This is a genomic window from Microbacterium sp. NPDC090281, from assembly GCF_044769635.1.
Lineage (GTDB): Bacteria > Actinomycetota > Actinomycetes > Actinomycetales > Microbacteriaceae > Microbacterium.
Genome location: NZ_JBIVYH010000001.1, coordinates 2,438,563 through 2,495,214, shown reverse-complemented (window position 1 = coordinate 2,495,214; position 56,652 = coordinate 2,438,563). Strand labels below are relative to the sequence as shown.

Here is a 56,652-nt window from a genome sequence, read left to right as displayed (position 1 = left end):
CTCAACCAGAACGACTCGCACCCGCTCGACCTCGAGAAGCTGCTCGACTTCGGCAAGCCCGATGCCTACTTCACTCAGGTGTCCGGTGCGATCTGGTGGCCCATGGTCTACGACCTGCCGTTGGACGCCAAGCAGAACTTCGCGCGGCTCAAGCGCGAGGCGCAGAACAAGCGCGCGATGTACTACATCGAGAAGGTCGACGCTCCGCACGTCTTCCCGATGGCAGGGCCCCCCATGTTCCTGCGCGACGACCTCTTCGACTTCAACGGCCTCGGCAAGAACGGCGAGTCGATCTTCACGGATCAGAAGCAGTTCCTCGCCCATATGAAGGAGCTCGCGCCGAAGTACGACGGGCAGCTCTTCATCCCCGGCACCGTCGTCACGGTCGACGGGGGAGCGGTGACGAGCGAGCAGACCCTCTACACCGAGGCCGAGATCTCGCACATCTTCGATGAGAAGTGGGACTACCTCGAGGAGCAGCGGGCGAGCCGCCAGCAGGAGATCCGCGACGAGGAGGCGTCTCGCGCCGAGATCATCCCGCCCGCGGAGATGCTCGAGGCGATCAAGACCTGGTGGGAGCCGCTGCTGAAGAAGTCCCGCACGATCCGGCTCGGCGTCGGCGGATGCGTGCGCTTCCGCATCGGCGAGCTCGACATGGTCGTCGACTTCCCGCGTGCCAAAGTCCGCGAGTACGACGGTGAAGACTGCATCTACTGGTACACGATCCCTGCCGACCTGGTCTCGACGAACATCGTCGATCATGAGATCGACTGGTCCAACTCGATCTTCCTCTCGATGCAGTTCTCGGTGGGGCGCAGCGGCAAGTTCAACGAGTTCCTCACCACGTTCCTCAAGTGCCTCTCGGTCGACCGGATCGAGTACGTCGAGAACTGGTACCAGGAGCAGACCGACCAGACCGAAGACGCCGAGATCGGCGACTGGGTCGTGCAGCGCCGTTGCCCGCACCTGCGCGCCGACCTCACCCGCACCGGCACGGTCGACGGCGATGGAATCCTCACGTGCAGCATGCACGACTGGAAGTGGGACCTGAAGACCGGTCGGTGCTTGTCGACCGCCGGACACCCGATCCGCTCCTCGAAGATCGACGAGGTCACCGACCCCGTGCTGCAGGAGGCGAGCTGATCCACCGGGGCTCCGCGCTCCGATAGACTGACCTCACAAGCAACCTTTAACACCGTCCTGTGAGGCGGAGAAGGGAGCGGCCGATGAGCATGCGCACTGTGCTGCACGAAGCCGACATCTCACGAGCGCTGACCCGTATCGCGCACGAGATCCTCGAATCCAATCGAGGATCCGAGAACCTCGTCCTGCTGGGCATTCCGACCCGCGGCGTCACTCTCGCTCATCGCCTGGGCACGCTCATCAGCGAGATCGCGCAGCAATCCGTCCCGGTCGGTGCGCTCGATGTCACGCTCTTCCGCGACGACCTCGCCAAGCACCCGACCCGTTCCCCGCAGCCCACCGAGATCCCGGTCGGCGGCATCGACGGCAAGACCGTGGTGCTCGTGGACGATGTGCTCTTCTCCGGTCGCAGCATCCGCGCCGCGTTGGACGCGATCCAGTCGATCGGACGCCCCGCCGTCGTGCGACTGGCGATCCTGGTCGACCGCGGGCACCGCGAGCTTCCGATCCGCCCCGACTACATCGGCAAGAACATCCCCTCGGCCCGCACCGAGCGCGTCAACGTTCGTCTCCTCGAGAACGATGGCGCCGAGGAGGTGACGATCGGCGAATGAGACACCTCCTCGACACCCGTACCCTCGACAGGGCGACCGCCCTTCGCATCCTCGACGTCGCCGAGGACATGTCCGACACGCAGTCGCGTGAGGTCAAGAAGCTCCCGACGCTGCGCGGCAAGACGGTCGTGAACCTCTTCTTCGAGGACTCGACCCGGACGCGCATCTCATTCGAAGCCGCAGCCAAGCGGCTCTCCGCCGACGTCATCAACTTCGCGGCGAAGGGCTCGAGTGTCTCGAAGGGCGAGAGCCTGAAGGACACCGCGCAGACGCTGGAGGCCATCGGCGCAGACGCTGTCGTCGTCCGCCACCCCGGCTCCGGCGCCCCGCAGACCCTCGCCACCAGCGGCTGGATCTCGGCCGGTGTGGTCAATGCCGGCGACGGCACCCACGAGCACCCGACGCAGGCACTGCTCGACGCATTCACCATCCGCAAGCGCCGCTTCGGCGCCGAGAGCCGCGGTCGCGACCTCAGCGGTCTGCGGGTCGTCATCGTCGGCGATGTGCTGCACTCGCGGGTCGCCCGCTCCAACGTCTGGCTGCTCACCACGCTCGGCGCGGAGGTCACGCTCGTCGCGCCGCCGACCCTGGTTCCGCAGAACGTGTCCCTCTGGCCGGTCCGCGTCGTCTACGACCTCGATCAGGCGCTGGCCGAAGACCCGGACGCGGTGATGATGCTGCGCATCCAGCTGGAACGGATGAACGCCGCATATTTCCCGACTGAGCGGGAGTATTCCCGTCGCTGGGGTCTGGACGCGCGGCGTGTGGCAGGCCTGCCGGCAGGTAGCATTGTGATGCACCCCGGACCCATGAACCGGGGACTGGAGATCTCCTCGGAAGCAGCCGATTCCCCCCGCTCGACGGTGCTGGAACAGGTCACGAACGGGGTATCCGTCCGCATGGCGGTGCTGTACCTGCTGCTGGCAGGAGAACGAGACGACGAACGAGGGGGAGACCTGTGAACGAGACCCTCGTCATCACCGGTGCACAGCTGCTCGGTGCCGAGAGCGCCGACATCATCATCGAAGACGGCCGGATCGCCGAGATCGGCACCGGGCTCACGCGCTCCGGCGCCCGCGTCATCGACGCGGCGGGGCTCGTCGCCCTGCCGGGCCTGGTCGACCTGCACACGCATCTGCGGGAGCCGGGCTACGAGGCATCGGAGACGATCCTCACCGGTACGAGGGCTGCGGCCGCCGGTGGTTTCACCGCCGTCTTCGCGATGCCCAACACCTCGCCGGTCGCCGACACCGCGGGTGTCGTAGAGCAGGAGCTCGCACTCGGAGAAGCGGCGGGGTACGCCACGGTGCAGCCCATCGGCGCCGTCACTGTGGGCCAGAAGGGCGAGCGCCTCGCTGAGCTGGGCGCGATGGCGACGTCCCGCGCACAGGTCCGCGTCTTCAGCGACGACGGCTTCTGCGTGTTCGACCCGCTCATCATGCGCCGTGCACTGGAGTACGTGAAGTCGTTCGACGGTGTCATCGCCCAGCATGCGCAGGACCCCCGTCTCACTGAGGGCGCGCAGATGAACGAGGGCACGGTGTCGGCCGAGCTGGGCCTCGCAGGCTGGCCCGCAGTCGCCGAGGAATCGATCATCGCCCGCGACGTATTGCTCGCCGAGCACGTCGGTTCGCGACTGCACGTCTGCCACCTCTCGACCGCCGGTTCCGTGGACATCATCCGCTGGGCCAAGAAACGCGGCATCAACGTCACTGCCGAGGTCACCCCGCATCACCTGCTGCTGACCGACGAGCTGGTGCGCGGATATGACGCGCGCTACAAGGTCAACCCGCCGCTGCGTCGGGAAGAGGATGTGCTCGCCGTGCGCGAGGGCCTCGCCGACGGCACGATCGACATCGTCGCCACCGACCACGCACCGCACCCGAGCGAGCACAAGGCGTGCGAGTGGCAGGCCGCCGCGAACGGCATGGTCGGTCTCGAGAGCGCGCTTCGCGTCGTGCACCAGTCGATGGTGCAGACCGGCCTGCTCGAGTGGGCCGACATCGCGCGGGTGATGAGCGCGGCCCCGGCGCAGATCGGGCGGCTCGCCGGACACGGCACGCCGCTCGAGGTCGGACAGCCCGCCCAGATCACTCTGTACGACGCCTCGGTCGACGGCGTCTTCACCGAGGCCGACCTCCACGGTCGGAGCGTCAACTCGCCGTACCTCGGCCGCGCTCTCCCCGGACGGGTGGAGTACACGATCCACGGCGGCATCCTCACGGTCGACGGCGGCAGCGTCGTCGAGGAGCTTCGCGCATGAGCGCTCGGGATCTGGCCGTCGCGATCACGATCGCGTTCGCACTCCTCGTGCTGCTGGTCATGCTCCTCGCCTGGCGACGACGAATCCGCCGCGATTCCGCGTTCACGGCCCCGCTGGGTGTCCCTGAGCACGCAGAGGTCGCCCGCCGCGACGAGGTGCTGTACGTGTCGACGACACGGCACGAGCAGCCGCTCGAGCGTCTCGCGGTGTCGCCCCTCGCGTACCGGGCACGCGGCGAGCTCGCGCTCACGGATCGCGGCATCGCCCTCTGCCTCGACGGCGCACCGACGGTCTTCCTGGCGAAGGATCGGCTCGTCGCCATCGACCGCGCCACGGTCACGATCGACCGTGTCGTGGAGCCCGGCGGTCTCGTGCGCATCGCCTGGAGCATCGACGACGACACGATCGTCGACAGCTACCTGCGCCTCGCCACCGGCGACCCCAAGAACCTCATCTCCGACCTGCAGCGGCTCGTCCCCGCCGCCCCCTACACAGGAGCAACGTCATGACACTCTCGACAAACTCCGGGCAGACCCCCGCTGCCCAGCTTCCCGATCCCGCCGTCCTCGTCCTGGAAGACGGCACCCGCCACACCGGACGCGCGTACGGCGCTCGCGGGCGCACTCTCGGTGAGGTCGTCTTCGCCACCGGCATGTCCGGATACCAGGAGACGATCACAGACCCGTCCTATGCGGGACAGATCGTGCTGCAGACCGCGCCGCACATCGGCAATACCGGCATGAATGACGAAGACGCCGAGTCGCGCCGCATCTGGGTCGCGGGCTACATCGTGCGCGACCCCTCGCGCGTCGTGTCGAACTGGCGCGCGAACGCCTCCCTCGACGACGTGCTCGTGGAGGACGGCATCGTGGGGATCAGCGGTATCGACACGCGGTCGATCACCCGCCACATCCGCTCTGCCGGCTCCATGCGCGGCGGCATCTTCTCCGGTGCCGACGCGGCGCTCGACCCCGAGGAGCAGGTGCGCATCGTCCGCGAAGCGCCCGAGATGGCAGGACGCAACCTGTCGGCCGAGGTCTCGGTCGACGTCGCGACCGTGACGACCGCCATGGGGGAGCGGATCGGCAACCTCGCCGTGCTCGACCTCGGCGTCAAGCAGGCGACGATCGACAATCTCGCCGCGCGCGGCTTCGAGGTGCACGTGCTCCCGCAGAGCGTCACGATCGACGAGATCCGGGCGGTCGACCCTGTCGCCGTCTTCTACTCGAACGGGCCCGGCGATCCTGCGGCCTCCGGCGACCACGTCGAGCTGCTGCGCTCGGTCCTCGATGACGGCCTTCCGTTCTTCGGGATCTGCTTCGGCAACCAGCTGCTCGGTCGTGCGCTGGGTCTCGGCACCTACAAGCTGCCGTTCGGTCACCGCGGCATCAACCAGCCGGTGCTGGACAAGCAAACCGGCAAGGTGGAGATCACCGCCCACAACCACGGCTTCGCAGTCGAGGCTCCGATCGAGGGCACCTTCGACAGCCCGAACGGCTACGGCAAGGTCGAGGTCAGCCACGTCGGCCTCAACGACAACGTGGTCGAGGGGCTCCGCGCACTCGACATCCCCGCCTTCTCGGTGCAGTACCACCCCGAGGCGGCAGCGGGCCCGCACGACGCCAACTACCTCTTCGACAGGTTCCGCGACCTGGTCATCGCAAGCCAGAAGGACTCCAAGTAATGCCCAAGCGCGACGACATCAAATCCGTCCTCGTCATCGGCTCCGGCCCGATCGTCATCGGTCAGGCCTGCGAGTTCGACTACTCAGGCACCCAGGCGTGCCGTGTGCTGCGCGAGGAGGGCGTCCGGGTCATCCTGGTCAACTCCAACCCGGCCACCATCATGACCGACCCCGACTTCGCCGATGCCACGTACATCGAGCCGATCACATGGCAGGTCATCGAGACGATCATCGCCAAAGAGCGTCCCGACGCGATCCTGCCGACACTCGGTGGCCAGACCGCGCTGAATGCGGCGATCGAGCTGCACAATCACGGCATCCTCGAGAAGTACGACGTGGAGCTCATCGGCGCCAGCTTCGAGGCGATCAACAAGGGCGAGGACCGCCAGATCTTCAAGCAGCTGGTGCTCGACGCCGGTGCCGACGTGGCCGACTCCCGCATCGCGCACACGATGGACGAGGTACTCGCTGCGGCCGGCGAGCTCGGCTACCCGGTGGTCGTCCGCCCCAGCTTCACGATGGGCGGCCTGGGCTCCGGCTTCGCCTATGACGAGAAAGACCTGCGTCGTATCGCCGGCGCGGGCCTGCGCGACTCGCCCACCACCGAGGTGCTCCTGGAGGAGTCGATCCTCGGCTGGAAGGAGTACGAGCTCGAGCTCATGCGCGACACGGCCGACAACACGGTCGTCGTCTGCTCGATCGAGAACGTCGACCCGGTCGGGGTGCATACGGGCGACTCGATCACGGTCGCGCCCGCACTGACTCTCACCGACCGCGAGTACCAGAAGATGCGCGACATCGGCATCGACATCATCCGCGCCGTCGGGGTCGACACCGGAGGCTGCAACATCCAGTTCGCGGTCGACCCCTCGAACGGGCGCATCATCGTCATCGAGATGAACCCGCGCGTCTCGCGGTCCAGCGCCCTGGCATCCAAGGCCACCGGCTTCCCGATCGCGAAGCTCGCGGCCAAGCTGGCGCTCGGCTACCGTCTGGACGAGATCCCGAACGACATCACGGGTGTGACGCCGGCGAGCTTCGAGCCGACGCTCGACTACGTGGTCGTCAAGGTTCCGCGCTTCGCGTTCGAGAAGTTCCCGGCCGCCGACGCGACGCTGACCACGACCATGAAGTCCGTGGGCGAGGCCATGGCGATCGGCCGCAACTACGCGACCGCGTTGCAGAAGGCGCTCCGCTCGCTGGAGAAGCGCGGGTCGAGCTTCCACTGGGGTACGGAAGATCGCTCGATGGAAGAGCTTCTCGAGATCTCGAAGATCCCCACCGACGGCCGCATCGTCACGCTGCAGCAGGCGCTACGCAAGGGCGCGACCATCGAGCAGGCCTTCGAGGCGACAGCGATCGACCCCTGGTTCCTCGACCAGATCGTCCTGATCAACGAGGTCGCCGAGATCGTCCGCGCGGCCCCCGAGCTGGATGCCGCCACGCTCCGCTACGCCAAGGAGCATGGCTTCTCGGACGCTCAGCTCGCCGAGCTCCGTGGCACGACCGAGGCAGAGGTGCGCGGCGTCCGCCACGGTCTCGGCGTCCGCCCGGTCTTCAAGACGGTCGACACCTGCGCCGGAGAGTTCCCGGCTCTGACGCCGTACCACTACTCGAGCTACGACTTCGAGACCGAGGTCGCCCCTTCCGATCGCACCAAGGTCGTCATCATCGGCTCAGGCCCGAACCGCATCGGGCAGGGTGTCGAGTTCGACTACTCGTGCGTGCATGCCTCGTTCGCGCTGTCGGACGCCGGGTTCGAGACCGTCATGGTCAACTGCAACCCGGAGACCGTGTCGACCGACTACGACACCTCCGACCGCCTGTACTTCGAGCCGCTGACGCTCGAAGACGTGCTGGAGGTGCTCGACGCGGAAGCAGCGAGCGGAACCATCCTCGGAGTCGTGTGCCAGCTGGGCGGCCAGACGCCGCTCGGACTCGCGAAGGGCATCGAGGCCGCCGGTTACACCGTTCTCGGCACCAGCCCCGAGGCGATCGACTTGGCCGAGGAGCGCGAGCTCTTCTCCCGGCTGCTCGACGAGGCAGGTCTGGTCGCACCGCGCAACGGCACCGCGATCGACGCGGACGGCGCCGTGCGCATCGCCGAGGAGATCGGCTACCCGGTGCTGGTGCGCCCGAGCTTCGTGCTCGGGGGCCGCGGCATGGAGATCGTGTACGACACCGCCTCGCTGCGTGACTACTTCGTGCGCACCGCCGGCGAGGTCATCATCGAAGAGGGCAAGCCGCTCCTGGTGGACCGCTTCCTCGACGACGCGATCGAGCTCGATGTCGACGCGCTCTACGACGGTACAGACCTGTACATCGGCGGCGTCATGGAGCACCTCGAAGAGGCGGGTATCCACTCGGGAGACTCCAGCTGCACGCTGCCGCCGGTCTCGCTCGGACGCACCGACGTCGACCGCGTGCGCGAGGCGACCCTCGCGATCGCGAAGGGTGTGGGAGTGCGTGGACTGCTGAACGTGCAGTTCGCCATCAGCGCCGGCGTGCTCTACGTCATCGAGGCGAACCCTCGCGCCAGCCGCACCGTGCCCTTCGTGTCGAAGGCGCTCGGGATCCCGATGGCCAAGGCCGCAAGTCGCATCATGACGGGTTCCACGATCGCTGAGCTGCGCGCCGAGGGCATGCTGCCGGAGCAGGACGGCTCGCGTGTTCCGCTCGACGCCCCGGTCTCGGTCAAGGAGGCCGTGCTGCCGTTCAAGCGGTTCCGCACCGCCGACGGCAAGACCGTCGATTCCGTGCTCGGCCCGGAGATGCGCTCCACCGGCGAGGTCATGGGCATCGACCGCGACTTCCCGACCGCCTTCGCGAAGAGCCAGGCCGCAGCCTACGGCGGCATGCCCACGTCGGGGACCGTGTTCATCTCGGTCGCCGATTCGGACAAGCGCGCCGTGATCCTCCCGGCGCACCGACTGCAGCAGCTCGGGTTCACGATCGTCGCGACGGAGGGAACCGCCGAGATCCTCTCCCGCAACGGCATCGCCGTCACCGTCGTCGAGAAGTACAGCGAGACGCAGGAGTCGGGAGCGAAGAACATCGTCGACCTCATCAACGAGGGCGCGATCGACATCGTCGTGAACACTCCGTCAGGCGGGGCTGCCCGTGCCGACGGGTATGAGATCCGCGCAGCGGCAGTGGCCGCTGACAAGGCGCTGTTCACCACGATGGCGGTGCTCGGCGCCGCCGTGAGCGGGATGGACGCCGCCCATGAGGGCTTCCAGGTCAAGAGCCTCCAGGAGTACGCGTTGGACCGGAAGGCGGCACTGTGAGCGAACGCTTCGGCGAGCGGGTCCGAGCCGCGCTGCACACGCGGGGACCGCTCTGCGTCGGAATCGACCCCCACGCCGCGCTGCTCGCGGCGTGGGGGCTGACCGACGATGCGCAGGGCGTCCGCGAGTTCGGATTGCGCACGGTCGAGGCGGCCGCGGGACGGGTCGGTTTCGTGAAGCCCCAGGTCTCGTTCTTCGAGCGTTTCGGGTCTGCGGGCATCGCGGCCCTGGAAGACGTCCTCGCCGCGTCTCGCGCGGCCGGCCTGATCGTCATCGCTGATGCCAAGCGCGGCGACATCGGCTCGACGATGGACGACTACGCCCGTGCCTGGCTCACTCCCGGTTCGCCTCTGGAGGCGGATGCTCTCACTGTGAGCCCCTTCCTCGGAGTGGGTGCTCTCGATGGGACCTTCACCCTCGCGGAGAAGTACGGGAAGGGCGTGTTCGTGCTCGCCGCGACCAGCAACCCCGAGGCCGAAGGGCTGCAGCGCTCCACCGGTTCCACTGACGCGACGGTGTCGGCATCGGTCATCGCCGAGGTCTCCGCGCGCAACGCCGAGCTCTCTGCGGCAGGGGAGTGGGGGAGCTTCGGCTTCGTCATCGGCGCGACCGTCGACTGGATGCAGGCGGGTATCGAACCCTTCGCTCCGGCGGCACCCATCCTCGCCCCTGGCTTCGGCGCTCAGGGGGCGACGCCCGCCGATCTCCGCCCCCGGTTCGGTGAGATGTCTGCTGCGGTGATCGCGAGCGAGAGCCGCAGCATCCTCTCCGCCGGCCCTGCTGATCTGCCCGAGGCGATCTCCGCACGGGCCTCCGAGTATCTCGAGGTGGCCGGTGTCTGACGCTCAGCGCACGGTTCCCGAGGTCGACAGAGCCGCGGCCGCCCGCCGCGCTGTCGAGCGCCGCCGCGCCAGAGCCTCGGTCAAACGAGACCTCACGATGCGCGTGGTGACACCGCAGACGGTCATCCATCGCGCGTCGGCGGATGCCGACTCGGTCGAGGGTTCGATGCGCATCACCGACTTCCTGCTGGCCCTCCCGGCGATCGGCGCCGGCAAGCGCGACCGCGTGCTCGAAGAGCTGCACATCTCGCCGGTCAAGCGTCTCGGTGGTCTCGGCGCCCGCCAACGCCGGGTGCTGGAGACGTGGCTCGACTCCCGCTTCCCCGTGCCGACCCCCCGCGAGGCGCGGAGCCGTCTGCTGGTTCTCGCAGGCCCCACCGCAGTGGGGAAGGGGACGGTCGCCGCGCACATCCGCGAGAACAACCCGGAGATCCACCTGTCAGTCTCGGCTACGACCCGGCCTCCGCGGCCGGGTGAGATCGACGGCGTGCACTACTACTTCGTGGACGACGCCGAGTTCGACCGGCTGATCGCCGACGACGAACTGCTCGAGTACGCCGTGGTTCACAACCGATCCCGCTACGGCACGCCGCGCGCACCGATCGACGCCGCGCTGGCCGAGGGCAAGACGGTCCTGCTCGAGATCGATCTGCAGGGCGCACGTCAGGTTCGGCGCGCCGAGCCGTCGGCGACGCTGATTTTCCTGCTGCCCCCGAGCTGGGACGAACTCGTGCATCGACTGGTCGGACGAGGCACAGAAGATGCCGAGGAGAGGGCCAGACGACTGCGCACCGCGAAGGTCGAACTCGCCGCTCAGAACGAGTTCGATCACCTCGTCGTGAACGAGGACGTCGCCACTGCGGCTCGCGAGGTCGTAGAATTGTCTACAAGCTCTGCGCGCTGAGCGTCTTCGCGCGCCTTTCGCACCGTCTTCGCGACGATCTCGTCGCCTGATCAGGAGGTCTCATCATGGCCGGACACAACAACGGAATCATCGATCCCCCCATCGACAACCTGCTCGACCGCGTCGACTCGAAGTACGAGCTCGTGATCTACGCCGCCAAGCGCGCGCGCCAGATCAACGACTACTACTCCGACCTGCACGAGGGAAACCTCTTCGACAACGTCGGCCCGCTCGTGGACTCCTCGGTCGAGGACAAGCCGCTCACCATCGCGCTGCACGAGATCAACGAGGACAAGCTCCGCCTGCGTCACGCAGAGTGATATTCGAGACCGCGCCTCCCGTCTGTCGGAGGCGCGGTCCAGAATGGGTGCAACACCCTCCTTCCGTCCGTCCCGTTCTGGAGTATCGATGAGCGCCTTGCGTCTGTTCACGTCCGAGTCCGTCACCGAAGGGCACCCGGACAAGATCTGCGACCAGATCTCGGACAGCATCCTCGACGGTCTCATCGCGAAGGACAAGGGTTCTCGCGTCGCCGTCGAGACGCTCGTCACGACGGGCCTCGTGCATGTGGCGGGTGAGATCCGCACCGACGCCTATGTCGACATCCCCACGATCGTCCGCCAGGTCGTGAACGGGATCGGCTACACCTCCAGCGACACCGGCTTCGATGGTTCTTCCTGCGGCGTCAGCGTCTCGGTGGGGGAGCAGTCGACCGACATCGCCCACGGTGTCGACAGCGCGCAGGAGCACCGCGACGGATCATCCGTCGACCCGCTCGACGCTCTCGGCGCCGGCGACCAGGGCATCATGTTCGGTTTCGCGACGAACGAGACCCCGCAGCTCATGCCGATGGCCGCGTGGACTGCACACCGTCTCGCTGAGCGTCTCACCGAGGTGCGTCGCAGTGGTGCACTGCCGTTCCTGCGCCCCGACGGCAAGACCCAGGTCACGCTCGGCTACGACGGCTTCACGCCGAAGACGGTCGACGCGGTCGTGGTCTCCACTCAGCACCACCCGGACATCTCTCAGGAAGAGCTCCAGGCGCAGGTCCGCGAGCACGTGATCGACCCGGTGCTCGAGACGACAGGCCTCGACCTCGATGACGTCACCTTCTACATCAATCCCGCTGGTCCCTTCGTGACCGGTGGCCCCAAGGGTGATGCCGGTCTCACCGGACGCAAGATCATCATCGACACCTATGGGGGAGCAGCACGCCATGGCGGCGGTGCCTTCAGCGGCAAAGACCCCTCCAAGGTCGATCGTTCCGGTGCCTACGCGACCCGGTGGGTGGCGAAGAACGCGGTGGCAGCGGGCCTCGCAGATCGCCTCGAGGTTCAGGTCGCTTACGCGATCGGCGTCGCTCGGCCCGTCGGGCTGTACGTCGAATCGTTCGGCACCGGCAAGGTGTCTGACGAAGCCATCACCCGTGCGATCAACGAGGTGTTCGACCTGCGTCCTCAGGCCATCATCGAGCAGCTCGACCTGCTGCGCCCGATCTACGCACAGACGGCCGCCTACGGGCACTTCGGCCGCGAGCTCCCCGACTTCACCTGGGAGCGCACCGACCGCGCCGAAGAGCTGCGCCGCGCTGCCGGGCTCTGATGGGACCGCGGTCCTGATGCCTCCGGAGAGCCGGCGCATCGCGCGCGTGCTCCTCGATTCACCCCTGCCGCAGCTCGACCGACTGTTCGACTACGCCCTTCCGGCCGAGTTGGGCGACGTGCCCCTGGGCGTCCGCGTGCAGGTGCCGCTGCGTACCGCAGGGCGGATGGTCGACGGCTACGTCGTCGAGATCGACACCGAGGACGACGCGGACCGGGCGCTCTCGGAGGTCGAGAGCGTGGTATCCACGGTGCCGGTGCTCCCGGAACGACTGCACACCCTCGCGCGACGTGTCGCGGATCGGGCCGCCGGTTCCGCCTCCGACGTGCTGCGACTGGTGATCCCGAAACGTCAAGTGCGCGTGGAGAAGGCCTGGACCCGCGACACACCGGCCGAGACACCCGATGCTGAGGCACTCGTGCTGGCGGAAGACACCGTCAGCCTTTACGAAGGCCTCGATGCCGTCCTCGACTCGGGCGGTCGTGCGGCAGTGGAGGCGATTCCCCAGCTGGTCGACGGAGTGCAGGGATGGGCGAGGCTGCTGGCATCCTCCGCGGCGCGGATGCTCGCCGCCGGCAAGTCGTCGATCATTGTCGTCCCCGACAGCCGAGACCTCGACCGACTCCTGGGCGCGCTCGAGACGCTCGTTCCTGCCGAGGCGGTGGTGCGTCACGACTCCCGGCAGACCAACCCCGACCGCTATCGCGGCTTCCTGCGCACTCTCGAAGATGCCCCGTGCATCGTGGTGGGAAACCGCTCGGCCGTCTATTCTCCGGTCGTGGCTGGCCTGGTGGCGCTCTGGGACGATGGCGACCCGCTTCTGGGGGAGCAGCTGGCCCCCTATGTCAACGCGCGAGATGCGGCCCTGCTTCGGCAGGAGCTCGAGGGCTCAGCGCTCCTGTTCGCCGGACACACCCGCACGACCGATGTGGAACGTCTCGTCGTCCTCGGCTGGCTGCACGACGTCAGGGCAGCGCGCCGCGTGCTCCCGCGCGTCGTGCTCAGCACACCACAGGAGATGGAGCAGCCCACGGCGCAGCGGATGCCGTCGTCCGCATTCCTCGCCGCCCGCAACGCGGCCGCAGAGGGGCCGGTGCTCGTGCAGGTCTCGCGGCCGGGGTTCTCTCCGTCACTGGTGTGCGCGGAGTGCCGGGCTCCGGCCCGATGCGCCCACTGCGGCGGTCCTCTCGGCGCGAAGCATCGTGGTGCCGTCCCCGTGTGCGGGTGGTGCGGTCGCGCGGCGAGTGCCTGGGCGTGCTCATCCTGCTCTTCCACGAAGCTGCGCCTCGCCTCGTCAGGGAGCGAGCGCACCGCTGACGAACTCGGTAGGGCGTTCCCTGGTGTGCGCGTGATCGTCGCGGACGGCGCGCACCCGGTGGAGCGTGTCCCGGCCAAACCTGCGCTGGTGGTCGCGACCCGCGGCGCAGAACCGATCGCCGAAGGCGGTTACCGCGCAGTCGTCCTCCTCGACGGCCCGCGAATGCTCCAGGCGCCCGATCTGCGTGTCGCCGAGTCCTGTCTGCGCTGGTGGTCGAACGCCGCTGCGCTGGCGGCGCCCGGTGCCCCCATCCATCTCGTCGGAGTGAACGGTGCAGTGGCCAAGGCGCTGGCGACGTGGAATCATGCCGCCCATGCCCGATCCGAGCTCGAGAGCAGAGCCCCTCTGCACATGCCCCCGACGACCCGGGTCGCGCTGGTCCAGGGCTCGGTTCTCGCGGTCGGCAACGCTCTCGCCGCCCTCGCCGAACTCGCCCTGCCTCCGGGCGCGGTGCTCGGCCCGGTCCCCGTCGAATCAGATGACGTCCCACCCCGCGTGCGGGCGCTCGTCAGGTTCGACTACGGCGCGGGGCCCCGCGTGGCCACAGCGCTGCGCGCGGCCGTAGTCGCCGAGGCCGTGAGCGGCCGCCGCAGAAAGGGGCGTGCGACCAAGAGCACGCTCTCCGTCCGCCTCGATATCCTCGAACCAGAGCTCTGACCCTTCCGGAGAACCTTCATGCGCCTCGTCTTCGCCGGCACACCATCCGCCGCCGTGCCCACGCTCCGTCGTCTCACGGCGTCCCACGACATCGCCGCGGTCGTCACTCGACCTGACGCGCCACTCGGGCGTCGTCGCGTGCTGACCCCGTCTCCCGTGGCCCAGGCCGCCGTGGAACTGGGTCTCCCCGTTATCAAGACCGCCCGACTCGACGATGCCGCGACCGCGGACATCTCGGCCCTGCAGGTGGAGCTCGGTGTGATCGTGGCTTACGGCGGGCTGGTGCGCGAGCCTCTGCTCTCTGCGCCGACGGCTGGCTGGATCAACCTGCACTTCTCGCTGCTGCCGGCCTGGCGTGGAGCCGCGCCCGTCCAGCGTGCGCTGATCGCCGGAGACGAGGTGCTCGGTGCCAGCGTCTTCCAGCTCGTCGCTGAGCTCGATGCCGGCGACGTCTTCGCCACGCGGGAGGTCGACGTCGTCGCGACGGCGACAGCCGGCGAGGTGCTCGAGGCCCTCGCGGTGGATGGAGCAGAGCTCACGGCCGACGTCGTGTCCGCGATCGCGGACGGCACGGCGAAAGCGGAGGCCCAGAGGGGAACGCCGACCTTCGCCGCGAAGCTCACTCTCGCCGACGGACTGCTCGACTGGAACCAGTCGCTCGACGCCGTGTTCGCGCGTTTCCGCGGGGTCACTCCCGAGCCCGGCGCGCACACGACCGTCGGAGGGCAGCCGCTCAAGGTGCTCGAGGCCGTGCCCGCCCCGGATGCCGAACCACTGGCACCCGGGCGCTTCCGCGGAACCAAGACCGCACTCCAGATCGGCACGGCCACCGGAGCATTGGCCGTCTCACGGCTCCAGCCGGCAGGCAAGGGAGCGATGAACGCGGTCGACTGGTGGCGCGGACAGCGCGGCGGCGAAGAGCTGCAGGCCGGATCATGAGCGACGAGGGACGGAACAAGCGGTCGTCGCAGGCGCAGGGTCGACGCACACCGCGACACGGGGATGGCGAGGGGCGGCGCTCCGAGCAGCGTGGGCCGACACGGACGGTACAGCCGGCGAGACGTGTGGCCTACGACGTGTTGCGAGCCGTGTCGGAGACGGACGCCTACGCGAACCTGGTGCTTCCCTCCGCCATCGCCGAAGCGCGACTCAATCCGCAGGATGCCGCACTCGCGACCGAGCTCACCTACGGCACACTGCGTCGACTCGGCACCTATGACGCGATCATCGCAGCTGCGGCCGATCGCCCGGCCGACAGCATCGATTCAGCCGTGCTCGATGCGCTGCGGCTCGCGGTTCACCAGCTGTTCGCCACGCGCGTCGCGTCGCACGCGGCGGTGAACGAGTCGGTGAACCTCGTCGCACTGGCATCCGGCCGCGGGGCCTCGAGCTTCGCGAACGCGGTTCTTCGCCGCATCACACGGGATTCGGCCGAGCAGTGGCAGGAGCGGATCGAAGAGCAGGCGCGGTCGGATGACGAGAGACTGGCGCTGCGGTCCGCGCATCCGGTCTGGGTGATCAGGGCCCTGCGTCGGGCACTGGCCGCCGAGGGGCGTGGCGATGAACTGGAAGCGCTGCTCGAGGCCGACAACGCCTCGCCAGAGGTGACTCTCGTCGCGCTGCCGGGGCTGGCAGAGCCGGGTGAGCCCCATCTTCCCTACGCGCCGACCGCGTTCGTCTCCCCTGGGGGCGACCCGCGCCGGTCGGTCGAGGCGTCCGGTGGCACGATCCGCGTGCAGGACGAGGGCTCCCAGCTGGTGGCCCTCGCGCTGGCCGGCGCCATGCCCATCACCGCGGGGGAGCGGTGGCTCGACCTCTGCGCCGGTCCCGGCGGCAAGACCGCACTGCTCGCTGCGATCGCCCGCGAACACGACGTCACGCTCGAGGCGAACGAGGTCGTCCCCGTGCGTGCGCGCCTGGTGCGCAAAGCCCTCAGGGCGGTCCCCGGCGAAGTGGTCGTGCACGAGCAGGACGGCCGCGAACTCGGCGCCGCACGCATCGGAGAGTTCGACCGCATCCTCGTGGATGCCCCGTGCACGGGTCTCGGCGCGCTGCGTCGTCGTCCGGAGGCGCGCTGGCGCAAGACGCCGGCCGACGTCGCGGAGTTGGTTCCACTGCAGGCGGAGCTGCTCTCCGCGGCGCTGGACGCCCTCGCACCCGGCGGGATCGTCGCCTACGTCACCTGCTCCCCGCATCTCGCCGAGACGACCGGTGTCGTGAGAGAGGTGCTGCGCGAGCGCACCGATGTCGTCGAGCTCGACGCTCGGGCGGTGATCGCCGACGTCGCATCGTCCCCGATCGACCTCGCGGAGGAGGGGCGCGCGGGCTCGGGTAGTGCCCAGCTCTGGCCGCACCGCCACGGTACCGACGCGATGTTCCTCGCGCTGCTCCAGCGCTCCGCAACGGTGAACACCTCAGGGAAGGAAAGGTAAGACCGTGGAACTGCCTCGCGCCCCGCGCATCAACCCGAGCATTCTGGCCGCCGACTTCGTGAACATGCAGGCCGATCTCGCCCGGATCGCCACCGCGGACTTCGCACACGTCGACGTGATGGACAACCATTTCGTGCCGAATCTCACTTTCGGCACCCAGATGGTCGAGCGGATCCAGGCGACCAGTCCGATCCCGCTCGATGTCCATCTGATGATCACCGACCCGGAGCGATGGGCTCCCGAATATGCGGAGATCGGCGCGGCGAGCGTCACGTTCCACCTCGAGGCCGCTGCGGATCCTGTCGCGCTCGCCCGTCGCCTGCGCGACATCGGCACGCGCGCCGGTGTCGCCGTGAAGCCGGCCACCCCCGTCGACTCGCTCTACGACGTGCTCGACGAGTTCGACCAGATCCTCGTGATGACCGTGGAACCGGGCTTCGGAGGTCAGGGATTCATGCCCGAGACGATGCCGAAGCTTCGCGCCCTCGCCGACGAGGCCCGACGGCGCGGATCGCAGGTCTGGCTCCAGGTCGACGGTGGCATCTCCGACCGTACGATCGAGATCGCAGCCGCTGCCGGGGCCGACACGTTCGTTGCGGGATCCGCCGTGTACGGCGCCGATGATGTCGAGGCAGCCGTCACCCGGCTGAGAGACCTCGCCCGAGCCGCTAGCCTGGAACCGTGAAGACTTTCGACGAGCTGTTCGCCGAGCTCAGCGTCAAGGCCGAGACCCGCCCTGAGGGATCCGGGACCGTCGCCGAGCTCGACGGCGGCGTGCACACGATCGGAAAGAAGATCGTCGAAGAGGCCGCCGAGGTGTGGATGGCGTCGGAGTACGAGTCCGACGAAGCCGCAGCCGAAGAGATCTCGCAGTTGCTTTATCACGTCCAGGTGATGATGCTCGCGAAGGGCCTCAGTCTGCAGGACGTCTACCGACATCTGTGATGCGCTCCGTTCCGATCCCCTCGAACTGAAAGCCATCCATGCTGCGCATCGCTGTTCCCAACAAGGGCTCGCTCTCCGAGACCGCCGCCGACATGCTCGCCGAAGCCGGCTATGCCGGTCGACGTGACCCCAAGACCCTCCATGTCATCGACGCCGAGAACGACGTCGAGTTCTTCTTCCTCCGCCCCAAGGACATCGCGACCTACGTGGGTTCCGGCGCGATCGATGTGGGGATCACGGGTCGTGACCTGCTCATCGACGCCAGGATGCCGGGTGCGCGTGAGATCGAAGCTCTCGGCTTCGCCGGCTCCACGTTCCGGTTCGCTGCACCGACGGGCCGTTATACCGATGTGTCCGAGCTCGATGGTCTGCGCATCGCGACCTCGTATCCGGGCCTGGTGGATGCGTTCCTCGACGAGCGCGACATCGCGGTCGACCTCGTGCCGCTCGATGGGGCCGTGGAGTCCGCGGTCCGACTCGGTGTCGCCGACGCGGTCGCGGATGTGGTCGAGACCGGAACAACCCTGCGTCAGGCGGGGCTGGAGGTCTTCGGACCGGTCATCCTGCAATCCGAAGCCGTGCTCATCGCCGGGCCGGTCGACGCCGAAGGTGCCGACACGCTCCTGCGTCGCCTCCGTGGTGTCATGGTCGCGCGGCGCTTCGTGATGATCGACTACGACCTTCCGGTCGCGCTTCTCGATGACGCGGTGAAGATCGCCGGTGGCGTCGAGTCGCCGACCGTCTCGCCGCTGCGGGATCCCGAGTGGGTCGCAGTGCGGGTGATGGTGGCGCGCACGCGCGTCAACCCGGTGATGGACGCCCTCTACGGGCTGGGCGCGAGGGCGATCCTGGTCACCGCCATCCACAACGCGAGGCTCTGATGACGCTCGCCAGTCGTGTCATCCCTTGTCTTGACGTGGCCGATGGCCGTGTGGTCAAGGGCGTGAACTTCGAGAACCTGCGAGACATGGGCGACCCGGTCGAGCTCGCCAGGCACTATGCCGCGCAGGGGGCGGATGAGATCACCTTCCTCGATGTGACCGCGACAGTGGATGCACGAGCGACGACTTATGACGTGGTGCAGCGCACGGCCGAGCAGGTGTTCGTGCCACTGACCGTCGGCGGGGGAGTGCGCAGCGTCGATGACGTCGCCCGACTCCTGGCGGTGGGGGCCGACAAGGTCGGGGTGAACTCCGCCGCGATCGCGCGTCCTGAGCTCATCGGGGAGATCGCCGACCGGTTCGGCGCCCAGGTGCTCGTGCTGTCGCTCGACGTGAAGCGCGCTTCGACGACGCATTCCGGTTTCGTGGTGACCACGCACGGCGGCCGCACGCAGACCACGCTCGACGCACTCGACTGGGCGCGCGAAGCCACCGAGCGAGGTGCCGGCGAGCTGCTCGTGAACTCGATCGACGCGGATGGCACGCGTGACGGATTCGACCTGGAGCTCGTACGGCTGATGCGTGAGGCGGCCTCCGTGCCCGTCATCGCCTCGGGCGGCGCGGGTCGAGCATCCGACTTCGCTCCCGCCATCAAGGCAGGGGCGGACGCGGTTCTTGCGGCCAGCGTCTTCCACACCGGCGCGCTCACCGTGGGCGATGTAAAAGACGCGCTTCGCGCGGAGGGAGTGCTCGTACGATGACCGACGCAGACGGGCAGACGACTTCTGTCGAAGAGCGCATCGCCCAGGTCGCCTTCAACGCCGATGGTCTGGCCCCCGTGATCGTGCAGCAATGGGACACGCGCGAGGTGCTCATGCTCGCGTGGGTGGATGCCGAGGCGCTCCGACGCACACTGACTTCGGGGCGGGCCACCTACTGGTCGCGCTCCCGCCAGGAGTACTGGCGCAAGGGTGACACGTCCGGGCACATCCAGGTCGTGCACGAGGCGCGTCTGGACTGCGACGGGGATGCGATCCTCCTTCTCGTGGCACAGACGGGCCCTGCCTGCCACACCGGTACGCGCACCTGCTTCGACACGAACGATCTCGAGGCGTTCGCGGGAACGGATCAGTCATGACCTTCGCGCAACGCGGTCGCTCGCTCTCCGTCTCCGGCTTCCTTCTGGCCGGCGCGATCGGCATCATCTCATCGACCCAGACCTGGTTGACGGTGGAGCGTGCGGATGCGGGCGAGGCGATCCTGGTCCCCGGGGCATCCGCACTCGTGCTGCTGGCTCCACTCAGCCTGGCTGTCCTCGCTCTCGGCGCCGCACTGTCGATCGCCGGCAAGGTGGTGCGCCTGGTGTTCGGAGTGCTCGCGGCAGCGACGGCACTGTTCCTCGGCTGGTCGACGCTCCAGCTGCTCCTCAGCGAACCCTTCGGCGCTGTGGCAGCCACCGTGACCGATGTCACGGGTCTTGCCGGCGGCGATGCGGTCCACGAGGTCGTGGTGAGCATCGTCCCGTCTGCCTGGCCGTACATCGCTCTGGTCGGCTGGGCGATCTTGCTCGTCGCCTCGATCGTCGTCTTGACGACCTGGCGCGGCTGGAAGGCCGGCGGGCGACGGTATCGCACCGATCACGTCGATGTCGCCCACGACGGTCCCGTCGACGCGGTCGATTCCTGGGACGAGCTGTCCCGCGGAACCGATCCGACGCGTTGACCCCGATAGACTTGTCACGAACTGCACGTCGTCCCCCGGAGGAGAACATGACCAACCCGATCGCCGATCCCGGCCACGGACACTCGCCTGCAGCCTGGACCGCCGTCGTCATCATGCTGGTCGGCGTCACCGCCGGCACCGTCGCATTCTGCTTCGAGCAGCCGACCCTCGTCGTGATCTCGGTCGCGCTCGTCCCGATCGGCGCGATCGTCGGGTGGGCGCTCTCGAAGGCCGGCTACGGCGTGAAGGGTCCGAAGTACGCTCCGAAGGCGCACTAATGGTGCTCGCCGACCTGACGGCCGGCGCTGTCGCAGACGCTGAGCGTCGCGCTCTGTCGCGTCCGCTCGCCGTCCTCGAGCGGGAAGCGCTCGCACGTCCGGCTGCCAAGGACGCCCTGTCGTTCCTTGCGCCCGCCGACCGCGTGAAGATCATCGCGGAGGTCAAGAGGGCGAGCCCCTCGCGCGGAGCGCTTGCGGAGATCCCCGATCCCGCTCTCCAGGCCTCGCTCTATGAGACGGGTGGAGCCTCGGCGATCAGCGTGCTGACAGAGGAGCGCCGTTTCGGCGGCAGTCTCGCCGACCTCGAAGCGGTCACCGCAAGGGTCTCGCTCCCGGTGCTGCGCAAAGATTTCATCGCCACTCGCTATCAGGTGCTCGAAGCCCGTGCGGCGGGCGCCGATCTGGTGCTGCTGATCGTCGCAGGACTCGACGTCGAGGTGCTTCGTGACCTCTTCGCCTTCATCGGCGAACTGGGTATGACGCCCCTGGTCGAAACCCACTCGGCCGATGAGCTCGAAGTCGCGATCGATCTCGGCGCCCCTCTCATCGGCGTCAATGCGCGGGATCTGAAGACCCTGGAGCTCGACCGTGACCTGTTCGGGCGCCTGGTGGAGCGCATTCCAGACTCCGCGGTGAAGATCGCGGAATCTGCGGTGCTCACTCCTGCTGACGTGGTGCACTACCGCTCCGCGGGTGCTGACGTCGTCCTGATCGGCGAGGCGCTCGTTACCGGCGACCCCGTCGCCACCCTCAAGAGTTTCCTGGAGGCATGATGAGCCTGCGCGACCAGCACGGCCCCTTCTTCGGTGAGTTCGGCGGGCGCTACATGCCCGAGTCGCTCATCGCCGCGATCGACGAGCTGACAGTCGCCTACGAGGCGGCGATCGTGGATCCTGAGTTCCGCGCCGAGCTCGCGCACCTGCTCAGCTCCTACGCCGGACGCCCCTCCGCGATCACCGAGGTGCCGCGGTTCGCCGAGCATGCCGGGGGCGCGCGCGTCTTCCTCAAGCGCGAAGACCTGAACCACACCGGATCCCACAAGATCAACAACGTGCTCGGTCAGGCGCTGCTCACCAAGCGTCTCGGCAAGACCCGCGTGATCGCCGAGACCGGTGCCGGCCAGCATGGCGTGGCTACTGCGACGGTGGCGGCGCTGTTCGGACTCGAGTGCACGATCTACATGGGCGAGGTCGACACCGAGCGCCAGGCCCTCAACGTCGCGCGCATGCGTCTGCTGGGCGCGGAAGTCGTTCCGGTGAAGTCCGGTTCGCGCACGCTCAAGGACGCGATCAATGACGCCTACCGCGACTGGGTGGCGTCGGTGGAGACCACCAACTACATCTTCGGCACCGCTGCCGGGCCGCACCCGTTCCCGGCGATGGTCCGCGACTTCCAGAAGATCATCGGCGAAGAGGCACGCGCGCAGCTGCTCGACGAGGTCGGCCGGCTTCCCGACGCGGTCGTCGCCTGCGTGGGCGGCGGCTCCAACGCCATCGGCATGTTCGACGCGTTCCTCGACGACGAGGGCGTGAAGCTCTACGGCGTGGAAGCGGCGGGCGACGGCGTCGACACCGACAAGCACGCGGCTTCGATCGAGCGCGGGCGCCCCGGTGTGCTGCACGGCGCGAAGACGTATGTGCTCCAGAACGAAGACGGTCAGACGATCGAGTCGCACTCGATCTCCGCCGGACTCGACTACCCGGGGGTCGGTCCTGAGCACTCCTGGCTCGCCGACATCGGTCGGGCCGAGTACATCCCCGCCACCGACGACGAGGCGATGCAGGCGCTGCGTCTGTTGAGCCGTACCGAAGGCATCATCCCGGCGATCGAGTCGGCGCATGCCCTCGCGGGCGCGATGCGCATCGGCCGCGACCTCGGGCCCGACGGACTGATCGCGGTGTGCCTCTCCGGCCGTGGCGACAAGGATATGGACACCGCCGCTCGCTACTTCGAGCTCTACGACGAGGGAGCAGCGCAGTGAGCCGTGTCGAGCAGGCGATCCAGCGCGCCCAGGATGCCGGCCGCAGCGCGTTCATCGGCTACCTGCCGGTGGGCTTCCCCGACCTCGAGACGAGCATTCAGGCGGCCATCGCCCTCGCCGAGAACGGCGTCGACATCATCGAGCTGGGCCCGCCGTACAGCGACCCCGTGATGGACGGCGCGATCATCCAGGAGGCGACCACCAAGGCTCTGGCCGCAGGCTTCCGGATGGCCGACCTCTTCACGGCGATCCGTGCGATCACGGCCGCGACCGACGTGCCGGTCCTCGTGATGACCTATTGGAACCCCGTGATGCAGTACGGCATCGATCGCTATGCGGACGATCTGCTCGCCGCGGGCGGTGCCGGCCTGATCACCCCCGACATCACGCCCGATTCGGCTGGGGAGTGGATCGCCGCCAGCGAGCGGACGGGCCTGGACCGGGTCTTCCTCGCGGCTCCGACATCCTCCGACGAGCGTCTCGACCTGGTCGTCAAGTCATCGACCGGTTTCGTCTACACCGTCTCGACGATGGGTATCACGGGGGAGCGCGCCGAGCTCGACCGCGCAGCACGCACCCTCGTCGGACGTCTGCGCGCGCACGGTGCTCACCGCGCCTGCGTCGGCATCGGCATCTCGACCGCCGAGCAGATCGCGGGAGTGTCGGAGTACGCCGACGGCGCGATCGTCGGCACAGCCCTCGTCCGCGCCCTCCGCGACGGCGGCGTCCCCGCTCTCGCAGAAGTCACCCGAAACCTGGCATCCGGCACGTCGTCGGCACGCCCCGATACCGAGAACTAGAATCGCACTCATGTCACTCGCGCTCCACAGCACCTTCACCAACGTGCTCGCCAGCATTCCGAGCCCCACGGTCTCCTACTTCGACCTCGGGCCCATCCGGATCCACTTCTACGCGCTGTGCATCATCGCCGGCATCATCGCCGCGACGTTCCTGACGAACCACCGCCTCACCAAGCGGGGTGCGGAGCCGTGGGTCGTGATCGACATCTCGATCCTGGCCGTGCCGCTGGCCATCATCGGTGCGCGTATCTTCCACGTGCTCACGCACCCGAACGACTACTTCGGCGAGGGGATCAACACCTGGAATCCCTTCCAACCCGGCTCCGTGTGGGCGATCTGGGAGGGTGGCATCGCCATCTTCGGTGCGCTCATCGGTGGAGCGATCGGCGCCTATCTCGGCTGTCGTTGGACGGGGATCCGATTCTGGACCTTCGCCGACGCACTCGCTCCGGGTCTGCTGCTGGCCCAGGCGATGGGTCGTTTCGGCAACTGGTTCAACAACGAGCTCTTCGGACTCCCCACAGATCTGCCCTGGGGTCTGGAGATCCCCTCCGACAACTCCGCCTTCCCCCCTGGCCTGCCCGAGGGCACGCTGTTCCACCCGACCTTCCTCTACGAGGTGATCTGGAACGGACTTGGCGTGTTGGTCCTGCTCTGGCTCGGTCGCAAGCTGTTCTTCCAGTGGGGTCGTCTGTTCTCGATCTACCTCATCTGGTACAGCGCGGGCCGCATCCTCTGGGAGTCGATCCGCATCGACCCGAGCGAGATCATCCTGGGTCTGCGCAGCAACGTCCTCGCGGCGATCATCGGTGTCCTCGTCGGCCTCGCGATCCTCATCGTGCAGACGCGACGTCACCCCGGTCTCGAGCCCTCCCCGTACCAGCCGGGCCGCGAACGGACCGATGCAGACGCTGATGTACAATCGCAGAACAATCCATCTGACTTCGTAGACGTGAGCGAGCCTCCGACCGAAGAAGTCACCGCAGGAGCCACCGCCACAAGCACTGCTCCCACGAGCGAGGACGGCTCTCGATAACGCCGCCTCGTAGCGGGAGAACCATTGCACTGAACGAGCGGGCCGACGTCGTCCCCGGGTTTCACTCGAAGATCTGAGGACGGTAACTGGTGTACTTCCAGCCCCCTTACGGCGCCTCCGGCGCATACCCCCCGAAGCAGGGCATGTACAACCCGGCGTTTGAGAAAGACGCCTGCGGCCTCGCCATGGTCGCGACACTGCGCGGCGAAGCCGGGCACGACATCATCGCGTTGGCCCTCGAGGCCCTGCGCAACCTGGAGCACCGCGGAGCCATCGGCTCGGATGCGGGCACCGGAGACGGCGCCGGCATCCTGACGCAGATGCCCGATGCATTCCTCCGAGCCGTGGTCGGCTTCGAACTGCCGCCGGTGGGGGAGTACGCTGCAGGACTCGCCTTCCTGCCCCGCGATTCGAGCGAGCGTCGGCAGCAGAAGGCGGGGATCGAGAAGATCGCCCGCTCCGAGGGCCTCCGCGTCCTCGGCTGGCGAGACGTCCCCACCGCCAACGAGAACCTCGGCAAGCTCGCCGATGAGGCCCGTCCCGCCTTCGAGCAGCTCTTCGTGAGCGCCGGCGGGGCCACCCACACTGATGCTCCGCTCACCGGCATCGCGCTCGACCGCATCGCCTACCGTCTGCGCAAGCGCGCCGGCCACGAGCTCGGAGCCTATTTCGTCTCGCTCTCCGCCCGCACGCTCGGGTACAAGGGCATGGTCACGACGCTGCAGCTCGAGCCGTTCTACCCCGACCTGCAGGATGAGCGTTTCGCCTCCGAACTCGCGGTGGTGCACTCCCGCTACTCGACCAACACCTTCCCGTCGTGGCCGCTCGCGCAGCCGCTGCGCATGCTCGCGCACAACGGCGAGATCAACACGGTCGGCGGAAACCGCAACTGGATGCGCGCGCGGCAGTCACAGCTCGAGTCCGAGCTGCTCGGCGACGTCGCACCGCTGCTCCCGATCTGCACCGACGGCGCCAGCGACTCCGCCTCGTTCGACGAAGTTCTCGAACTGCTGACCCTGACCGGTCGCAGCCTTCCCCACGCCATCATGATGATGGTTCCGGAGGCGTACGAGAAGCAGGCCGACATCACTCCGGAGCTGCGCTCGTTCTACGAGTACCACTCCAACCAGATGGAGCCGTGGGACGGCCCGGCAGCCCTCATCTTCACCGACGGCACGCTCGTGGGCGCAACGCTCGACCGCAACGGGCTGCGCCCTGGTCGCTGGACCGAGACGACCGACGGCCTCGTCGTGATCGGGTCCGAGACCGGCGTGCTGCAGTTCGAGCCGGAGCGCATCAAGCGTCGCGGTCGTCTGCAGCCCGGCAAGATGTTCCTGGTCGACACCTCTGAGCGTCGCATCGTCGAAGACAGCGAGCTCAAGCACGACCTGGCCACGATGCATCCGTGGCAGGAGTGGCTGGATGCCGGTGCCGTGCGGCTCGCCGAGTTGCCGGAGCGCGAGCACATCGTGCATCCACCGGCGTCGATCACCCGCCGTCAGCGCACCTTCGGCTACACCGAGGAAGAGGTCCGGATCCTCCTCACCCCGATGGGCCAGACGGGTGTCGAACCGCTCGGTGCGATGGGATCCGACACGCCGATCGCCGTGCTCAGCAAGCGCCCGCGCCTGTTGTTCGACTACTTCACGCAGCAGTTCGCGCAGGTCACGAACCCGCCGCTGGACTCGATCCGTGAAGAGGTCGTCACGAGCCTCAAGCTGGGCCTCGGACCGGAGAGCAACCTGCTCTCGTGGGGTCCCGAGCACACCCGCACCGTCTCGCTCGACTTCCCGGTGATCGACAACGACGAGCTCGCGAAGATCCGCCACATCGACAAGGCGATGCCTGGCCGATCGAGCGCGACCATTCGCGGTCTTTATCACTTCGATGCGGGCGCCGAGACGCTGCAGGACCGTCTCGCCGAGATGTGCGCTGAGGTCGATGAGGCCATCGCGAACGGCACCGAGTTCATCATCCTGTCCGACCGCGACTCGAACAAGGACCTGACGCCGATCCCGTCTCTGCTCATGGTCTCGGCCATCCACCACCACCTCATCCGGCGTGAGAACCGGATGAAGGTCGGTCTCATCGTCGAAGCGGGCGATGTGCGCGAGGTCCACCACGTCGCAACGCTGATCGGCTACGGCGCCTCCGCCGTCAACCCGTACCTCGCGATGGAGTCGGTCGAGCACCTCGTGCGCACCGGCTACATCACCGGCATCACGCCGGAGAAGGCCGTCAAGAACCTGATCTACGCGCTCGGCAAGGGCGTGCTCAAGATCATGTCGAAGATGGGCATCTCCACGGTGTCGTCGTACGCGGGTGCCCAGGTGTTCGAGGCGGTCGGTCTCAGCCAGGAGTTCATCGACGCATACTTCACGCGCACCGAGTCCAAGCTCGGCGGCATCGGCATCGAGGAGATCTTCGCCGAGAACCAGGCGCGCCACGACTACGCCTACCCCGAGGATGCCGCGGCCAGGGCGCACGAACGCCTGTGGACCGGGGGTGAGTACCAGTGGCGTCGCGACGGATCTCCGCACCTGTTCAACCCGGAGACGGTGTTCAAGCTGCAGCACTCCACCCGCACGCGGCGCTACGACATCTTCCGTGAGTACACGAAGCTCGTCGACGAACAGGCTGCAGAGCTCAAGACGCTGCGTGGACTTTTCACGCTGCGTACCGGAACCCGCAAGCCCGTTCCGCTGGACGAGGTCGAACCGGTGTCCGCGATCGTCAAGAGGTTCTCCACCGGGGCGATGAGCTACGGCTCCATCTCGCGCGAGGCGCATGAGACGCTCGCGGTGGCGATGAACAGCATCGGCGCCAAATCGAACACCGGTGAAGGCGGCGAAGACCCCGATCGTCTCGTCGACCCCGAGCGCCGGAGCGCCATCAAGCAGGTCGCCTCCGGCCGTTTCGGGGTGACGAGTCTCTACCTCACCGAGGCGGAGGACATCCAGATCAAGCTCGCTCAGGGCGCCAAGCCCGGCGAGGGCGGTCAGCTGCCTCCGACCAAGGTGTATCCGTGGGTGGCCCGCACCCGTCATGCGACAGCCGGCGTCGGGCTCATCTCCCCGCCCCCGCACCACGACATCTACTCGATCGAAGACCTCAAGCAGCTCATCTTCGACCTGAAGCGGGCGAACCCCGAGGCGCGCATCCACACCAAGTTGGTGAGCCAGTCGGGCATCGGCGCGGTTTCGGCCGGTGTCGCCAAGGCTCTGAGCGACGTCATCCTGGTCTCCGGCCACGACGGCGGAACGGGCGCGAGCCCGTTGAACTCGCTCAAGCACGCGGGTACCCCGTGGGAGCTCGGCCTTGCCGAGACGCAGCAGACGCTCATGCTCAACGGCATGCGCGACCGCGTGGTCGTGCAGGTGGACGGGCAGCTCAAGACCGGCCGTGACGTTATCATCGGCGCTCTGCTGGGCGCGGAGGAGTTCGGCTTCGCCACGGCTCCACTCGTGGTGAGCGGCTGCATCATGATGCGCGTGTGCCACCTCGACACCTGCCCGGTGGGTGTCGCGACCCAGAATCCGGTGCTTCGTGAGCGATTCACGGGCAAGCCGGAGTTCGTCGTGAACTTCATGGAGTTCATCGCCGAGGAGGTGCGCGAGCTCCTCTCCGAACTCGGGTACCGATCTCTCGACGAGATCGTCGGTCGCGCCGACCTCATCGAGGTGAACGCGGCCGTCGATCACTGGAAGGCCGAAGGACTCGATCTCACCCCTGTGCTCGAAGGTCCGGTCTTCCCGGCCGGGGAGCCGCGTCGCAGTGGTCGGGCGCAGGACCACGAACTGGAGAAGCACTTCGACGTGCAGCTGATCGACATCGCGAAGGGCGCGCTGCTGAACGGCGAACCCGTCGTCGTGGAACTGCCCATCGCCAATACCGAGCGTGCGGTCGGAACGATGCTGGGGCACCAGGTGACATCTCGACACGGTGCTGCAGGCCTGCCGCAGGGGACGATCGACGTCACGCTGCACGGTACGGCCGGTCAGTCGCTCGGTGCCTTCCTGCCGCCGGGGATCGTGCTCCGCCTGGAGGGCGACGCGAACGACTACGTCGGCAAGGGACTGTCGGGCGGTGACATCACGATCCGTCCGCCGCGAGGTTCCAAGATCGCCCCGCATGAGAACGTGATCGCCGGCAACGTGATCGGCTACGGCGCGACCTCGGGCACGATGTTCATCTCCGGAGTCGTCGGCGAGCGGTTCCTCGTCCGTAACTCCGGCGCGACCGCGGTCGTCGAGGGCGTGGGCGACCACGCACTGGAGTACATGACCGGCGGTCTGGCCGTGATCCTCGGTTCCACCGGGCGCAACTTCGGCGCCGGCATGTCCGGGGGAGTCGCGTACGTTCATGCACTCGACACGAGCAAGGTGAACGCGCAGTCCCTCGGCAGCGGAGAACTGCTGCTCGAACCGCTCGATCGCGCGGACCTCGAGGTGCTGCGCAGCATTCTCGTGTCGCACGTCGAGCGCACGGCCTCACCGCTGGCGGCGAGGCTGCTCGAGAACTTCGACGAGACCGCCGCAGAGTTCGTGAAGGTGCTGCCTCGAGACTTCGCCGCCGTGCGGAGCATGCGCGAGGAAGCATTGGCCGAGGGGATCGACCCCGACGGCGACATCGTGTGGAACCGCATCCTGGAGGTGACCGGTGGCTGATCCCAAAGGCTTTCTGAAGGTGACCGAGCGGGAACTTCCCGCACGACGTCCGGTGCCGGTGCGCATCATGGACTGGAAAGAGGTCTACGAGCCCGGTGACAAGCAGGTTCTGCGCCGTCAGGCCGGACGCTGCATGGACTGTGGTGTGCCGTTCTGCCATCAGGGCTGCCCGCTGGGCAACCTGATCCCGGAGTGGAACGACCTCACCTGGCGCGGCGAGGGCCGCGAGGCGATCGAGCGGCTGCACGCCACGAACAACTTCCCGGAGTTCACGGGGCGACTCTGCCCCGCGCCGTGCGAGAGCTCGTGCGTGCTCGGCATCAACCAGCCAGCCGTCACGATCAAGCAGATCGAGGTCTCGATCATCGACGAGGCCTTCGCCAAGGGCTGGGTCGAGGCGGAGCCGCCGGAGCGCCTGACCGGCAAGACGGTCGCGGTCGTCGGATCGGGACCCGCGGGTCTCGCCGCCGCCCAGCAGCTCACCCGTGCAGGTCACACGGTCGCGGTCTTCGAGCGCGACGACCGCATCGGCGGGCTGCTCCGCTACGGCATCCCCGACTTCAAGATGGAGAAGACGCAGCTCGAGTCGCGCCTTCGCCAGATGCAGGAGGAGGGCACCCGCTTCCGCGCGGGCGTCGAGATCGGCAAGGACATCTCCTGGCCCGATCTGCGTGCGCGCTACGACGCCGTCGTCATCGCGACCGGATCCACGGTTCCGCGCGACCTCGCGATCCCCGGACGCGACCTCGACGGCGTGCACTTCGCCATGGAGTACCTGGTCGAGTCCAACCACGCCGTTGCGGGTGACAAGGTATCCGACCAGATCAGCGCCGAGGGCAAGCACGTCATCGTGATCGGTGGCGGTGATACCGGCGCCGACTGCATCGGTACCGCGCACCGTCAGGGCGCGCTCAGCGTCACCAACCTCGCGATCGGCACGCAGCCGGGCGACGCGCGTCCCGACCACCAGCCGTGGCCGATGATGCCCACTCTCTTCGAGGTGTCTTCCGCGCACGAGGAGGGTGGCGAGCGGGTCTTCCTCGCATCCACCGTCGAGTTCCTCGGCAACGAGGTCGGCGAGGTGCGAGCGCTTCGCGTGGCCGAAACCGAGTACGTCGACGGACGCCGCGTGCCCAAGAGCGGCACGGAGCGTGAGATCCCCGCCGACCTCATCCTGATCGCCATGGGCTTCACCGGTCCCGATCAGGACGGTTACACCGAGGACACCCTTCCGCAGGTCTCCGACCGTGGTGCCTTCCGGCGGGACTCCACCTACGAGTCGACGGTTCCCGGCGTGTTCGTCGCCGGTGACGCCGGCCGTGGGCAGTCGCTCATCGTGTGGGCCATCGCCGAGGGGCGCGCGGCCGCCGCGAACGTCGACCGGTTCCTGATGGGCACGACTGTGCTTCCCGAGCCTGTGCGCCCAAGCGATGTCGCGATCGGTCTCCAGCCCGCGTAGGCTGAGGCCGGCACCGTCGCCTGATTTACCTTCCCCCACTTCTACCCTGGAGAAATCTTTGAGACGCGCGAAAATCGTCGCCACCCTGGGCCCCGCCACCTCCACCTATGAGACGGTGCGCGCACTGATCGATGCGGGGGTGGACGTCGCTCGACTGAACCTCAGCCACGGTGACTACTCCGTGCACGAGAACAACTACGCCAATGTGCGTCGTGCTGCTGAGGATGCCGGTCGCCCGGTCGCCATCCTCGTCGACCTGCAGGGCCCCAAGATCCGCCTCGGAAAGTTCGAGAACGGTCCTTACGAGCTCGCCAAGGGTGACATCTTCAAGATCACCACCGAAGACATCATCGGCAACAAGGACATCTGCGGAACGACCTTCAAGGGTCTGCCGCAAGACGTCAAGCCTGGCGACTTCCTCCTGATCGACGACGGCAAGGTCCGCGTCGAGGTCGTGGAGACAGACGGCGTGACCGTCACCACCAAGGTCATCGTCGCCGGAGCGGTTTCCAACAACAAGGGCATCAACCTCCCGGGTGTCGCCGTCAACGTTCCCGCCCTGAGCGAGAAGGACGAGGACGACCTGCGCTGGGGTCTGCGCATCGGCGCCGACCTGATCGCGCTGTCGTTCGTGCGCAACGCATCCGACGTCACCCGTGTGCACGAGATCATGGCGGAGGAGGGCGTGCGCGTCCCCGTCATCGCCAAGGTCGAGAAGCCGCAGGCGGTCGACGCACTCGAAGAGATCGTCGACGCCTTCGATTCGATCATGGTCGCCCGTGGCGACCTCGGTGTCGAGCTCCCGCTCGAGGCCGTGCCGATCGTGCAGAAGCGCGCCGTCGAGATCGCCCGCCGCATGGCGAAGCCAGTGATCGTCGCCACGCAGATGCTCGAGTCGATGATCAACAGCCCGGTGCCGACCCGCGCCGAGACCTCGGACGTCGCGAACGCGGTGCTCGACGGTGCAGACGCGGTCATGCTGTCCGGTGAGACCAGCGTCGGCGACTACCCGGTCGTGGTCGTCGAGACGATGGCCCGCATCATCGAGTCGACCGAGGAGCACGGCCTGGAGCGCATCGCACCGCTCACGAGCAAGCCGCGTACGCAGGGTGGCGCGATCACCCTCGCCGCTCTCGAGGTCGCCGAGTTCGTCGACGCGAAGTTCCTCTGCGTGTTCACGCAGTCGGGTGACTCCGCTCGTCGCCTCTCCCGTCTGCGCTCGCGCATCCCGATGATCGCCTTCACTCCGGAGCCCGGCATCCGCCGCCGCATGGCCCTCACCTGGGGTATCCGCTCGACTCTGGTCGACATGGTGCAGCACACCGACCTGATGTATCACCAGGTCGACGAGTATCTGCTCGGCAACGGACTCGCCGAGGAAGGGGACAAGGTCGTCGTGATCTCCGGTTCCCCTCCCGGAATCGTCGGATCCACGAACGACCTCCGTGTACACAAGGTCGGCGATGCGATCCGCGGTGCAGCTCCGATCTACAAGGCCGGCGTCTGACGCACAGCATCCAGAGGGGGCGGGACTTCGGTCTCGCCCCCTCTGCCGTGCGCTTCGGGTAGTTTTCACTCATGGAGTTGTGCCGTCGTCCGAGGAACACGTCATCGGTGTGCTGAGGAACGCGGGGTGGTGGATTGCCGACTACGCGTACGCGGGGTACTGGCAGATCCGAGCGATGTTCGACCGCACCGATCCCGCATCCTTCGCTTCCGGACCAGCCGCCCACATCGTCGTGCTCCCCGGTGTATACGAGACCTGGAAGTTCATGCAGCCGCTCGTCGCGGCGCTGCACGAACGCGGGCATCCGGTCCACATCGTCGACACGCTGCATCGGAATCAGCGTCCGGTGGTCGACATGGCTGCGGCTGTGGCGGTGTTCCTGGAGGAGCACGGACTCACCGACGTGATCCTCGTCGCGCACAGCAAGGGCGGCCTGGCAGGGAAGCTCGTGATGACGGGGCCGGCCGCTGCGCGGGTGCGTTCCATGCTGGCGATCGCGACGCCGTTCGTCGGCTCGCGGTACGCCCGACTGATGCTGTCCCGCACGCTGCGGGAGTTCTCACCCGAAGATCCATCCATCGTCGGTCTCGGGCAGCAGCTGGCCGTCAACGAGCGGATCGTCTCGGTCTATGCGGAGTTCGATCCGCACATTCCTGAGGGGAGCGAACTCGCCGGTGCGAAGAACGTGTGTCTCGACACGGGTGGGCACTTCCGGATCCTCGCGCATCCCCGAGTCCTGGCAGAGCTCGCGGTTCTGGCGGAGTAGCCGTTCAGCCGCAGTCGTCGGCCGACGGACGGTCTCCGTCCAGTGACGGTAGCCACAGGAGCAGGTCCGGCAGAGCGGCATATGCGGCGAGGCCGTGGGTGATACCCGGATAGCGGTGGAACGTCACATCCGCGTTCTGCGTGCAGAGCAGATTCACGTAGCCCTCGGTCGCGCTCGGCAACACGAGTTGGTCTGCTTCTCCCTGCCCGACGAAGACGGGAACCCTGATGGGACTGTTCCCCGCGCTGTTCTCCTGGAGCATCGTCTGCCACGGCTGCGTCGTCGCGGGATCGCTTCGCACATATCCGCCGACGAGCGGGTCGGCGATCGCGTGGATCTCCTTGTTCTGCGTGAGCAGACACAGTGCGGCCATGTCGGGCGTCGCCGACAGCCCTGCAGGTGTGAGGATCTCGGTGATCGCCGAGGAGCCGTACTGCTCCGCGTAGGCGGCGTCATACGCCGGGACTGCGAAGGAGGCGATCGTGACGCCCGAGAGGTTCACGATGTCGTCGGTCATCAGCGCATTCAGATTCGCCGCCGGTGCCGCCACCGCGACGCCCTCGACGGAGAGCTCGGGTGCGTACTCCGCTGCACGCTCAGCGGCGAAGAGCACCGCCTGTCCGCCCTGCGAATGCCCCCACAGCACGACCCGGTCGCTCACGTCCGCATCGTCGATCCGCTGTGCCGCCCGGACGATGTCGAGCACACTGTTGGATTCCGGGATGCCGAGCAGATACGACGAGGCGCCGTCGACGCCGAGCCCCGGATAGTCGGTGGCCGCGACTGCGTACCCCGCGGCGAGCAGCTCATGCATCCCCTCGATGTACTGGAACGGATCCAGCCCGAGCGACGGCGCGCACTGTGTCACCGCACCGGTGGTCGGGTGGCCCCAGGACACCACGGTGCGTCCGCCGTCGGGAGCGTGCCCATCCGGGACGATCACGATGCCCGATACCGGGACGTCCGCCCCTGCAAGGTCGCGTGAGTGGTAGATCACCCGCCACGCGGTGGTGTCGATCGGTGCGCTCTCGATCGCCTCGATGCGGATGATCTCTCCTGGATCGCCGCTGGGCAGGGGAGTGGGGAGCGCATAGAAGGCCGGATCGGTCCGCGCGTCCTGCTGCTCGGCGAGGGTCCTGCGCGTGACCTCGGCTGCGATGAGCACGAGCGCCAGGATGAGAATGGCGCCGATGATGATGAGGGCGCTTCGCCGGCGTCTCGGTCGCCTGGCGTGTGCCGCCGGCGTGGCATCGCCGTTGTGCATAACGACTTTCTAGTGCATCGCGGAAGGTTCCGGGGACGCGGATCGCTGATCGGAGAATCGGGGTCCGTCGAGGGGACGCTCATCGAGGGTGCCGGCGGTGGGACTCGAACCCACACGCCCTTTCGGACAAAGCATTTTGAGTGCTCCGCGTCTGCCATTCCGCCACGCCGGCTCGTGTGTCGCGTCTACGACTTTAGCGTAGGAGAGAGGCGCGATCCTCCGCGCCGACCACCTACGGCCTGCTGACAGGGGCACTCCACTAGGATGGATGTGTGACAGAGCAAGAAGAGCAGGCTGAGCAGCCCACGTCATCCGCACCCCGACGCGTCGTCGTCGCCGAAGATGAGTCGCTGATCCGTCTCGACATCGTCGAGATCCTCCGCGACAACGGCTTCGATGTCGTCGGTGAGGCCGGTGATGGCGAGACTGCGGTCGCTCTGGCGACCGAGCTGCGCCCCGACCTGGTCATCATGGACGTCAAGATGCCTCAGCTCGATGGCATCAGCGCCGCCGAGAAGCTGCACAAGGGCAACATCGCACCGGTGGTCCTCCTCACGGCGTTCAGCCAGAAGGAGCTCGTCGAGCGTGCGAGCGAGGCCGGTGCACTGGCGTACGTCGTGAAGCCGTTCACCCCGAACGACCTTCTGCCGGCGATCGAGATCGCGCTGGCGCGCCACGAGCAGATCATCACGCTCGAGGCCGAGGTCGCCGACATGGTCGAGCGCTTCGAGACCCGCAAGCTCGTCGACCGGGCCAAGGGCCTGCTCAACGAGAAGATGGGCCTGAGCGAGCCGGAGGCGTTCCGCTGGATCCAGAAGGCGTCCATGGACCGTCGTCTGACCATGCAGGATGTCGCGAAGGCGATCATCGAGCAGCTCGCTCCGAAGAAGTAGTGGTGACGGCCGGGATCCTCCGGCTCGACACCGAGCACATCCTGCGGCCGGTCCGCATCGGTGACGGGGCCGCACTCTCCAGGTCGTACCTCTCGAACCGTGAGCACCTGGCGCCGTGGGAGCCCACTCGCACCGAGGCGTTCTTCACCGTCGCCTCACAGGAGCAGAGTGCGCAGCAGTGTGTGGATGATGCGGCCGCCGGGCGCAGCATCCGCTTCGTGATCGAATCCGACGACGGCGAGATCCGCGGGCGGATGAACCTCAACAACATCGTCCGCGGTGCCTTCTGGAGCGCCGACCTGGGCTACTGGGTCGATGCCACACGACTACGTCGAGGACTTGCGGGTCGTGCGGTCGCGCACGTCGCAGACTACGCGCGTAAAGAGTTGCGTCTGCACAGGCTGCAGGCCGCGACGTTGCTGCACAATCTCGGCTCTCAGCGCGTGCTCGCAGGGAACGGCTTCGAACGCATCGGACTCGCGCCGAAGTATCTCCGGATCGCGGGGGAGTGGCAGGATCACCTACTGTTCCAACGTCTGCTGGAGGAACCGCTCAGCGCGCGGCGGGAAGGTCCTTGATCATGTTGGTGATGCGGATCGTGGAGCAGCGCCGCCCCTGATCGTCGGTGACCACGATCTCGTGAACGGTGATGCTCCGACCCAGGTGTACCGGCGTGCACACTCCGGTGACGACGCCCGAGGTCGCCGAACGCGTGTGGGTGGCGTTGATGTCGACACCCACGGCGAGGCGGCCCGCTCCGGCGTGCAGATTCGCGGCCATCGAACCGAGTGATTCGCCGAGCACCACATAGGCGCCACCGTGCATGAGACCGACAGGCTGCGTGTTGCCCTCGACGGGCATGGTCGCGACGCAGCGTTCGACGCTGAATTCGAGGAACTGCATGCCCATCTTCTCGGCCAGGGCGCCCATTCCGCGGGCCGTGGCCCAGTCGAGTCCCTCGCTCATCGCGACGTCGCTCATGCATCCTCCTCAGCGGGTGTCTGTCGTCCTCGTTAGGCTGACAGGGTGACGGACTCCGCAAAGCCTACCCTCATGGTCATCGACGGCCATTCGCTCGCCTATCGTGCCTTCTTCGCCCTCCCGGTCGAGAACTTCACGACCAAGGACAACCAGCACACGAACGGCATCTACGGCTTCCTGTCGATGCTGGTGAATCTCCTCAAGGCCGAGCAGCCGACGCACCTGGCGATCGCCTTCGACACCTCGCGGCACTCGTTCCGAACAGATGAGTACCCGGAGTACAAGGCCACGCGGTCGGAGTCGCCGCAGGAGTTCAAGGGACAGATCCCCCTCCTGCAAGACTGCCTCGCAGCCATGTCGATCCCCGTCCTGACGAAAGAAGGGATCGAGGCCGACGACATCCTCGCGACGCTCGCTTCGCAGGGTGCCGAGCAGGGGTTCGACGTGCTCGTCGTCTCGGGCGACCGCGACACCATCCAGCTCGTCAACGACGACGTCACGCTGCTGTACCCGTCGGTGCAGGGCGTTTCGCAGCTCAAGCGCTACGACCCGGTGACCGTGCAGGAGCGCTACGGCGTCCGCCCGGAGCAGTACCCCGACATCGCGGCTCTCGTCGGCGAGACCAGCGACAACCTTCCCGGCGTGCCGAAGGTCGGCGAGAAGACCGCCGTGAAATGGCTCACCCAGTTCGGTTCGCTCGACGACCTGATCGCCCGCGCCGACGAGATCAAGGGCGTCGTCGGCGGCAACCTGCGAGACCACATCGAAGATGTCCGGCGCAATCGCAAGCTCAATCGCCTGCTGACCGACGTCGAGCTTCCTGTCGGACCGGCCGACCTCGCCGTGGCGCCGATCGATGCCCAGGCCGTCCGCGATATCTTCGCGCGCCTCGAGTTCCGCACGCTGCTGCCTCGCGTGTTCGAGGCCGTCGGAGCAGGAGAGGTGGCAGACGACCCCGCCTCGATCGTCGTCTTGCCCGTCCCCGCTGAGGTCTCGCCCGCCGATCTCGCGGCCTGGGTGGTCGCCCAGGAGGGCGACGTCTCGCTTCGCCTCACCACGCAGGGGGGAGTCCCGGTTCGGATCGGCGCTGCCACCGTGAACGAGCTGCGTGAGACCGACTGGTCGGGGGCCGCTGCAGAGGCGCTGCGCGGATGGATCGAGTCAGACGCACCGAAGGTGTTCCATGACGCGAAGCCGCAGGTGAAGGCGCTCATCCGCCAGGGCATCCGTCTCCGAGGCCTCGCCTATGACACGAGCCTCGCCGGATGGTTGTTGCGCCCCAGCTTCCCCGACAAGACGCTCGCGGACCTGGTCGAGCGCTACCTCGGCGAGAAGCTTCCGGAGGCCGATCCGACCCAGCTCGTGCCCGAGACAGAGGGGGCCACGCCTTCGCAGGAGGCCTGGTTCGCGCTGCGCGTCGCCGACGCCCTCCGCGAAGACATCCCCGAGTCGGTCGCCAAGGTACTGGTCGATATCGAGCTGCCGACGTTGCTCACGCTCGCCGACATGGAGGTCGCCGGTGTCGCGGTCTCGCATGAGGTGCTCTCGACGTTCTCCGGCGAACTCGCCACGCGCGCCGAGGGGCTCGCTCAAGAGGCCTACACGGTCGTCGGGCGCGAGTTCAACCTGGGGTCGCCGAAGCAGCTGCAGGAGGTGCTGTTCGAAGACCTCGAGCTTCCGAAAACCCGCAAGACCAAGACCGGCTATTCGACGGATGCCGCGGTGCTGGCCGACCTGCAGGAGAGCAACCCGCACCCGTTCCTGAGCCTGCTGTTGCAGCACCGCGAGGCCACGAAGCTCCGTCAGATCATCGAATCGCTCGACACGGCGATCGGTGAAGACCACCGCGTGCACACGACCTACGTGCAGACCGGAAGCCAGACCGGGCGCCTCTCCAGCACCGACCCCAACCTGCAGAACATCCCGGTTCGCACCGAGGAGTCCCGCCGTATCCGCAGCGCGTTCGAGGTCGGCGAGGGTTACGAGGCGCTGCTGACAGCGGACTACTCGCAGATCGAGATGCGCATCATGGCGCACCTCTCGGGCGACGAGGGGCTGATCGAGGCGTTCAACAGTGGGGAAGACCTGCACCGCTTCGTCGGCGCCCGGGTGTTCGGAGTCGAGCCGAGCGATGTCACGGCTGCCATGCGCACCAAGGTCAAGGCGATGTCGTACGGCCTCGTCTACGGGCTGTCGGCGTTCGGCCTCTCCAAGCAGCTGCGCATCGAGCAGTCCGAGGCGAAGCAACTCATGATCGAGTACTTCGCGCGCTTCGGTGCCGTCCGCGACTACCTGCGTGCTTCGGTCATGAAGGCGAAGGAGGTCGGCTACACCGAGACGATCTTCGGCCGCCGCCGTCCGTTCCCCGATCTCGCGAGCCCCAACCGCGTGTTGCGCGAGAACGCTGAGCGTGCGGCCCTCAACGCCCCTATCCAGGGCAGTGCCGCTGACATCATGAAGATCGCACTGCTGCACATCCACGACGATCTCCGAACCGAAGGGCTTGCTTCTCGCGCACTGCTGCAGATTCATGACGAACTCGTCGTGGAAGTCGCACCGGGGGAATGGGAGGCGACTGAGCGCATCGTGCGCGCACGAATGGGTGACGCTGCCGACCTCTCGGTGCCGCTCGATGTGCAAGTAGGACGCGGTCGAGACTGGAACGAAGCCGCGCACTGAGGTCCGGCAGTGGAAGGGGGTCGGGGATTAGGCTGGCAGCTATGACTTCAGCTCCCCGAACCTCTTCCGCCATCGACGCCGTCGCCGATGAATGGGTCGACACGATCGCGGTACTGGCGCCCACGCTCGGGACGTACATCGGCCGCGATGAGGTGAACGATCGCTTCGGCGACTTGAGCCCCGCCGGGCACGAAGAGATCGCCGCGGCGACCCGCACGACGCTCGACAAGCTCGCAGCGCTCGAGCCTGTCGATGCGATCGATGAGGTGACCAAGACCGACCTCAGTGCGGAGCTTCGTCTCGACCTCGAGCTGCACGACGCGAAGTGGCATCTGCGCGACCTCAACGTCATCGCGTCGGCGGCGCAGGATGTGCGCGCGGCATTCGATCTGATGCCCACCGCGACCGTCGACGACTGGGACGTGATCGCGACCAGGCTCGCTGCTGTCCCCAACGCCCTCCGCGGGTACGTCGAGACTCTTCGGACCGGGATCGCCGAAGGCGTCATGCCGGCGCGCCGCCAGGTCGTCGAAGTGGCGACGCAGATCGACCGCTACACCGCAGACGATGGCTTCTTCGCCGCCTTCGTCGCGGATGCCGATCCCGACGAGGGGCAGTTGCCTGCATCTCTCGCGCGCACCCTCGCCGACAACTCTGCCGCCGCACGTGTCGCCTACGACGAGCTGCGCCGCTTCCTCGCGGAAGAGCTCGCGCCCGCGGCTGGCGAGGTCGACGCCGTAGGACGTGAGTTGTATGCGTTGAATTCCCGCCGCTTCCTCGGCGCGACGATCGACCTCGATGAGACATACGAGTGGGGCCGTGAAGAGCTCGCGCGGATGGTGGCGGAGCAGACCGCGATCGCGAACGAGATCCTCCCTAATGCTTCCGTCGAGGAGGCCGTGGCGCACCTGGAGTCCGACCCCGCCCGCAAGCTGGTCGGCACCGAGGCACTGCAGAAGTGGATGCAGGAGACGAGTGACCGTGCGATCGCCGAACTCGGCGCTTCGCACTTCGACATCCCCGAGGCGATCCGTACTCTCGAGTGCATGATCGCGCCCACCCAGGAGGGTGGCATCTACTACACAGGTCCGACGGATGACTTCTCCCGTCCCGGGCGCATGTGGTGGTCGGTTCCCGAGGGCGTCACGGAGTTCGACACCTGGCGTGAGCTCACCACGGTCTTCCACGAGGGCGTGCCCGGACACCACCTCCAGATCGCACAGGCCGTGTACAACCGCGCCGAACTCAACTCCTGGCGCCGGCTGCTGGCCGGCACCTCGGGGCATGCCGAGGGGTGGGCACTGTACGCCGAGCGCCTGATGGAGCAGGTCGGATACCTCGACGACCCGGCTGATCGACTCGGCATGCTCGACGGACAGCGGATGCGCGCGGCCCGCGTGGTGCTCGACATCGGTGTGCACCTCGGCAAGCCCCGTCTCGATGGCACCGGGGTGTGGGACGCGGATTACGCGCTCGACTTCATGCGCCGCAACGTCAACATGTCCGACCAGTTCGTGCAGTTCGAGGTCAACCGCTACCTGGGCTGGCCCGGACAGGCGCCGTCCTACAAGGTCGGACAACGCATCTGGGAGCAGGTCCGCGATGCGGTCCGCGACGAACAGGGCGACGCTTTCTCCTTCAAGGACTTCCACAAGCGCGCATTGGACATGGGCGGCGTCGGCCTCGACACGCTGCGCACCGCACTGCTTCCACGCTGACGGGAATGCGGCGTGGTCGACTCGTGTTCATTCACCTGAATGGAAAGGGATGACATGAGCATCGAATTCGGGCTGGACACCTTCGGCGACATCACGAGAGACACGGATGGAGAGCTCCTCAGCGGAGCTCAGACGATCCGCAACGTCGTGGCTCAGGCGGAACTCGCCGACACGGTCGGTGTCGACTTCTTCGGGGTGGGGGAGCATCACCGCAAGGAGTTCGCCGTCTCGTCGCCGGAGATGGTCCTCGCCGCGATCGCGGCTCGCACCGAGCGCATCCGACTCGGCACCGCGGTGACGGTGCTCTCATCGGATGACCCCGTGCGGGTTTTCGAACGCTTCTCGACGCTGGACGCCGTGTCGAACGGACGAGCCGAAGTCGTTCTCGGTCGCGGTTCCTTCATCGAATCGTTCCCTCTGTTCGGGTACGACCTGCGTGACTACGACGCGCTCTTCGAGCAGAAGCTCGAACTGTTCGTCGAGCTTCTCAAGGAAGAGCCCGTCACCTGGTCGGGAACGATGCGTGCCTCTTTGGAGGACGCGAACGTCTTCCCGAAGACCGAGAAGGGTCTGCGCACCTGGGTCGGCGTCGGCGGCAGCCCTGAGTCGGTGGTGCGCGTCGCACGCCACGGCCTCGGTCTCATGCTGGCGATCATCGGCGGTCCGGCCCATCGATTCAAGCCCTTCGTCGATCTGTATCACCGTTCCGTCGCCTCTTTCGGCACGACTTCGCACCCGATCTCCGTGCATTCGCCAGGACACATCGCCGAGACGGACGCTGAAGCATGGGATGCCGCTTACTCCGGATTCGAGGCGATGAACAACACCATCGGCCGTGAGCGGGGATGGCCGGCCTACAGCCGCGCACGTTTCCAGAACGACGTCGGGCCCGAAGGAGCGATCTACTCGGGTTCGCCGGACCGAGTAGCGGCGAAGATCGCCGACACGATCACGACCCTGGGGCTCGGCCGCTTCGACCTGAAGTACGCCACCGGCACCCTGTCGCACGAATCGATGCTGCGGAGCATCGAGCTCTACGGCACCGAGGTGATCCCGCGGGTCAAGCGGATCCTCGACGCCCAGGACTGACGACATCGCGCGCGGGACGCCCGACGCTCGGCTCTACGATGAGGAGCATGGCCAACACCGCCCTGCCGAGCCGCTCATCGCTGGCTGAGCGCCTGGACGTCCTGCCGTTCACGCGCCGACACCTCCGCCTGCTCACCGGATCGGGGCTCGGCTGGGCGCTGGACGCGATGGATGTGGGGCTGATCTCCTTCATCCTGGCGGCGCTCACACAACAGTGGGGGCTGTCCAAGGGCGAGGCCGGTTGGATCGCGTCGGTCGGCTTCATCGGCATGGCGATCGGCGCGACTCTCGGCGGCCTCTTGGCCGACCGCTTCGGGCGACGGCAGGTGTTCGCGCTCACACTACTCGTGTACGGCATCGCGACCGGCGCCAGTGCGCTTGTCGGTGGGCTCGCGGCGCTCCTGTTGCTGCGGTTCCTCGTGGGCCTCGGCCTCGGCGCCGAACTCCCGGTCGCGTCGACCTATGTGAGCGAGTTCGCTCCCGCTCGGATCCGCGGCCGTCTGATCGTCGTGCTCGAAGCTTTCTGGGCTCTCGGGTGGACCGCCGCCGCGGTCATCGGATTCCTGGTGATCCCGGCATCCGACGACGGTTGGCGCTGGGCATTCGCACTCGGTGCGATCCCCGCGGCGTACGCACTGTTCGTTCGCTGGCGTATGCCGGAGTCGCCACGGTGGCTCGCGTCGCGCGGACGCATAGCCGAAGCCGACCGCATCGTCTCGGCGTTCGAGGCTGACGCTGGTGTGGGGACGGCTCCGGCTATTCGCAAGGAGCCCGCGTCACGAGCGATCGCGGTCACCGCCCGAGCGCGGCTGGCAACGCTCTGGAACCCCGAATTCCGCGTGCGCACACTGTGCCTGTGGGTGGTGTGGTTGGGCGTGAACTTCGCCTATTACGGAGCCTTCATCTGGATCCCCAGCATTCTCGTGGATGCCGGTTTCGATCTGGTGCGCTCGTTCGGCTTCACGCTGATCATCACTTTGGCGCAGCTTCCGGGCTACGCGGTCGCCGCGTGGCTGATCGAGGTCTGGGGACGACGGCTGACTCTGTCCGTGTTCCTTCTCGGGTCGGCCGTCTCCGCGGTCGTGTTCGGTACCGCGACGACCGAAGGCGCGATCATCGCCGCAGGCATGGCGCTGTCGTTCTTCAACCTCGGCGCCTGGGGTGCTCTGTATGCCGTCACTCCTGAGATCTATCCGACGTCGTTGCGGGGGACAGGCGCGGGCTGGGCAGCCGGCGTGGGCCGGATCGCGTCGATCGTGGCGCCACTGTCCGTGCCGGTGCTGCTGATCGCCGGTGGGGCGCCGCTGCTGTTCGCCGTGTTCGGCGTGTGCTTCCTCGTCGCGGCCGCGGCGGCATGGGGGCTGCTCGATCGAGGTGGCCAAGCGCTCGACGACCGTTGACGCCAGGTGTCGCCGACCCGCAATAGGCTGGGACGATGGCAGATGTGCGGTTCGTGGCGATCGGCGACTCGTTCACAGAGGGAGTCGGTGACGTCCTCCCGGATGGGCGGGAGCGCGGCTGGGCTGACCTCGCGGCCCAAGGATGGGCCGATGCTGCTGGACATTCGATCCAGTATGCGAACCTCGCGATCAGGGGCAAGCTCGCCTGGCCGATCGTAGAGCAGCAGCTCGAACCCGCACTCGCCCTACGCCCCACGCACCTCTCATTCAACGGGGGTGGCAATGACATGCTGCGTCCTCGCACCGATGTCGAGCACATCGCCGATGCATTCAGCCGAGTGTTGCGTCGGTGCGACGAGGAGGGCGTGACGATGATCCTCCTCTCCGGAGCGAATCCGAGCGGGCAGCTTCCGATGGGCTCGCTCGTCCAGCGCCGAGGAGATCTGCTCTCCGATGCAGTGCTGAGACGCATCGAAGAGCGCCCCGACGTGATCCGGGCGCTGAATTGGCCCGATCGTGAGCTTTCCCGGGATGCCTATTGGGCCGATGACCGTCTGCACATGAGTGCGGCCGGTCATCACCGGGTGGCGGCCCGGGTGCTGCACGCGCTGGGACTTGAGCCTCCGGAGGAGTGGTGGGCACCGACTGACAGGCTGCGTTCGGGGCCTTCGGGTCTCGCGTATTACCGGGAGTTCGTCGGTCCGTGGGTGCGTCGGCGAGTGACGCGAACATCGTCGGGGGATGGGCGCGCGGCGAAGTATCCGACGTGGGTGGAGCGGGTGCCGTCGTGAATCACGTGTGGCCCCGCTTGCGCGGCGCATCGTGAGCGACTTCGAACTGGCACGCATCTCCGCCGGTGCGTTGACGCTGAACGATGCACGTCGCGATGAGCAGCGCGACGTCGTGCTCGAGCCGTTCGAGATCGGCGTGTACCCGGTGACCGAAGAGCAGCTCGCAGAGGTTCTCGGCATCCCCGTGCAGCGTCCTCGGCGCCCCGCAACGGACCTCAGCTGGCTGCGCGCCGTGCACTTCTGCAACGCCGCCTCCGAGTGGGAAGGATTGGACCAGGTCTATTTCTTCGACGGCGAAGACGTGACCTGGGATACGACGGCGGATGGATATCGGCTCCCGACCGAAGCGGAGTGGGAGTACGCGTGCCGAGCGGGTTCGACAGGCCCGCACTACGCTCCGCTCGCAGACGCGGCGTGGACCAGTGCGGACGGGGTGTCGTCGCCGCAGGACATCGGTGGCAAGCTGCCGAACCTCAACGGTCTCTTCGACACACTCGGCAACGTCTGGGAATGGTGCTGGGATCTCCTCGATCCGGCTCGCTATGACGACTATCGAGTGTTCCGCGGGGGTGGATTCGCCGATGATGCCTGGAGCGTGCGTGCGTCGGTCCGCCGCGGTGGAGCCCCGCGCATGCATCACGATGACGTCGGGCTTCGGCTGGCACGTGGTGCGTTCGACACCGTCGGCTACGCACAGGGCTGGTCTGCGCGCGCGGACCAGGAACGTGGTGTGCAGGACGGTCCGCTGCCGTCGGGATGGACTCCGCGCGGGCGTTGAGCTCCCTCGTCGACGAGAAGCCGACGGATGCGACCCACCCCGCGAGAAGCCCGATCCAGAGTGCTCAGCGTCGGCGTTCTGGATCGAGACCCATCCGGATCCGGGTCCGCTTTCGCTCGATCAGGATGAACACCGTGCCGATGATCCACAGCGGGATCGGCATCAGGAAGGCGATCCGGAAGGCCTCGAGCGAATACGTCTCGGGGGTGCCGGCGCCCTGCAGGTCGAGCGCGAGACCGATGAGGAAGATCGCGATGAGCGCGGCGATGAAACCGCCGGCGTTCGTCACACCCGTGGCCGTGCTCAGACGGTGGGTCGGGTTGTGCGTCCTGGCGTGGTCGAACGCGATCATCGAGGCAGGACCGCCGGTCGCGAGGGCGATCGCCAGCACGTAGAGGAGCCAGATCGGCGCCGTGTCCGGCAATGAGATGACGACGATCCACGCCGCCATCTGCACGCCGACGGCCGGGAGTACCAGAGCGAGCGAGCGATGATTCGGAAGTCGACGGGAGAGGTCGCCGATGATCGGTCCGAGAAGCATGCCCGCAATGACATATACCGAGATGATTCCGGCGGCATGGGCGGTATCGAGCCCCTCAGCCGCTGTGAGGAACGGCATCCCCCACAACAGCACGAAGGCGGTGCCTGCGAATGGTGTCGTGAAGTGCGACCAGAACGCCAGACGCGTGCCCGGATGTGCCCAGGCCGCACGTATGCCGACTCCGGTATCTATCGCGGACGTGACGACGCGGACGACACCGGTATCGGTATTCACCGTGACGTCGGCGCCGCGTTCGGCGGGGTGGTTGCGAATGACCAGGGCGACGAGGACCGTGAACAGCACCCCGAGTCCGGCGATGCTGCCGAACGTGATGGTCCAACTCGTGGCGTGGAGGAGCGCGGCGAGGGGGACCAGGGCGATCAGCTGGCCGGCCTGACCGATGATCCCGGTGAACTGCACCATGAGGGGTCCGCGCTGGGCCGGAAACCAGGTCGCGACGAGACGCAGCACGGCGGGGAAGATCGCGGCATCGCCGGCGCCGAGCAGCACACGCGCGAAGATCGCGATGCCGATGCTGGGGGAGAGGGCCATGGTCAGCTGCCCTGCGGCCATGAGGAACATGCCGATCGTCATGATCGGTCGGGAGCCGAAGCGATCGAGAAGCACGCCGACGGGGATCTGCATTCCGCCGTATACGGCGAGCTGAACCACGGCGAACAGGGCGAGCGTCGACGCGTCCGCCTGGAACCGGTCCGCCGCTTCGACGCCGACCGCCCCGAGAGATGTGCGGTTCGTGATCGCCAGCACGTAGGCCGCGACTCCGACAGACCAGATCACCCACGCTCGCCATCCCGGTGTCGAGACGGGGGAGTGGGAGACCTGCGGCACGCCTCAACGCTACTCCTCCGGCGGCACGCCGCCGGCGACCGCGGTGCGATGTCGGTGGTGGTGGCTACGGTGGCGCCATGACCAGTTCACCTCTGCACCACTCACTCGACTACGTCGAGCTCGTCGTCACCGATCTCGCGTCATCGAAGCGTTTCTTCGCTGACGCGTTCGGCTGGAGTTTCAATGACTACGGGCCCGGGTATGCGGGAATCGTGTCCCCGCGCGGCGACGGCAACGAAGCCGGCGGCCTGATGCTCGCCGACGAGGCACGTCCTGTCGGCGGCCCCCTGGTGCTTCTCTATTCCGACGATCTCGACGCTACGAAGGCAGCCATCGAGAAGGCCGGCGGCACGATCCTCCAAGAGCCGTATGAGTTCCCCGGCGGGCGCCGCCTGCACTTCGCCGACCCGACGGGCAACGAGCTCGGAGTCTGGTCCACGCAGTAGCACTCGAACCCGGCATCGGCGGTCTCGTGCGCGTGCGACGATTGCGGGTATGACCGACATCGTGGCGGGGAGCGTTCCCGAGGACATAGCGAAGTGCCTAGATGTCTGGGTGCAGGCGCTTCGTCACCGCGACGGCGATGTCGACGCGGAGACGGTCGCAGAACGCATGCGGACGCTGTTCGACGGTCCTCTCATCCGGTTCGCGCTCACGGGGCCCCCTTAGTCGGTTTCGCCCTGACCGCACCGAAGTCGGGCGATGCGACGGTAGCGGTGCTGGAGCGGATCGCCGTGCTGCCAGCGTCTTCCGGACTGGGCACCGGCCGTGCTCTTCTGCAGGACGCGGTGCAAGCCTCGAAGGACGCCGGGTTCTCCACGATCGAGCTCGCTGTGAGGCAAGGGAACCCGGCCATCCGGTTCTACGAGGGGGAGGGGTTCGAGCCGATCTCCGGTCCGGGTCCTCACCCGCTCGGAGGCGAGCCCATGATCACCTACAGTCGCGATCTCTGAGCGCGATACTGGGGTGATGGTGGCGCGCCCGGCAATCACAGTCCCACGAATCTCCGGACTCGGAGTCGTCCTCCGCCCGTTCGAGGCTCGTGATGTCGACGCCGTACGAGACGCATCGTCGGATCCTTCGATCACGGACGTCACCACCGTTCCCACCGTTGCTGATCCCGGACTCGCGGAGGAATGGCTGGCGCGGCAGCACGAACGAGCAGCCACCGGTGTCGGATACTCGTTCGCGATCGAAGCGGACGAAGAATGCGTGGGGCAGATCGGTCTCTGGCTTCGAGAACGGGATCAGGGACGCGCCACCATCGGCTATTGGATCCGGCCTGCACGGCGCCGTCGGGGATACGCGCTCGGCGCGTTGCGCACCCTCACGGAGTGGGCATGGCACCTGCCGGATGTGCATCGTCTGCAGGTACACATCGATCCAACGAACGTTGCCTCACTTCGGACAGCTGAACAGGCAGGGTACGAGCGCGAAGGCCTGCTCCGTTCGTGGCAGAAGATCGGTGATGAGCGCAGAGACATGCTCGTGCACAGCCATCTGAGACCGCGGTAGCGCAGACACCGACAGAGTGTGCAGCATCACGCTGGAGCCGGTACCCACCGCAGAGCCTTGGTTTCTCGACGCTCGAACCCCAGTGACTCGTACAAGCGAATCGCGGACTCGCGCTCAGGGCGAGAGGTGAGGTCGAGCGTGCGGAGCCGCCGTCGCGTCGACTCGTCGATGATCGCTGTGAGCAGGAGGCGGGCGATCCCGCGGCCGCGTGCCCGACGATCGACGACGACATCCTCGACGATGCCGCGCCAGCCGGTGACGAGCGGCAAGGTCACCAGCGTCGCCATCCCGACGATCCGATCTTGCTCACGGGCCAGGAACAGATGGCTGTCCGGCGCGGCGATCAGGGTCCTCAGTCGGTCGAGGTCGAATGTGGCGGTCGACGACAGCTGGGGGAGCAAGGCCTCGATCTGCGGAGCATCGCTCTCCGAGAGGGCCACCACTGGAGAGATGTCTATGTCGTCCGCCATCCGGTGATCCTACATACCGAGGTGCCGTCGCTGGGCCCTGCAGTGGCCGAGATCTTCGAGGATGCTCTTCAAGAGCTGATCGGTGGTCGTCTCCGGGCCGACGCGCCGCTCATCGAACCAGGGGAGTGGTTGCCACCCGTCGTGCCATCGGCGGATCTCGTCTTCCCCGAACTCGTGTGCGAGCGGCCTGCCGGCGTGTCGCCGAATCGTCTCGTCGAGTCCGACATCGAACTGGTAGATCAGCGTCGTTCCGCGGTGTTCGCGGTGTAGCCGTTCGAAAGCGTCCGAGTAGTCGCGCAGATTGAAGATTCCGTCGAGGATGACGTCGTATCCGAGATCCAGCGCCTGCCGGGCGGTGCCGGTGATCAGGATGCTCGCATCTCGAGAACGTTGCAGTCGATCGGCGCCGTGCAACAATTCGCGGCGAAAGTGATCCTGCGAAATGAGGGCGACCCGCTCGCCGAGTTCGGACCGCAGTGCCGTCGCCGTCGTCGTCTTTCCCGACGCCGCATCGCCGCGGAGGATGACGAGACGTGTGGAGTCGCTGCCGGTGAGAGCCATCGAATCATCCTTGCAGCGCCTGCCCGGCCGGTCCAGACGGGCGATCAATCGAGCGCGAACGGCATCCCCAGGGCGGCCCTGAGTCTCGATGCGAATGTCGCGCGATGGTCGGAATCCACCCAGTCCGCGTCGCCGTGCCGTTGGTACAGAAGATCACCCGGATAGCGGGGGAACACATGCACGTGCAGGTGCCAGACGTCCTGGCCTCCTGCGGGCTCATTGTGCTGCCGGATCGAGGTCCCCTCGCATCCGTACGACGACCGGATGCCGATCGCCACCTTCTGCGTCAGATCCCACACGGCGAAGCCATCCTCCGGTGACAGTTCATAGATGTTCTCCACATGTGTCCGCGGGATGACGAGCGCAGCTCCGGGGTTTCCCGGCCACCATTTCGGAGCAATCCGGGCGAATGCGCGGTCTGTGACGGCGACCACGTCGGACGGCGTGCTGTGTTCGTCGAACAGACCCTGTTGGAACCTGCAGAACGGACACGCATAGCCGGGCGGCTCATGGGTGGTCGGGTGCACGCATCGATCCTCGCACGGGGGGAGAGGGTGATCCTGGCGGCGGGGGCTGTGTCCGTCTCCCCGTTCCTGTCGGGCGCGTGTTGAATAGGCGAATGTCGCACTCTCTGCCGCCCGACCCCGTCGCAGGACCTTTGGCACACACCCGTCGGCGCTTCCTCCTCGCTGCCGGCACGGGTGTTGTCGTTACCGCAGCGGGAGTGTGGTTAGCGACGACCTCGGCGGCGCCCGACAACGAGACGACGACCCTGGATCCGGACAACCCGAGAGAGCTGTCGGAATATGCCCCCGTCTACGAGCGTGCGGTGAGAGGCCTCGAAGCGCCTCTCGGGTTCACGGACTGTGCGAACCCCACCGTCCGGGCTCATCGTGACACCGCGGGTAGCGACGGTCACGCGGTCACGCCGGTCATCGATCGGTTCGTTATCCACCACACCGGTACGACGGCGGACCAGTTGGATTTCCTCTCGCGCTGCAACAAGCGGTCGTCCGCGCCGACCTTCTATCTGCGCAATGATGGATCAGTCATCGAGTTGATTCGCCCAGGCGCGAAACCGTCCGCAACCGGAGCCGACTGGAACTGGCGATCCGTGGCAGTGGAGACTCTGAACGCCACGGGTGCGCCTGAGTACACCGTGACGGACGCTCAGCTGGAAGAACTCGCGCAGATGATCGCGTGGCTCGCGACTTTTGATGGCAAGAGTCTGGACGGCGTGCCGGTGTCGTTCACGATCGACCGGGAGCATGTCATCACGCATCGGGAGACCTGGTCGGGCACCGAGTGTCCCGGCCCGTACCTGCAATCTCGACTCGACGACATCGTGAGCCGTGCCCGGCAGATCTTCGACGGCGGGGAGTGACCTCGTTCACATGAACTGACATAATGTGCATTATCGGATATCCCACACGATGCGAGAGCGGCGCTCGATAGGCTCACATCGTGAACGGAAACAATGTCGACATCGACTGGGAATCCGCACGGGACGCGAACCAGGAGAACTGGGAAGATCGAGTCCCGTTGCATGAGAACGCCTACGGGCTCGACGTCTTTGACGAGCCAAGCCATCTCAGCGACGTCGTGCGTGACGATCTTGAGACGATGTCTGCGTTCCTTCCATCAGGAAGTCTGTCCGGGCTCGACCTGTGTCACCTCCAATGTCACATCGGCACCGACACGATCTCCCTGGCGCGCGCCGGCGCGAAGGTCACCGGCGTCGACTTCTCGCCGTCCGCGCTTCGTGCCGCCAGCGACCTTGCGACGCGTCTGGGCGTCGAGGCGACCTGGGTGGAGACCGACGTCCTCGACGCACGAGCCGCAGTGGAAGGCGACTTCGATGTCGTCTACACGAGCATCGGGACGATCACCTGGCTCGACGACTTGGACCGGTGGGCTGCGCAGATCGTGGCATTGCTCCGTCCCGGCGGCACGTTCTTCATCCGTGACGGCCATCCGGCGCTCTATGCGCTGGATGAGGACGCCCCAGGACTGATCACCCGTTACCCCTATTTCGCGACCGGGCACGCCCAGCAATGGGATGACGACTCCACCTATGCAGGAGACGGGCGCACCGCTCATACCCGCACGTACGAGTGGCCGCACCCGCTGTCCGAGATCCTCGGCGCGCTGCTCCGGGCCGGCCTCAGACTCGTTCACTTCGATGAAGGTCGAACCCTGCCGTGGCAGTTCAGCGACCGCATGCTCGAGGTTCCCGGCGGCTACGCCTGGCCGGCGAGCGAACGTGACCTGGTGCCCTGCACGTACACGATCATCGCCCGCCGAGACTGAAGCATCCCGCAGCGGTTTCGGAGGGACGCAGCAGCGCGGCATCCCTCCGAAACCATCAAGCGCCGACGTACTCGGCGAGGTGCTCCCCCGTGAGTGTCGATTTTTGGGATACCAAATCGGTCGGCGTTCCCTCGAACACGACCTTTCCACCGTCGTGGCCAGCTCCGGGCCCGATGTCGATGATCCAGTCCGCGTGTGCCATGACCGCCTGATGATGCTCGATCACGATCACCGTCTTGCCGGCGTCGACGAGTCGATCCAGCAACCCGAGGATCTTGTCTACATCGGCCAGGTGAAGGCCCGTCGTGGGCTCGTCGAGAACGTAGACATCGCCCTTCTCCCCCATCTGGATCGCGAGCTTGATCCTCTGGCGCTCGCCTCCCGACAGCGTGGAAAGCGGCTGTCCGAGTGACAGATATCCGAGGCCCACGTCTTCCATGCGTCCGAGGATCGCCGTGGCCGCAGGCAGCTTGGCTTCTCCGTCGCTGAAGAAGACTCTCGCCTCCGATACGGGAAGATCGAGAACCTGGGTGATGTCCTTGCCGGCCAGCTTGTATTCGAGCACGCTCGTCTGAAAGCGCTTGCCGCCGCAGTCTTCGCAGGGCGTCTCGATCGTGTCCATGAACCCGAGCTCAGTGATGATCACGCCAGCGCCCTTGCAGGAGGGGCAGGCTCCCTCGGAGTTCGCGCTGAACAGAGCAGGCTTGACGCCGTTCGCCTTCGCGAAGGCTTTGCGGATCGGCTCCAGAAGTCCCGTGTACGTCGCGGGGTTGCTCCGCCGAGAGCCCTTGATCGCGGCCTGGTCGATAGCGACGACGCCCTCGCGCTTGGAAACGGATCCGTGGATGAGCGAGCTCTTACCCGAACCCGCCACTCCCGTCACGACGGTGAGCACGCCCGTCGGAATGTCGACATCGACGTCCTGCAGGTTGTTGGCCGTCGCGCCGCGGACCTCGATCGCTCCAGTGCCCGCGCGCACCGCATCCTTCAGCTGCGCCCGATCGTCGAGGTGATCTCCGGTCTTCGTGCCGCTGGCCTTCAGTCCCTCGACCGTGCCCTCGAAGCAGATCTCCCCGCCGGCACTCCCCGCACCCGGCCCCAGGTCGACGACGTGGTCGCCGATGACGATGGTCTCGGGCTTGTGCTCGACGACCAGCACGGTGTTGCCCTTGTCGCGAAGCTGGAGCAGCAGCCCGTTCATCCGCTGGATGTCGTGCGGGTGCAACCCGATGGTCGGCTCGTCGAACACATAAGTGATGTCGGTGAGCGACGACCCGAGGTGGCGCAGCATCTTGATGCGCTGCGCCTCTCCCCCGGAAAGGGTTCCGGAGGGGCGCTCGAGGCTGAGGTAGCCGAGGCCGAGGGTCACGAACGCATCGAGGTTGGCGCTGAGCGCCTGCAGCAACGGTCCTGCTTCTGGGAGGTCCAGCCCGCGCACCCATTCGGCGAGGTCTGTCACCTGCATCCGACATGCATCCGCGATGCTGACGCCCTCGATCTTGGAGGAGCGCGCGCCTTCCGTGAGCCGGGTGCCGTCGCACTCCGGGCAGACCGCGAAAGTGGCGACCCGCTCGACGAACGCCCGGATGTGCGGCTGCAGCGCATCGAGGTCTTTCGACAGCATCGACTTGGTGATCTTCGGGATCAGACCCTCGTAGGTCATGTTGATCCCGGAGATCTTCACCTTCGTGACCTCGCCGTAGAGGAAGAGATGGCGTTGTTTGTCAGTGAACTCAGCGATCGGCTTGTCAGCCGGATAGAAGCCCGACTGCGAGAAGCCCTTCACCATCCACCCGTCGGCGGTGTATCCGGGCACCATGATGGCGCCCTCGTCGAGCGACTTGGACTCATCGATGATCTGGGCGAGATCGAGGTCGGACACCGCTCCCCTGCCCTCGCATCGCGGGCACATGCCACCGAGATAGATCGCATCCTTCACGATCTTCTTCTCGCCGCCGGGGCCGGTCATCACCCCGCTGGCCTTCTGCGTCGGGATGTTGAACGAGAACGCCGTAGGTCCGCCGATGAACGGCTGCCCGAGCTTGCTGAACAGGATGCGGAGCATCGCGTTCGCATCGGTGACGGTTCCGACAGTCGACCGCGGGTTGGCGCCGAGGCGCTCCTGATCGACGATGATCGCGGTCGTAAGCCCCTCGAGGATGTCGACGTCTGGCCGAGGCACCGACGGCATGAAGCCCTGCACGAAAGCGCTGTAGGTCTCGTCGATCATCCGCCGAGACTCCGCGGCGATCGTGTCGAAGACGAGCGAGCTCTTCCCCGAACCGGACACGCCGGTGAACACGGTCAGGCGACGTTTCGGAATGTCGACGCTGACATCTTTCAGGTTGTTCTCCCGTGCGCCTTGCACCCGAATCAGGTCATGGGTGTCGGCGGGGTGCTCGTCAGCGGTCATCGGCGTCCTTCGTAGGGTCGGTTGATGGTCAGGCGGCCTGGTTGATACGGAGCAGATTGCCTGCGGGGTCGCGGAATGCGCAGTCTCGAACGCCGTACGGCTGGTCCATCGGCTCTTGGACGACATCGGCGCCGCCTTCGACGAGGCGCTCGAACAGGCCGTCGACATCATCGCTCGCCAGCGTCAGAGCTGCATAGCTGCCCTTGGCGATCAGCTCGAGGATCGTCTGACGCTCGGTGTCGGTGATGCCGGGGTCGGTTGCCGGCGGGTGCAGCACGATCGACGTCTCCGGCTGGCCTTCCGGCCCGACGGTGAGCCAGCGGAGACCGTCGTAGCCGACATCGTTGCGCACTTCGAAACCGAGCGCGTCGCGGTAGAACGCGAGAGCCGCCTCGGCGTCGGTGTGCGGAAGGAATGCGTAGTGGATGCTGATCTTCATGGTCTTCACGTTAGGTGCGCACCGGTACGCGGCGCTTCTTGATTCCTGATCGGTCTGGTTACCTGCTTCGCTTGGAACGAGGGAATCCCTTCGACGTTCGCGGCGCGTTCACGGTACACGCTGGGTGCGACACCGACCAGTTCCGAGAATCTCGTGCTGAATGTGCCGAGCGATGAGCACCCGACCTCGAAGCACACTTCGGTCACCGTCAGGTCGCCTCGGCGCAGGAGCGCCATCGCCCGTTCGATCCGTCGCGTCATCAGATAGGAATACGGAGACTCTCCATATGCTTCCTTGAACTGTCGGCTGAGATGGCCAGCCGACATGTGCACTCCGCGTGCGAGCGCCTCCACATCGAGTGGCTTCGCGTACTCCCGGTCGATGCGGTCCCTGACTCTTCGCATCACGGTCAGCTCGCGGAGGCGAACTTCGTCGGCGGCTGTCACCTCTCGATAGTGCCATGTCCCAGGAAGTCGCGGCATGACGGAGAGAAACGCGGGTGGCCGCTTCTCCCCCGCAGCGGGTCGCGAGAGCGCTACCCTGAGGATGCATCCTCACAGGATCTTCTCAGAAAGGGGTCCCCACCATGACTGAACCACTCACCGAGGCCAAGTCCTTGTTCAAGTCGATCCGCGTCACGCTGGCCGTCGCCGGTGTCCTCGCGCTGATCGCAGGTATCGTCCTCCTCGTCTGGCCGGTGAAGTCCGCTGTCATCGTCACGGCGATCTTCGCCTCGTACCTGATCATCGCTGGTCTGGTCTACGTCGGACTCGGTATCTTCTCGAGCGCGAAGGGCGGATGGGCACGTGTCGGCCACATCGTCCTCGGGCTGCTGTACATCGCAGCCGGTGTCATCGCGTTCTTCAACCTGAACGCTGCTGCAGCCACGCTCGCGTTCGTCGTCGTGATCTTCATCGGCGTCAGCTGGATCGTGGACGGCGTCGTGGCGCTGACCCTCCTGGGTAGCGACGGTTCTCGCGTCTGGACGCTCCTGTACGCGATCCTGAGCATCATCGCGGGAATCATCGTGCTGTTCTCGCCGCTCATCGCCGGTTTCGCTTTCTGGCTGCTGCTCGGAATCGCGCTCGTCGTGCTCGGAATCGTCCAGATCGTGCGTGCCATCACGCTCGGCAAGGACGCGAAGGAGTTCGTCGCCGCGGTTCAGGATGGCGCCGCGAGCTGACACATCCCGTCAACACACAGATCGGCCCCGTCCAGCGTGATGCAGGACGGGGCCGATCTGTGTGTCTACGCCTACTCGGCGACGAACGCGCTCACATCGCCGACCAGGCGCGTGTTGTCCGCAGGTACGGGGTCGACCGTGGCCTTGGCGACCTCAGCCGCGAACTCCGACACGTTGTACAGCTTGCCGGCCGACTCGCGGCGCTCTGCGATCGCGCCGGGGTTCGCTCGTTCCAGCAGCGTCGCGGTGATGGTGCCCTCGATCATGTCGCCGGAGACGACGGTGAATCCGACTCCCTTTTCCGCGAGGCCGGGGATGAGCTCACGAAGCGCATCCTCGCCGGCACGCTTCGAGAGCGCGACCGGCTCATACTCCGGCATGGTCGGCGTGGTGCGGATGAAGTGCGCCTGGTGGCTGGTCACGAACACGACGCGCGCGCCTTCGCCGAGCAGCGGCGTCGCCGCGTTCAGGACGTTGAGCTGTGCGTCGCGGTTCAGGGTCAGCGCGTAGTCCTCGGCCATCCCCGACTCCATGCCTCCTGAAGCGTTGAGGACCAGGACGTCGAGCCGACCGTACTCAGCGCGAATGGCGTCGAACATCTCGGCGACGGACGCCGGGTCCGTCAGGTCGGCGCCGACCACGAGCGCCCGGCGCCCGAGCTCGCGCAGCTGAGTGGCCAGCTTCTCCGCACGGGGGGCCTTGTTGCGGAAGTTGATGACGACATCGGCACCGGCCTCGGCGAGGTAGCGCACGGTATCGGCACCGATGCCCCGCGACGAACCGGTGACAAGGGCGACCTTGCCGTCAAGGGATCCTGCGGGAAGAACGTCGGTCACGGTGACTCCTCATGATGCGTGAAAAAGCCGTGATCGCACGGCCCTCACACACTACCAAGCACGCGCTGTGGCGCCGGGATCGGTGGTCCCCCGCGTGATACGTTGACCACAAAGGAGGCCGCATGGACAACTTCGCGACATTCGTCACGTTCATCGACCAATGGGCTTGGATCGGCTGGCTGGTCCTGATCGCCGTCTTCCTCGTCATCGAGATGCTCTCGCTGGATTTCACTTTCCTCATGCTGAGCTTCGGCAGTGTCGTCGGTCTCGTCACCGATCTGATCGGCGTTCCGGTCTGGGTGCAGGTGATCATCGCTGCGGCCGCTGCCGCGCTGTTCATTCTGTTCCTGCGCCCGCCGCTGCTCAAGCGATTGCGGCGCGGCGAAGACCCCACCAAGTCCAACGTCGACGCGCTCGTCGATCTGCGCGGCATCGCGCTGCATGAGATCACTCAGATCTCCGGTCAGGTCAAGCTCGCCAACGGCGACACCTGGACCGCACGCGCCGCCACCCCCGTTCCGATCCCGCAGGGTGCCCCGGTTGCCGTGAGCGCGATCAACGGCGCCACCGCCATCGTCCGTCCCGTAAACGACTAGGAGAACTCCGTGAACGACGCATCGTTCATCCCCACCGCGATCCTGTGGATCCTCGTGATCGCGATCATCATCTTCGTGGTGGTCACGGTTGCCCGCGCGATCCGCATCATCCCGCAGGCGACCGCAGGTGTCGTGGAGCGTCTCGGGCGCTATCACAAGACCTTGACCCCCGGCCTGAACGTGCTCGTCCCGTTCATCGATCGGCTGCGCCCCTTGATCGACATGCGCGAGCAGGTCGTGTCCTTCCCGCCGCAGCCCGTGATCACCGAGGACAACCTCGTGGTCTCGATCGACACCGTGGTCTACTTCCAGGTGACCGATGCGCGTGCCGCGACGTACGAGATCGCGAACTACCTCGGCGCCGTCGAGCAGCTCACCACCACCACGCTTCGCAACGTCGTCGGTGGTCTCAACCTCGAAGAGGCACTCACGAGCCGTGACAACATCAACGGCCAGCTGCGTGTGGTGCTCGACGAGGCGACCGGCAAATGGGGAATCCGTGTCGGTCGCGTGGAGCTCAAGGCGATCGATCCGCCTGTCTCCATCCAGGACTCCATG

The 56,652-nt window shown here is 66.8% G+C and carries 56 protein-coding genes and 1 tRNA gene (2 of these 57 cut by a window edge); 46 read left to right on the top strand and 11 right to left on the bottom strand.

Annotated features, from left to right (window positions below):
• From ACIQTX_RS11980 to ACIQTX_RS11840, 29 genes are all read left to right on the top strand, one after another.
• Window positions 1-1,143: the 3' portion of a Rieske 2Fe-2S domain-containing protein gene (locus tag ACIQTX_RS11980; protein ID WP_402972328.1), read on the top strand. The gene continues 435 nt to the left of window position 1, outside the view; 1,143 of the gene's 1,578 nt are visible here — the last part of the coding sequence; its start codon lies off the left edge, out of view; it ends in the stop codon at window positions 1,141-1,143.
• Between the two features lie 83 nt (window positions 1,144-1,226).
• Window positions 1,227-1,757 (top strand): bifunctional pyr operon transcriptional regulator/uracil phosphoribosyltransferase PyrR, encoded by a 531-nt coding sequence (gene pyrR / locus ACIQTX_RS11975; RefSeq protein ID WP_402972327.1) that lies wholly within the window; start codon window positions 1,227-1,229, stop codon window positions 1,755-1,757.
• The gene (locus tag ACIQTX_RS11970; protein ID WP_028501831.1) at window positions 1,754-2,719 is read left to right on the top strand and encodes an aspartate carbamoyltransferase catalytic subunit; all 966 of its coding nucleotides are present in this window, start codon (window positions 1,754-1,756) and stop codon (window positions 2,717-2,719) included. Before pyrR ends, ACIQTX_RS11970 begins: the two co-directional genes overlap by 4 nt.
• On the top strand, window positions 2,716-4,020 hold the full coding sequence (locus ACIQTX_RS11965) for a dihydroorotase (protein ID WP_028501832.1): 1,305 nt from the start codon (window positions 2,716-2,718) through the stop codon (window positions 4,018-4,020). The genes ACIQTX_RS11970 and ACIQTX_RS11965 overlap by 4 nt, the downstream gene beginning before the upstream one ends.
• The gene (locus ACIQTX_RS11960) at window positions 4,017-4,529 is read left to right on the top strand and encodes a hypothetical protein (protein WP_105525341.1); all 513 of its coding nucleotides are present in this window, start codon (window positions 4,017-4,019) and stop codon (window positions 4,527-4,529) included. Before ACIQTX_RS11965 ends, ACIQTX_RS11960 begins: the two co-directional genes overlap by 4 nt.
• Window positions 4,526-5,704 (top strand): glutamine-hydrolyzing carbamoyl-phosphate synthase small subunit, encoded by a 1,179-nt coding sequence (carA, locus tag ACIQTX_RS11955; RefSeq protein WP_402972325.1) that lies wholly within the window; start codon window positions 4,526-4,528, stop codon window positions 5,702-5,704. Before ACIQTX_RS11960 ends, carA begins: the two co-directional genes overlap by 4 nt.
• Window positions 5,704-8,991, top strand: a complete 3,288-nt coding sequence (gene carB, locus ACIQTX_RS11950; RefSeq protein ID WP_402972324.1) for a carbamoyl-phosphate synthase large subunit — start codon at window positions 5,704-5,706, stop codon at window positions 8,989-8,991. Before carA ends, carB begins: the two co-directional genes overlap by 1 nt.
• Window positions 8,988-9,833, top strand: coding sequence for an orotidine-5'-phosphate decarboxylase (gene pyrF, locus ACIQTX_RS11945; protein WP_402972323.1), 846 nt, complete (start codon window positions 8,988-8,990; stop codon window positions 9,831-9,833). Before carB ends, pyrF begins: the two co-directional genes overlap by 4 nt.
• On the top strand, window positions 9,826-10,737 hold the full coding sequence (gene gmk, locus ACIQTX_RS11940; RefSeq protein WP_402972322.1) for a guanylate kinase: 912 nt from the start codon (window positions 9,826-9,828) through the stop codon (window positions 10,735-10,737). The genes pyrF and gmk overlap by 8 nt, the downstream gene beginning before the upstream one ends.
• Window positions 10,738-10,802: 65 nt before the next feature.
• Window positions 10,803-11,057: a DNA-directed RNA polymerase subunit omega gene (gene rpoZ / locus ACIQTX_RS11935; protein ID WP_017204385.1), complete on the top strand. Its 255-nt coding sequence runs from the start codon at window positions 10,803-10,805 to the stop codon at window positions 11,055-11,057.
• Window positions 11,058-11,145: 88 nt separating this feature from the next.
• Window positions 11,146-12,339, top strand: coding sequence for a methionine adenosyltransferase (gene metK / locus ACIQTX_RS11930; RefSeq protein WP_402972321.1), 1,194 nt, complete (start codon window positions 11,146-11,148; stop codon window positions 12,337-12,339).
• A gap of 16 nt (window positions 12,340-12,355) precedes the next feature.
• Window positions 12,356-14,314 carry a primosomal protein N' gene (locus ACIQTX_RS11925; RefSeq protein ID WP_402972320.1) on the top strand — a complete coding sequence of 653 codons (1,959 nt, stop codon included), beginning with the start codon at window positions 12,356-12,358 and terminating at the stop codon, window positions 14,312-14,314.
• 18 nt (window positions 14,315-14,332) lie between these two features.
• The gene (gene fmt / locus ACIQTX_RS11920) at window positions 14,333-15,253 is read left to right on the top strand and encodes a methionyl-tRNA formyltransferase (protein ID WP_402972319.1); all 921 of its coding nucleotides are present in this window, start codon (window positions 14,333-14,335) and stop codon (window positions 15,251-15,253) included.
• Entirely contained in the window at window positions 15,250-16,746 is a 1,497-nt protein-coding gene (locus tag ACIQTX_RS11915) for an RsmB/NOP family class I SAM-dependent RNA methyltransferase (protein ID WP_402972317.1), read from the top strand. The genes fmt and ACIQTX_RS11915 overlap by 4 nt, the downstream gene beginning before the upstream one ends.
• Window positions 16,747-16,750: 4 nt before the next feature.
• Entirely contained in the window at window positions 16,751-17,431 is a 681-nt protein-coding gene (rpe, locus tag ACIQTX_RS11910; protein WP_105525350.1) for a ribulose-phosphate 3-epimerase, read from the top strand.
• Window positions 17,428-17,691, top strand: a complete 264-nt coding sequence (locus ACIQTX_RS11905) for a phosphoribosyl-ATP diphosphatase (RefSeq protein WP_017202142.1) — start codon at window positions 17,428-17,430, stop codon at window positions 17,689-17,691. Before rpe ends, ACIQTX_RS11905 begins: the two co-directional genes overlap by 4 nt.
• A gap of 38 nt (window positions 17,692-17,729) precedes the next feature.
• The gene (gene hisG, locus ACIQTX_RS11900; RefSeq protein ID WP_402972314.1) at window positions 17,730-18,572 is read left to right on the top strand and encodes an ATP phosphoribosyltransferase; all 843 of its coding nucleotides are present in this window, start codon (window positions 17,730-17,732) and stop codon (window positions 18,570-18,572) included.
• Window positions 18,572-19,333 (top strand): imidazole glycerol phosphate synthase subunit HisF, encoded by a 762-nt coding sequence (gene hisF / locus ACIQTX_RS11895; RefSeq protein ID WP_402972312.1) that lies wholly within the window; start codon window positions 18,572-18,574, stop codon window positions 19,331-19,333. The genes hisG and hisF overlap by 1 nt, the downstream gene beginning before the upstream one ends.
• Window positions 19,330-19,710 (top strand): phosphoribosyl-AMP cyclohydrolase, encoded by a 381-nt coding sequence (gene hisI / locus ACIQTX_RS11890; protein WP_402972310.1) that lies wholly within the window; start codon window positions 19,330-19,332, stop codon window positions 19,708-19,710. The genes hisF and hisI overlap by 4 nt, the downstream gene beginning before the upstream one ends.
• On the top strand, window positions 19,707-20,294 hold the full coding sequence (locus ACIQTX_RS11885; protein WP_105525354.1) for a Trp biosynthesis-associated membrane protein: 588 nt from the start codon (window positions 19,707-19,709) through the stop codon (window positions 20,292-20,294). The genes hisI and ACIQTX_RS11885 overlap by 4 nt, the downstream gene beginning before the upstream one ends.
• Window positions 20,295-20,341: 47 nt before the next feature.
• Window positions 20,342-20,572: an HGxxPAAW family protein gene (locus tag ACIQTX_RS11880; protein ID WP_402972308.1), complete on the top strand. Its 231-nt coding sequence runs from the start codon at window positions 20,342-20,344 to the stop codon at window positions 20,570-20,572.
• Between the two features lie 2 nt (window positions 20,573-20,574).
• The gene (trpC, locus tag ACIQTX_RS11875; protein ID WP_181156695.1) at window positions 20,575-21,345 is read left to right on the top strand and encodes an indole-3-glycerol phosphate synthase TrpC; all 771 of its coding nucleotides are present in this window, start codon (window positions 20,575-20,577) and stop codon (window positions 21,343-21,345) included.
• Entirely contained in the window at window positions 21,345-22,553 is a 1,209-nt protein-coding gene (trpB, locus tag ACIQTX_RS11870; protein ID WP_105525356.1) for a tryptophan synthase subunit beta, read from the top strand. The genes trpC and trpB overlap by 1 nt, the downstream gene beginning before the upstream one ends.
• Entirely contained in the window at window positions 22,550-23,353 is an 804-nt protein-coding gene (gene trpA / locus ACIQTX_RS11865; RefSeq protein WP_028501851.1) for a tryptophan synthase subunit alpha, read from the top strand. The genes trpB and trpA overlap by 4 nt, the downstream gene beginning before the upstream one ends.
• A gap of 10 nt (window positions 23,354-23,363) precedes the next feature.
• Window positions 23,364-24,389, top strand: a complete 1,026-nt coding sequence (gene lgt / locus ACIQTX_RS11860) for a prolipoprotein diacylglyceryl transferase (RefSeq protein WP_402972305.1) — start codon at window positions 23,364-23,366, stop codon at window positions 24,387-24,389.
• A gap of 143 nt (window positions 24,390-24,532) precedes the next feature.
• Entirely contained in the window at window positions 24,533-29,056 is a 4,524-nt protein-coding gene (gene gltB / locus ACIQTX_RS11855) for a glutamate synthase large subunit (protein WP_402973046.1), read from the top strand.
• Window positions 29,049-30,515 (top strand): glutamate synthase subunit beta, encoded by a 1,467-nt coding sequence (locus ACIQTX_RS11850; RefSeq protein ID WP_402972303.1) that lies wholly within the window; start codon window positions 29,049-29,051, stop codon window positions 30,513-30,515. The genes gltB and ACIQTX_RS11850 overlap by 8 nt, the downstream gene beginning before the upstream one ends.
• A 58-nt stretch (window positions 30,516-30,573) precedes the next feature.
• On the top strand, window positions 30,574-32,022 hold the full coding sequence (gene pyk / locus ACIQTX_RS11845; protein ID WP_028501855.1) for a pyruvate kinase: 1,449 nt from the start codon (window positions 30,574-30,576) through the stop codon (window positions 32,020-32,022).
• Between the two features lie 79 nt (window positions 32,023-32,101).
• A complete protein-coding gene (locus ACIQTX_RS11840) occupies window positions 32,102-32,788 on the top strand; it encodes an esterase/lipase family protein (RefSeq protein WP_402972301.1) in 687 nt (228 codons plus the stop codon).
• 4 nt (window positions 32,789-32,792) lie between these two features.
• On the opposite strand, the gene ACIQTX_RS11835 is transcribed toward ACIQTX_RS11840, so the two are convergent.
• Window positions 32,793-34,052: an alpha/beta hydrolase family protein gene (locus tag ACIQTX_RS11835; RefSeq protein ID WP_402972299.1), complete on the bottom strand. Its 1,260-nt coding sequence runs from the start codon at window positions 34,050-34,052 to the stop codon at window positions 32,793-32,795.
• 89 nt (window positions 34,053-34,141) lie between these two features.
• Window positions 34,142-34,224: transfer RNA gene (locus tag ACIQTX_RS11830), tRNA-Leu, on the bottom strand.
• A 100-nt stretch (window positions 34,225-34,324) separates the two neighbouring features.
• On the opposite strand from ACIQTX_RS11830, the gene ACIQTX_RS11825 reads away from it, so the two are divergent.
• Window positions 34,325-34,945: an ANTAR domain-containing response regulator gene (locus tag ACIQTX_RS11825; RefSeq protein WP_017830602.1), complete on the top strand. Its 621-nt coding sequence runs from the start codon at window positions 34,325-34,327 to the stop codon at window positions 34,943-34,945.
• A gap of 2 nt (window positions 34,946-34,947) precedes the next feature.
• Window positions 34,948-35,523, top strand: a complete 576-nt coding sequence (locus ACIQTX_RS11820; RefSeq protein WP_402972296.1) for a GNAT family N-acetyltransferase — start codon at window positions 34,948-34,950, stop codon at window positions 35,521-35,523.
• On the opposite strand, the gene ACIQTX_RS11815 is transcribed toward ACIQTX_RS11820, so the two are convergent.
• Window positions 35,498-35,926, bottom strand: a complete 429-nt coding sequence (locus tag ACIQTX_RS11815; RefSeq protein ID WP_105525363.1) for a hotdog fold thioesterase — start codon at window positions 35,924-35,926, stop codon at window positions 35,498-35,500. The genes ACIQTX_RS11820 and ACIQTX_RS11815 overlap by 26 nt on opposite strands.
• A gap of 72 nt (window positions 35,927-35,998) precedes the next feature.
• Here ACIQTX_RS11815 and polA point away from each other — a divergent pair, with 72 nt between their 5' ends.
• The 6 genes from polA to ACIQTX_RS11785 are packed head-to-tail and all read left to right on the top strand — an operon-like array spanning window position 35,999 to window position 44,381.
• Entirely contained in the window at window positions 35,999-38,605 is a 2,607-nt protein-coding gene (gene polA / locus ACIQTX_RS11810) for a DNA polymerase I (RefSeq protein ID WP_402973043.1), read from the top strand.
• A gap of 41 nt (window positions 38,606-38,646) precedes the next feature.
• Window positions 38,647-40,323: a DUF885 domain-containing protein gene (locus tag ACIQTX_RS11805; protein WP_402972294.1), complete on the top strand. Its 1,677-nt coding sequence runs from the start codon at window positions 38,647-38,649 to the stop codon at window positions 40,321-40,323.
• A 54-nt stretch (window positions 40,324-40,377) separates the two neighbouring features.
• The gene (locus ACIQTX_RS11800; protein ID WP_028501862.1) at window positions 40,378-41,412 is read left to right on the top strand and encodes an LLM class flavin-dependent oxidoreductase; all 1,035 of its coding nucleotides are present in this window, start codon (window positions 40,378-40,380) and stop codon (window positions 41,410-41,412) included.
• A gap of 47 nt (window positions 41,413-41,459) precedes the next feature.
• Window positions 41,460-42,812, top strand: a complete 1,353-nt coding sequence (locus ACIQTX_RS11795) for an MFS transporter (RefSeq protein ID WP_402972291.1) — start codon at window positions 41,460-41,462, stop codon at window positions 42,810-42,812.
• A 35-nt stretch (window positions 42,813-42,847) separates the two neighbouring features.
• Window positions 42,848-43,603 (top strand): SGNH/GDSL hydrolase family protein, encoded by a 756-nt coding sequence (locus tag ACIQTX_RS11790; protein ID WP_402972289.1) that lies wholly within the window; start codon window positions 42,848-42,850, stop codon window positions 43,601-43,603.
• Window positions 43,604-43,634: 31 nt separating this feature from the next.
• A complete protein-coding gene (locus tag ACIQTX_RS11785) occupies window positions 43,635-44,381 on the top strand; it encodes a formylglycine-generating enzyme family protein (protein ID WP_402972287.1) in 747 nt (248 codons plus the stop codon).
• Window positions 44,382-44,445: 64 nt separating this feature from the next.
• Here the strand turns inward: ACIQTX_RS11785 and ACIQTX_RS11780 are convergent, their stop codons facing one another.
• Complete coding sequence (locus ACIQTX_RS11780; RefSeq protein WP_402972285.1) at window positions 44,446-45,771, bottom strand: nitrate/nitrite transporter; 1,326 nt, start codon at window positions 45,769-45,771, stop codon at window positions 44,446-44,448.
• A 77-nt stretch (window positions 45,772-45,848) separates the two neighbouring features.
• Between ACIQTX_RS11780 and ACIQTX_RS11775 the strand changes: the two genes are divergently transcribed.
• From ACIQTX_RS11775 to ACIQTX_RS11760, 4 genes are read left to right on the top strand one after another with little or no spacing between them, the layout of a single operon-like run.
• Window positions 45,849-46,217 carry a VOC family protein gene (locus ACIQTX_RS11775; RefSeq protein WP_402972283.1) on the top strand — a complete coding sequence of 123 codons (369 nt, stop codon included), beginning with the start codon at window positions 45,849-45,851 and terminating at the stop codon, window positions 46,215-46,217.
• A gap of 49 nt (window positions 46,218-46,266) precedes the next feature.
• Window positions 46,267-46,440 carry a hypothetical protein gene (locus ACIQTX_RS11770; RefSeq protein ID WP_402973079.1) on the top strand — a complete coding sequence of 58 codons (174 nt, stop codon included), beginning with the start codon at window positions 46,267-46,269 and terminating at the stop codon, window positions 46,438-46,440.
• 11 nt (window positions 46,441-46,451) lie between these two features.
• On the top strand, window positions 46,452-46,724 hold the full coding sequence (locus ACIQTX_RS11765) for a GNAT family N-acetyltransferase (RefSeq protein ID WP_402973040.1): 273 nt from the start codon (window positions 46,452-46,454) through the stop codon (window positions 46,722-46,724).
• Between the two features lie 16 nt (window positions 46,725-46,740).
• Complete coding sequence (locus tag ACIQTX_RS11760; protein WP_402972281.1) at window positions 46,741-47,286, top strand: GNAT family N-acetyltransferase; 546 nt, start codon at window positions 46,741-46,743, stop codon at window positions 47,284-47,286.
• 26 nt (window positions 47,287-47,312) lie between these two features.
• On the opposite strand, the gene ACIQTX_RS11755 is transcribed toward ACIQTX_RS11760, so the two are convergent.
• The 3 genes from ACIQTX_RS11755 to ACIQTX_RS11745 are packed head-to-tail and all read right to left on the bottom strand — an operon-like array spanning window position 47,313 to window position 48,844.
• A complete protein-coding gene (locus tag ACIQTX_RS11755; protein WP_402972279.1) occupies window positions 47,313-47,756 on the bottom strand; it encodes a GNAT family N-acetyltransferase in 444 nt (147 codons plus the stop codon).
• A 9-nt stretch (window positions 47,757-47,765) separates the two neighbouring features.
• Window positions 47,766-48,317, bottom strand: a complete 552-nt coding sequence (locus ACIQTX_RS11750; protein ID WP_402972277.1) for an AAA family ATPase — start codon at window positions 48,315-48,317, stop codon at window positions 47,766-47,768.
• Between the two features lie 44 nt (window positions 48,318-48,361).
• The gene (locus ACIQTX_RS11745) at window positions 48,362-48,844 is read right to left on the bottom strand and encodes an HIT family protein (RefSeq protein ID WP_402972275.1); all 483 of its coding nucleotides are present in this window, start codon (window positions 48,842-48,844) and stop codon (window positions 48,362-48,364) included.
• Window positions 48,845-48,936: 92 nt separating this feature from the next.
• On the opposite strand from ACIQTX_RS11745, the gene ACIQTX_RS11740 reads away from it, so the two are divergent.
• Together ACIQTX_RS11740 and ACIQTX_RS11735 are read left to right on the top strand one after the other, a co-directional pair.
• On the top strand, window positions 48,937-49,701 hold the full coding sequence (locus tag ACIQTX_RS11740; RefSeq protein ID WP_402972273.1) for a peptidoglycan recognition family protein: 765 nt from the start codon (window positions 48,937-48,939) through the stop codon (window positions 49,699-49,701).
• An 80-nt stretch (window positions 49,702-49,781) separates the two neighbouring features.
• Window positions 49,782-50,627, top strand: coding sequence for a class I SAM-dependent methyltransferase (locus tag ACIQTX_RS11735; RefSeq protein WP_402972271.1), 846 nt, complete (start codon window positions 49,782-49,784; stop codon window positions 50,625-50,627).
• A gap of 55 nt (window positions 50,628-50,682) precedes the next feature.
• Here ACIQTX_RS11735 and ACIQTX_RS11730 read toward each other — a convergent pair whose 3' ends face one another.
• From ACIQTX_RS11730 to ACIQTX_RS11720, 3 genes are read right to left on the bottom strand one after another with little or no spacing between them, the layout of a single operon-like run.
• Window positions 50,683-53,040, bottom strand: a complete 2,358-nt coding sequence (locus ACIQTX_RS11730; RefSeq protein ID WP_402972269.1) for an ATP-binding cassette domain-containing protein — start codon at window positions 53,038-53,040, stop codon at window positions 50,683-50,685.
• 28 nt (window positions 53,041-53,068) lie between these two features.
• Entirely contained in the window at window positions 53,069-53,479 is a 411-nt protein-coding gene (locus ACIQTX_RS11725; RefSeq protein ID WP_028501881.1) for a VOC family protein, read from the bottom strand.
• 5 nt (window positions 53,480-53,484) lie between these two features.
• Entirely contained in the window at window positions 53,485-53,961 is a 477-nt protein-coding gene (locus ACIQTX_RS11720; RefSeq protein ID WP_105525379.1) for a helix-turn-helix transcriptional regulator, read from the bottom strand.
• A 104-nt stretch (window positions 53,962-54,065) separates the two neighbouring features.
• Between ACIQTX_RS11720 and ACIQTX_RS11715 the strand changes: the two genes are divergently transcribed.
• A complete protein-coding gene (locus ACIQTX_RS11715) occupies window positions 54,066-54,662 on the top strand; it encodes an HdeD family acid-resistance protein (RefSeq protein WP_028501883.1) in 597 nt (198 codons plus the stop codon).
• Between the two features lie 71 nt (window positions 54,663-54,733).
• On the opposite strand, the gene ACIQTX_RS11710 is transcribed toward ACIQTX_RS11715, so the two are convergent.
• A complete protein-coding gene (locus ACIQTX_RS11710; protein WP_028501884.1) occupies window positions 54,734-55,498 on the bottom strand; it encodes an SDR family oxidoreductase in 765 nt (254 codons plus the stop codon).
• A gap of 122 nt (window positions 55,499-55,620) precedes the next feature.
• On the opposite strand from ACIQTX_RS11710, the gene ACIQTX_RS11705 reads away from it, so the two are divergent.
• Window positions 55,621-56,094 (top strand): NfeD family protein, encoded by a 474-nt coding sequence (locus tag ACIQTX_RS11705; RefSeq protein WP_028501885.1) that lies wholly within the window; start codon window positions 55,621-55,623, stop codon window positions 56,092-56,094.
• Window positions 56,095-56,103: 9 nt separating this feature from the next.
• Window positions 56,104-56,652: the 5' portion of an SPFH domain-containing protein gene (locus tag ACIQTX_RS11700; protein ID WP_028501886.1), read on the top strand. 381 nt of this gene lie beyond the right edge of the window; only the first 549 of its 930 coding nucleotides appear in the window; the start codon lies at window positions 56,104-56,106; its stop codon lies beyond the right edge, outside the window.

What these genes read in the sequence shown, in the direction of transcription:
- pyrR (WP_402972327.1), top strand. Translation starts at nt 1,227, where the DNA reads ATGAGCATGCGCACTGTGCTGCACGAAGCCGACATCTCACGAGCGCTG.
- ACIQTX_RS11970 (WP_028501831.1), top strand. Translation starts at nt 1,754, where the DNA reads ATGAGACACCTCCTCGACACCCGTACCCTCGACAGGGCGACCGCCCTT.
- ACIQTX_RS11960 (WP_105525341.1), top strand. Translation starts at nt 4,017, where the DNA reads ATGAGCGCTCGGGATCTGGCCGTCGCGATCACGATCGCGTTCGCACTC.
- carA (WP_402972325.1), top strand. Translation starts at nt 4,526, where the DNA reads ATGACACTCTCGACAAACTCCGGGCAGACCCCCGCTGCCCAGCTTCCC.
- carB (WP_402972324.1), top strand. Translation starts at nt 5,704, where the DNA reads ATGCCCAAGCGCGACGACATCAAATCCGTCCTCGTCATCGGCTCCGGC.
- rpoZ (WP_017204385.1), top strand. Translation starts at nt 10,803, where the DNA reads ATGGCCGGACACAACAACGGAATCATCGATCCCCCCATCGACAACCTG.
- metK (WP_402972321.1), top strand. Translation starts at nt 11,146, where the DNA reads ATGAGCGCCTTGCGTCTGTTCACGTCCGAGTCCGTCACCGAAGGGCAC.
- ACIQTX_RS11925 (WP_402972320.1), top strand. Translation starts at nt 12,356, where the DNA reads ATGCCTCCGGAGAGCCGGCGCATCGCGCGCGTGCTCCTCGATTCACCC.
- fmt (WP_402972319.1), top strand. Translation starts at nt 14,333, where the DNA reads ATGCGCCTCGTCTTCGCCGGCACACCATCCGCCGCCGTGCCCACGCTC.
- ACIQTX_RS11915 (WP_402972317.1), top strand. Translation starts at nt 15,250, where the DNA reads ATGAGCGACGAGGGACGGAACAAGCGGTCGTCGCAGGCGCAGGGTCGA.
- hisG (WP_402972314.1), top strand. Translation starts at nt 17,730, where the DNA reads ATGCTGCGCATCGCTGTTCCCAACAAGGGCTCGCTCTCCGAGACCGCC.
- hisF (WP_402972312.1), top strand. Translation starts at nt 18,572, where the DNA reads ATGACGCTCGCCAGTCGTGTCATCCCTTGTCTTGACGTGGCCGATGGC.
- hisI (WP_402972310.1), top strand. Translation starts at nt 19,330, where the DNA reads ATGACCGACGCAGACGGGCAGACGACTTCTGTCGAAGAGCGCATCGCC.
- ACIQTX_RS11885 (WP_105525354.1), top strand. Translation starts at nt 19,707, where the DNA reads ATGACCTTCGCGCAACGCGGTCGCTCGCTCTCCGTCTCCGGCTTCCTT.
- ACIQTX_RS11880 (WP_402972308.1), top strand. Translation starts at nt 20,342, where the DNA reads ATGACCAACCCGATCGCCGATCCCGGCCACGGACACTCGCCTGCAGCC.
- trpB (WP_105525356.1), top strand. Translation starts at nt 21,345, where the DNA reads ATGAGCCTGCGCGACCAGCACGGCCCCTTCTTCGGTGAGTTCGGCGGG.
- lgt (WP_402972305.1), top strand. Translation starts at nt 23,364, where the DNA reads ATGTCACTCGCGCTCCACAGCACCTTCACCAACGTGCTCGCCAGCATT.
- gltB (WP_402973046.1), top strand. Translation starts at nt 24,533, where the DNA reads ATGTACAACCCGGCGTTTGAGAAAGACGCCTGCGGCCTCGCCATGGTC.
- ACIQTX_RS11835 (WP_402972299.1), bottom strand. Translation starts at nt 34,052, where the DNA reads ATGCACAACGGCGATGCCACGCCGGCGGCACACGCCAGGCGACCGAGA.
- ACIQTX_RS11815 (WP_105525363.1), bottom strand. Translation starts at nt 35,926, where the DNA reads ATGAGCGACGTCGCGATGAGCGAGGGACTCGACTGGGCCACGGCCCGC.
- polA (WP_402973043.1), top strand. Translation starts at nt 35,999, where the DNA reads ATGGTCATCGACGGCCATTCGCTCGCCTATCGTGCCTTCTTCGCCCTC.
- ACIQTX_RS11805 (WP_402972294.1), top strand. Translation starts at nt 38,647, where the DNA reads ATGACTTCAGCTCCCCGAACCTCTTCCGCCATCGACGCCGTCGCCGAT.
- ACIQTX_RS11800 (WP_028501862.1), top strand. Translation starts at nt 40,378, where the DNA reads ATGAGCATCGAATTCGGGCTGGACACCTTCGGCGACATCACGAGAGAC.
- ACIQTX_RS11795 (WP_402972291.1), top strand. Translation starts at nt 41,460, where the DNA reads ATGGCCAACACCGCCCTGCCGAGCCGCTCATCGCTGGCTGAGCGCCTG.
- ACIQTX_RS11790 (WP_402972289.1), top strand. Translation starts at nt 42,848, where the DNA reads ATGGCAGATGTGCGGTTCGTGGCGATCGGCGACTCGTTCACAGAGGGA.
- ACIQTX_RS11775 (WP_402972283.1), top strand. Translation starts at nt 45,849, where the DNA reads ATGACCAGTTCACCTCTGCACCACTCACTCGACTACGTCGAGCTCGTC.
- ACIQTX_RS11770 (WP_402973079.1), top strand. Translation starts at nt 46,267, where the DNA reads ATGACCGACATCGTGGCGGGGAGCGTTCCCGAGGACATAGCGAAGTGC.
- ACIQTX_RS11760 (WP_402972281.1), top strand. Translation starts at nt 46,741, where the DNA reads ATGGTGGCGCGCCCGGCAATCACAGTCCCACGAATCTCCGGACTCGGA.
- ACIQTX_RS11755 (WP_402972279.1), bottom strand. Translation starts at nt 47,756, where the DNA reads ATGGCGGACGACATAGACATCTCTCCAGTGGTGGCCCTCTCGGAGAGC.
- ACIQTX_RS11750 (WP_402972277.1), bottom strand. Translation starts at nt 48,317, where the DNA reads ATGGCTCTCACCGGCAGCGACTCCACACGTCTCGTCATCCTCCGCGGC.
- ACIQTX_RS11740 (WP_402972273.1), top strand. Translation starts at nt 48,937, where the DNA reads ATGTCGCACTCTCTGCCGCCCGACCCCGTCGCAGGACCTTTGGCACAC.
- ACIQTX_RS11730 (WP_402972269.1), bottom strand. Translation starts at nt 53,040, where the DNA reads ATGACCGCTGACGAGCACCCCGCCGACACCCATGACCTGATTCGGGTG.
- ACIQTX_RS11725 (WP_028501881.1), bottom strand. Translation starts at nt 53,479, where the DNA reads ATGAAGATCAGCATCCACTACGCATTCCTTCCGCACACCGACGCCGAG.
- ACIQTX_RS11720 (WP_105525379.1), bottom strand. Translation starts at nt 53,961, where the DNA reads ATGCCGCGACTTCCTGGGACATGGCACTATCGAGAGGTGACAGCCGCC.
- ACIQTX_RS11715 (WP_028501883.1), top strand. Translation starts at nt 54,066, where the DNA reads ATGACTGAACCACTCACCGAGGCCAAGTCCTTGTTCAAGTCGATCCGC.
- ACIQTX_RS11705 (WP_028501885.1), top strand. Translation starts at nt 55,621, where the DNA reads ATGGACAACTTCGCGACATTCGTCACGTTCATCGACCAATGGGCTTGG.